Annotated in this window: 41 protein-coding genes; 29 read left to right on the plus strand and 12 right to left on the minus strand. The window is 48.8% G+C overall.

Annotated elements, in window-relative coordinates:
• Positions 1–356 (minus strand): hypothetical protein (locus HEN33_RS15345; protein ID WP_183083440.1); only part of this gene is annotated, 356 nt, incomplete at its 3' end.
• Between the two features lie 430 nt (positions 357–786).
• On the opposite strand from HEN33_RS15345, the gene yqeK reads away from it, so the two are divergent.
• Both yqeK and HEN33_RS15355 read left to right on the plus strand, forming a co-directional pair.
• Positions 787–1,212: a protein YqeK gene (gene yqeK, locus HEN33_RS15350; RefSeq protein ID WP_000350603.1), complete on the plus strand. Its 426-nt coding sequence runs from the start codon at positions 787–789 to the stop codon at positions 1,210–1,212.
• Positions 1,213–1,247: 35 nt separating this feature from the next.
• Entirely contained in the window at positions 1,248–1,328 is an 81-nt protein-coding gene (locus HEN33_RS15355; protein ID WP_072132081.1) for a hypothetical protein, read from the plus strand.
• 32 nt (positions 1,329–1,360) lie between these two features.
• On the opposite strand, the gene yqeJ is transcribed toward HEN33_RS15355, so the two are convergent.
• The 4 genes from yqeJ to HEN33_RS15375 all read right to left on the minus strand — a co-directional run bounded on the left by yqeJ (position 1,361) and on the right by HEN33_RS15375 (position 5,300).
• Positions 1,361–1,843 (minus strand): protein YqeJ, encoded by a 483-nt coding sequence (yqeJ, locus tag HEN33_RS15360; protein ID WP_183083441.1) that lies wholly within the window; start codon positions 1,841–1,843, stop codon positions 1,361–1,363.
• Positions 1,836–2,645 carry a winged helix-turn-helix domain-containing protein gene (locus HEN33_RS15365; RefSeq protein ID WP_088542177.1) on the minus strand — a complete coding sequence of 270 codons (810 nt, stop codon included), beginning with the start codon at positions 2,643–2,645 and terminating at the stop codon, positions 1,836–1,838. Before HEN33_RS15365 ends, yqeJ begins: the two co-directional genes overlap by 8 nt.
• A gap of 333 nt (positions 2,646–2,978) precedes the next feature.
• Complete coding sequence (locus HEN33_RS15370; RefSeq protein WP_176262882.1) at positions 2,979–3,611, minus strand: helix-turn-helix transcriptional regulator; 633 nt, start codon at positions 3,609–3,611, stop codon at positions 2,979–2,981.
• A 459-nt stretch (positions 3,612–4,070) separates the two neighbouring features.
• Positions 4,071–5,300: an amino acid permease gene (locus HEN33_RS15375; protein WP_176262881.1), complete on the minus strand. Its 1,230-nt coding sequence runs from the start codon at positions 5,298–5,300 to the stop codon at positions 4,071–4,073.
• A gap of 254 nt (positions 5,301–5,554) precedes the next feature.
• On the opposite strand from HEN33_RS15375, the gene HEN33_RS15380 reads away from it, so the two are divergent.
• From HEN33_RS15380 to ygeA, 5 genes are all read left to right on the plus strand, one after another.
• Complete coding sequence (locus HEN33_RS15380; protein WP_000656039.1) at positions 5,555–6,736, plus strand: acetyl-CoA C-acetyltransferase; 1,182 nt, start codon at positions 5,555–5,557, stop codon at positions 6,734–6,736.
• Positions 6,737–7,022: 286 nt separating this feature from the next.
• Entirely contained in the window at positions 7,023–7,859 is an 837-nt protein-coding gene (kduI, locus tag HEN33_RS15385) for a 5-dehydro-4-deoxy-D-glucuronate isomerase (protein ID WP_176262880.1), read from the plus strand.
• 29 nt (positions 7,860–7,888) lie between these two features.
• The gene (gene kduD / locus HEN33_RS15390) at positions 7,889–8,650 is read left to right on the plus strand and encodes a 2-dehydro-3-deoxy-D-gluconate 5-dehydrogenase KduD (protein WP_000603526.1); all 762 of its coding nucleotides are present in this window, start codon (positions 7,889–7,891) and stop codon (positions 8,648–8,650) included.
• 314 nt (positions 8,651–8,964) lie between these two features.
• Positions 8,965–10,383, plus strand: a complete 1,419-nt coding sequence (gene araE, locus HEN33_RS15395; RefSeq protein WP_000256438.1) for an arabinose-proton symporter AraE — start codon at positions 8,965–8,967, stop codon at positions 10,381–10,383.
• A gap of 128 nt (positions 10,384–10,511) precedes the next feature.
• Complete coding sequence (ygeA, locus tag HEN33_RS15400; protein WP_176262879.1) at positions 10,512–11,204, plus strand: amino acid racemase; 693 nt, start codon at positions 10,512–10,514, stop codon at positions 11,202–11,204.
• Here the strand turns inward: ygeA and lysR are convergent.
• Positions 11,191–12,126, minus strand: coding sequence for a DNA-binding transcriptional regulator LysR (gene lysR / locus HEN33_RS15405; RefSeq protein ID WP_039020555.1), 936 nt, complete (start codon positions 12,124–12,126; stop codon positions 11,191–11,193). The two genes, ygeA and lysR, sit on opposite strands and share 14 nt — an antisense overlap.
• 121 nt (positions 12,127–12,247) lie before the next feature.
• Here lysR and lysA point away from each other — a divergent pair, with 121 nt between their 5' ends.
• Positions 12,248–13,510 (plus strand): diaminopimelate decarboxylase, encoded by a 1,263-nt coding sequence (gene lysA, locus HEN33_RS15410; RefSeq protein WP_001120734.1) that lies wholly within the window; start codon positions 12,248–12,250, stop codon positions 13,508–13,510.
• A gap of 6 nt (positions 13,511–13,516) precedes the next feature.
• Here the strand turns inward: lysA and galR are convergent, their stop codons facing one another.
• Positions 13,517–14,548: an HTH-type transcriptional regulator GalR gene (gene galR, locus HEN33_RS15415; RefSeq protein WP_088542174.1), complete on the minus strand. Its 1,032-nt coding sequence runs from the start codon at positions 14,546–14,548 to the stop codon at positions 13,517–13,519.
• Positions 14,549–15,133: 585 nt separating this feature from the next.
• Here galR and aas point away from each other — a divergent pair.
• Both aas and lplT read left to right on the plus strand, forming a co-directional pair.
• Positions 15,134–17,293 carry a bifunctional acyl-ACP--phospholipid O-acyltransferase/long-chain-fatty-acid--ACP ligase gene (gene aas, locus HEN33_RS15420; RefSeq protein ID WP_176262878.1) on the plus strand — a complete coding sequence of 720 codons (2,160 nt, stop codon included), beginning with the start codon at positions 15,134–15,136 and terminating at the stop codon, positions 17,291–17,293.
• A complete protein-coding gene (gene lplT, locus HEN33_RS15425) occupies positions 17,286–18,479 on the plus strand; it encodes a lysophospholipid transporter LplT (protein ID WP_000004624.1) in 1,194 nt (397 codons plus the stop codon). Before aas ends, lplT begins: the two co-directional genes overlap by 8 nt.
• A gap of 31 nt (positions 18,480–18,510) precedes the next feature.
• Here the strand turns inward: lplT and HEN33_RS15430 are convergent, their stop codons facing one another.
• The 4 genes from HEN33_RS15430 to mutH form a co-directional block, all read right to left on the minus strand.
• Positions 18,511–19,551 (minus strand): NADP(H)-dependent aldo-keto reductase, encoded by a 1,041-nt coding sequence (locus HEN33_RS15430; protein WP_001199299.1) that lies wholly within the window; start codon positions 19,549–19,551, stop codon positions 18,511–18,513.
• Positions 19,552–19,658: 107 nt separating this feature from the next.
• Positions 19,659–19,877 carry a lipoprotein YgdR gene (ygdR, locus tag HEN33_RS15435; RefSeq protein WP_000758655.1) on the minus strand — a complete coding sequence of 73 codons (219 nt, stop codon included), beginning with the start codon at positions 19,875–19,877 and terminating at the stop codon, positions 19,659–19,661.
• 136 nt (positions 19,878–20,013) lie between these two features.
• Positions 20,014–20,727: a TerC family protein gene (locus HEN33_RS15440; RefSeq protein ID WP_000895624.1), complete on the minus strand. Its 714-nt coding sequence runs from the start codon at positions 20,725–20,727 to the stop codon at positions 20,014–20,016.
• A gap of 68 nt (positions 20,728–20,795) precedes the next feature.
• Complete coding sequence (gene mutH, locus HEN33_RS15445; protein ID WP_000082180.1) at positions 20,796–21,485, minus strand: DNA mismatch repair endonuclease MutH; 690 nt, start codon at positions 21,483–21,485, stop codon at positions 20,796–20,798.
• Between the two features lie 185 nt (positions 21,486–21,670).
• Here mutH and ygdT point away from each other — a divergent pair, with 185 nt between their 5' ends.
• The 13 genes from ygdT (at position 21,671) to recD (ending at position 40,513) form a co-directional block, all read left to right on the plus strand.
• On the plus strand, positions 21,671–21,817 hold the full coding sequence (gene ygdT / locus HEN33_RS26835; protein WP_269218580.1) for a protein YgdT: 147 nt from the start codon (positions 21,671–21,673) through the stop codon (positions 21,815–21,817).
• Positions 21,818–22,169: 352 nt separating this feature from the next.
• Positions 22,170–22,700, plus strand: coding sequence for an RNA pyrophosphohydrolase (rppH, locus tag HEN33_RS15450; RefSeq protein ID WP_000564486.1), 531 nt, complete (start codon positions 22,170–22,172; stop codon positions 22,698–22,700).
• Between the two features lie 12 nt (positions 22,701–22,712).
• Positions 22,713–24,959 carry a phosphoenolpyruvate--protein phosphotransferase gene (gene ptsP, locus HEN33_RS15455; RefSeq protein ID WP_000957918.1) on the plus strand — a complete coding sequence of 749 codons (2,247 nt, stop codon included), beginning with the start codon at positions 22,713–22,715 and terminating at the stop codon, positions 24,957–24,959.
• Positions 24,960–25,109: 150 nt separating this feature from the next.
• Positions 25,110–25,985: a prolipoprotein diacylglyceryl transferase gene (lgt, locus tag HEN33_RS15460; protein WP_176262877.1), complete on the plus strand. Its 876-nt coding sequence runs from the start codon at positions 25,110–25,112 to the stop codon at positions 25,983–25,985.
• 6 nt (positions 25,986–25,991) lie between these two features.
• A complete protein-coding gene (gene thyA / locus HEN33_RS15465; RefSeq protein ID WP_000816232.1) occupies positions 25,992–26,786 on the plus strand; it encodes a thymidylate synthase in 795 nt (264 codons plus the stop codon).
• Positions 26,787–26,970: 184 nt separating this feature from the next.
• On the plus strand, positions 26,971–27,441 hold the full coding sequence (locus tag HEN33_RS15470) for a prepilin peptidase-dependent protein (RefSeq protein WP_176262876.1): 471 nt from the start codon (positions 26,971–26,973) through the stop codon (positions 27,439–27,441).
• Positions 27,432–27,995 carry a prepilin peptidase-dependent protein gene (locus HEN33_RS15475; RefSeq protein ID WP_176262875.1) on the plus strand — a complete coding sequence of 188 codons (564 nt, stop codon included), beginning with the start codon at positions 27,432–27,434 and terminating at the stop codon, positions 27,993–27,995. Before HEN33_RS15470 ends, HEN33_RS15475 begins: the two co-directional genes overlap by 10 nt.
• A complete protein-coding gene (locus tag HEN33_RS15480) occupies positions 27,992–28,399 on the plus strand; it encodes a DUF2509 family protein (RefSeq protein ID WP_001078401.1) in 408 nt (135 codons plus the stop codon). Before HEN33_RS15475 ends, HEN33_RS15480 begins: the two co-directional genes overlap by 4 nt.
• Positions 28,384–28,707, plus strand: a complete 324-nt coding sequence (locus HEN33_RS15485) for a prepilin-type N-terminal cleavage/methylation domain-containing protein (RefSeq protein WP_001276458.1) — start codon at positions 28,384–28,386, stop codon at positions 28,705–28,707. Before HEN33_RS15480 ends, HEN33_RS15485 begins: the two co-directional genes overlap by 16 nt.
• A gap of 12 nt (positions 28,708–28,719) precedes the next feature.
• Positions 28,720–32,088: an exodeoxyribonuclease V subunit gamma gene (gene recC / locus HEN33_RS15490; RefSeq protein WP_176262874.1), complete on the plus strand. Its 3,369-nt coding sequence runs from the start codon at positions 28,720–28,722 to the stop codon at positions 32,086–32,088.
• Positions 32,089–32,263: 175 nt separating this feature from the next.
• Positions 32,264–35,152, plus strand: coding sequence for a pitrilysin (gene ptrA, locus HEN33_RS15495; protein ID WP_176262873.1), 2,889 nt, complete (start codon positions 32,264–32,266; stop codon positions 35,150–35,152).
• Positions 35,145–38,687 carry an exodeoxyribonuclease V subunit beta gene (gene recB / locus HEN33_RS15500; RefSeq protein WP_176262872.1) on the plus strand — a complete coding sequence of 1,181 codons (3,543 nt, stop codon included), beginning with the start codon at positions 35,145–35,147 and terminating at the stop codon, positions 38,685–38,687. Before ptrA ends, recB begins: the two co-directional genes overlap by 8 nt.
• Positions 38,687–40,513, plus strand: coding sequence for an exodeoxyribonuclease V subunit alpha (recD, locus tag HEN33_RS15505; protein ID WP_176262871.1), 1,827 nt, complete (start codon positions 38,687–38,689; stop codon positions 40,511–40,513). Before recB ends, recD begins: the two co-directional genes overlap by 1 nt.
• Before the next feature lie 237 nt (positions 40,514–40,750).
• On the opposite strand, the gene argA is transcribed toward recD, so the two are convergent.
• On the minus strand, positions 40,751–42,082 hold the full coding sequence (argA, locus tag HEN33_RS15510; RefSeq protein ID WP_105287647.1) for an amino-acid N-acetyltransferase: 1,332 nt from the start codon (positions 42,080–42,082) through the stop codon (positions 40,751–40,753).
• A gap of 230 nt (positions 42,083–42,312) precedes the next feature.
• Between argA and amiC the strand changes: the two genes are divergently transcribed.
• The 6 genes from amiC (at position 42,313) to HEN33_RS15540 (ending at position 49,051) form a co-directional block, all read left to right on the plus strand.
• Complete coding sequence (gene amiC, locus HEN33_RS15515; protein ID WP_000016907.1) at positions 42,313–43,566, plus strand: N-acetylmuramoyl-L-alanine amidase AmiC; 1,254 nt, start codon at positions 42,313–42,315, stop codon at positions 43,564–43,566.
• Positions 43,567–43,822: 256 nt separating this feature from the next.
• Complete coding sequence (locus tag HEN33_RS15520) at positions 43,823–44,647, plus strand: PRD domain-containing protein (protein WP_001318021.1); 825 nt, start codon at positions 43,823–43,825, stop codon at positions 44,645–44,647.
• Positions 44,648–44,678: 31 nt separating this feature from the next.
• Positions 44,679–46,259 carry a PTS transporter subunit EIIC gene (locus HEN33_RS15525; protein WP_032303710.1) on the plus strand — a complete coding sequence of 527 codons (1,581 nt, stop codon included), beginning with the start codon at positions 44,679–44,681 and terminating at the stop codon, positions 46,257–46,259.
• Positions 46,259–47,434, plus strand: coding sequence for a MalY/PatB family protein (locus HEN33_RS15530; RefSeq protein WP_176262678.1), 1,176 nt, complete (start codon positions 46,259–46,261; stop codon positions 47,432–47,434). The genes HEN33_RS15525 and HEN33_RS15530 overlap by 1 nt, the downstream gene beginning before the upstream one ends.
• Before the next feature lie 2 nt (positions 47,435–47,436).
• Positions 47,437–48,033, plus strand: a complete 597-nt coding sequence (locus tag HEN33_RS15535) for a KpsF/GutQ family sugar-phosphate isomerase (RefSeq protein WP_001089172.1) — start codon at positions 47,437–47,439, stop codon at positions 48,031–48,033.
• Between the two features lie 70 nt (positions 48,034–48,103).
• The gene (locus tag HEN33_RS15540) at positions 48,104–49,051 is read left to right on the plus strand and encodes a phosphoglycerate dehydrogenase (protein WP_001318019.1); all 948 of its coding nucleotides are present in this window, start codon (positions 48,104–48,106) and stop codon (positions 49,049–49,051) included.
• Positions 49,052–49,183 lie beyond the last annotated feature (132 nt).

The raw sequence follows: 49,183 nt of genomic DNA on the forward strand, positions 1-49,183 counted from the left end.
TCGGTGCATATAGTAGAGAATTTATTCAGGTCTAAATTATTCTCTATTTTGGCCAATTTTATGAGTTCATTTGTAGCCATACTCATTAAATCATCTGTTATCGGAAATTTATATATGCTCATAGCAGATAATATTGCTTGCTGAATTATTTCTTCAGAAATATCCGCTATCTTTATTGACAAATCATGTGTTAGATATTTTCCTCCAAGAGATTCTTGTTCAATATAATTTAAACCAGACCTCATCGTAATTTTAACTGGATTCACGAATTTCTCTTCATTTTTCTTATTTTTGTTCTCCTGATCAGGAACTAATGGTTGCAGTGGTAGGCTATTATTAATATTTCGTGGCTTCATTTTACATTTCTCTCATTTGATTAGAGCAAAATCCGAATTCGCAGCTTCTGATAATGTCAAATATCACCTTTTCTAATGCTTTATTCTATCAAAAATCGCTCATTTTTACTTTTTTTACCATAATGTTACTTAGTAGCATCGGCAATTTACATAACTTACATGTTGTTTTTTATATCCTGAAAAAACAGATAGATAGTGTGCACACTCGAAATGATATTGGTAACATAAATAGCTTTATTCGTGACAAACATCTCAAAAGATTTCCTTTTATTATTTTTGAAATTCATTTGATCAAGGTTATCACCTTATGGAGACGTTACGTAGAATGACTATATTTGTTATCGGCACATTAGGGGTATTAAATTTAGTATTGATGGAAGGTGATTATTGAAAAGTAACATCGAGTCACGGTAAAAATGTGAGGTATATAATGGACATTGAGTTTTCGCAGATTCATGAAATGGTCTATATGCATGATATTGTAAATTCGGACTCGAAAAAGAAACCAAGGATTCCGTTAAAAAAATTCCTTAATGCTGAGAAGGTTCTCACGCAAACAACATCATGGGCACTAAATTCAAGATATGTGAATGTTAATTCTGTCAGTAAAGTCAACGTAAAGAGTAAAGTTAAAAACAGTTATATCTCACGATCTGTCAATGATGAGTTTAGTTTAACAGATGATGAAATCAATTCTTTTAAAGAAACGTTAGTCCTTTCCTCTATTGATTCACTAAGTAAACTGGTTCTTAATAATCCTCTTTCTGTATTGTTTACATCGACTGTACGAAGGAATAATAATAGAGCTAAGATGAATGTTGAGTTCGACTCATGGATTTGCACCAGATGTTGTTGATACATGATATTTTACATTGCAAGGTGATGTCTAAAATGAAAGATGTTGATCAAAACTTTGATGCTTTATACTGGCATATACTACAAGCATATTTAATTTTATTGTTTTATGATTAACGAGGTTCCATCTTTTTGTTATCTATTTAAGTTTACCTTGCACAATGCATGATTGCTCTGTTACCAATACTCAAAATAAAAGCATGCTTACCTTGCTTTAGTATATTATAGCTTACACTTTTTTCTGGAAAGACATAAAAATCAGGAATAAGTTCTGCAAGTCTATCATCATCGACTTGATCCATGATCTCAAATTTATTAACTTTCTTTGATGTTAAATGGGCAGTGTCATAGTTTTCAATCCATATGTATTCAATATTTCGCCGTATTGATTTACTTTCTCTGTTACCTTGTTGCCAGGTTCCGCTCAACGCAACAGTTCCTGTTTTATTTTTTTGGTTATACATAAAGTCGATGGTAAGATTTGCTCGCCCCTTGTCATTAAATATTACCCAATTTGCAGTGCATGTTTCATTATATATCATTTTTTCTGCAGTATAAGAGTAAACAATGAAGAGAATAAACCCACTGATAAAAACTAAAATAAATAATAAGTTTTTTTTATAATCAATCACGATTAACCTCACGGTAAGACAGGGTTAAACAGCCTGCCACTTCATGTTGGTTATAGTTTTTATTGCATGCCATAACAATCATCCTCGGTGAGGATTTTGCAAGAGGGAAGTATAACCACGGATATTTTTTACAGTTAATCCCCGAATCCAGTATCCGTGTCTTATATTTATCGAACTCTTTCAACCCATCAATTGTATCTTCTGTCACATTAAAATGGCAGCCATTAATTTCCGCAACAGTCTTGTAATCCTTGAAGAATGGCTTCGGTTGATTATTATTCCATAGCCAATGTGCAGAATATACGCCTATAGCAAATATGCTCAACATAATTAGATAACTTTTTATATGTTTGAGGATTTTGTTATTGAAATTGTTTGCACTACCAATGCTCTCTTTGTACCCCGCATTACCTTTTACGGCAGGTGGGGTATTGTGTGTATGTGCGTCTGTTGAAGAGTTTATTGCATGATTTTGTATGTTAATGTCATTATGAATCTTGAATCCTCTTCTCGGCACGGTTGCAATAAGCGAGTGGGTGGTATCACCAACAGCGCGAAATCCGCGTCTGATAATGGATATGTTCTGATATAACGTGTTAGTTGGCACACGCATACCTTCTTCTTCCCAGACTCTGGTGAAAAAATCTTGTTGTGCAACCACATCAGGAAAAGCTTCAAGTAGAAGTGATAAACAACGACTGGCTGGCGTTGTCAGAACGACGTTAAGATCGGCGTTATGTACCGATATTAATTTTCGGTGCTCAGGCCAGAACTCGATATTATCGTTAATAATCCAGTACATACGTCAATAGACACTAAATCAATCGAAATGGAAATCACATAGTTTGCTAAGTATATTGGTATTTACGGCATAAATATATATTAATTTTATATTTATCATAATGATTGAAATGAGGCTTTAATGTCGCAACGTAAAACTTTACGTAAATTAACATGATTAACATTTACGCCACTATTGTTTGTAAATCCATATTTCGTAATGCTTCTGAATTTTTCGTGTGATGGTTTTAAATACCATGTTGTTTACTCTTGGGGTTACTGCTTATTTATATAATACGGGCATTTCAATAGATGCCCGTATAAGCAGAGTATGATTCTGGCAGATTGTTGAGTATCAATGTTGGACCGAATGTGAACGAATAAATAACTCGTTTATTTTACCACCCATTCTCTTTTCGATTCGTTGCTTGTACGCGTAGATGCTACGGATATCCATATCCAGAACTTCAGCAATCTGATATGGATTATAACCAGAAACCATATACCCCATTATGGTGAATTCCATCTGAGTTAATGTGTTCCCTCTGGTAAATGATAAATAACGACCAATAAATAGTTGTCTGATCTTTTCATTGGCAACATCAAGACCATCATCATTATATATGACAGCAGATATTGCAGAGTTGTGTTTTCGCCAGTAGTTAGCTAACGATTGCATATTGCGGTCGCTGACTAAAACAATCCCCATGTCAGTACTTGCAAGATAGTCAATCCAGTCTTTTTCAAGGAATAGACGTAAAGAACTTACTGAAAAATCGACAAAAATATATCCGCTTAATCTCGCATTGTGGTTTTTTGTTAAGATACCTTCCACCACACCACGATTAAAATATGAACTTTCTTCGGGCCACATACAAAAACACGAGTTTGCGCAATACTGCAAACGCGGTGACTCTTCTGGCATTATTTGGCAATGCATTGAGCAACTATTGCATGTAAGACTTTTATAACGACTACAAAGCCCCATGTTAAGAACCTCCCTATCCGTATATAATTGCATAATTTCATTGGTTATTGATGATGTCAATACACCATGATTTTGTAATTTTGCTGGGAAAAATTGCGATTAATCTGTATTTGCTATAATTCTGAGTAAGGCATTTAAAAATGCATTTCTCGTTATCAAATATGATTATGTTTCACTGATTTAATCTTGCATGGTTGAGAACGGTCCAGATAACTATCTCATGGTATAAGAATATCTATATCGCAAATTGTTTTTGAATGACCAGAAGATATCTTGCGAATCTAAGTTATGCATCTTAAATAGTCTTATTTAAGATGTTCAGATCTCTTTGTGTGTTTAACTAACTGATAATACTAGGATATGACGAGAGAAGTGATAGGGCGGAATAATAACAAATGAACATTATGAAAACTGGAATGGTTCAAAATTGTAGCAATTTTGAACCATTCACAACGGATATTAGCTAAAGAACATTACCGATACGCACAGGATACCCACGATCAGCGTAATCAGATTTCCGATGGAACGCCAGGGTTTAAGCTCCGGGATGAGATATGTTGACAGCGTAGGCATGATGAAAAGTATCATGGCAATGAGCGGGCCGCTGATCGCGTAAATCATCGAAATCGCGTTCGGGTTAATGCAACAAACAAAGAAGGTAATGAGCGATACCAACATAATTGATAGTGCGCGGTTAAATGCACGACTTTTCTTTACACCAACCTGCTGTAGTGTTGTTTTGACGACCTCCGTGGCACCTTCAATAACGCCAAAGTACGTACCCAGGAATGATTTCGACATCGCAACTACTGCGACAATAATCCCGGAAATTGACAACCATGCTGGGGCGTTCGGCAGCATAGAAAGCGCCGATAAAATGGTAACCCCTTCTTCTTTAGCCGCTTCAATATACGAAGGTGGAATAGAAAGCAGGCAGCTAAAGACAAAGAACAGTACACTTATGCAGATGATGAGATAAGCGACTTTCATAATTTTTTTGCATTTATCCATAGCGTGTTCGCCATATTTTTCACGTCTGTCTATGGCAAACGTAGAAATAATGGGCGTATGGCTAAAGGCGAAAACCATCACGGGAATCGATATCCATATCTGGTGAAGGGTATTCTGATTGAACTCTACCTGGGTAGTTAATAGATCAGGTTGCCAACTACCGACCAGGTAAATAGATAGAAATAGGAAATAGGCAATCAATGGGAATACCAAAAATCCCATTACCCGAATAGTGGCATGGCGTCCCATCAGAAAAATGAGATTCAGAATTAATACAACACCCAGACTCACCAACATACGGATGCGAAGATCAATAACCATATGCTTTGCCAGCTGTTCCGTAAGTGAGTTGGTAATTGCCACGGCATATATCAACACGACGACAAAAAAGGCGATGAAGTACAGCGTGGTAATCAGATTACCAATCTTCTTGCCATAGTAGTGTGTTACCGCGCCCGTTATCCCTTCACCTGCTGATGTTTTTGATGAGAGGATGAATTGGCATAAGGCTTTATGTGGCCAATATGTTAAAGGCCAGGCGACCAGAGCAGTAATAAACAGGACCACAGCCCCTGCCGAACCTAACTGAATAGGAAGGAAGAGCGTGCCTGCACCAACGGCTGTGCCGTAGAGCGCGAAACTCCACAGAGTTTCTTCTTTTGACCAAATATTAGACATTATCTGAACGTATCATCTACAAATTAAACAAAATGGAGGGCAATTTACCATAAACCAGGTTAAGTATGGGAGATTAACGCCCTTTCTACCTCTCTATTGGTGGGTTAGTGGTTGCAAACCTTACGTGCCAGTTATGTCTCTGAGTGCTGGTCAGGCGTATTTCCTTTGTGATAAAAATCACTTTTTTTAAACAATTAAGATAACTGTAATTAACAATCATTTACTATTGCACTGTCAATTGGTGCGAGGTTGTGATGAAAGACGTTGTGATTGTCGGGGCGTTACGGACACCTATCGGCTGTTTTCGTGGTGCGTTAGCGGGTCATTCCGCCGTGGAACTTGGCAGCCTGGTCGTGAAAGCGTTAATAGAACGTACCGGTGTTTCTGCATATGCGGTGGATGAAGTGATTCTTGGTCAGGTGTTGACTGCAGGGGCAGGGCAAAATCCGGCAAGGCAATCGGCTATTAAAGGTGGTCTTCCTAACAGCGTTTCTGCAATCACTATTAATGACGTTTGCGGTTCCGGGCTTAAAGCACTGCATCTGGCTACTCAGGCGATCCAGTGTGGCGAGGCGGATATTGTCATCGCCGGTGGCCAGGAAAACATGAGCCGCGCACCACACGTTCTTACAGATAGCCGCACCGGTGCACAGCTTGGCAATAGCCAGTTGGTTGATAGTCTGGTGCATGACGGCTTGTGGGATGCCTTCAATGATTATCATATTGGTGTCACCGCCGAAAATCTGGCTCGCGAATATGGCATCAGCCGTCAGTTGCAGGATGCTTACGCACTTAGCTCGCAACAAAAAGCGCGAGCGGCGATTGACGCCGGACGATTTAAAGATGAAATCGTCCCGGTAATGACCCAAAGTAACGGTCAGGCGTTGGTTGTTGATACCGATGAACAGCCACGCACTGACGCCAGTGCAGAAGGCTTGGCCCGTTTAAATCCTTCATTTGATAGTCTCGGTTCTGTGACAGCGGGTAATGCATCATCCATAAACGATGGCGCAGCTGCGGTAATGATGATGAGCGAAGCCAAAGCGCGAGCGTTGAATTTACCCGTGCTTGCCCGCATTCGCGCATTTGCCAGCGTTGGTGTAGATCCGGCATTAATGGGAATTGCGCCGGTGTATGCGACACGCCGTTGCCTGGAACGTGTCGGCTGGCAGTTGGCTGATGTCGATCTTATTGAGGCTAATGAAGCGTTTGCTGCTCAGGCGCTTTCGGTTGGCAAGATGCTTGAATGGGATGAGCGTCGGGTCAATGTTAATGGTGGCGCGATCGCGCTCGGTCACCCAATAGGCGCGTCCGGTTGCCGAATCCTGGTTTCTCTGGTTCATGAAATGGTGAAACGTAATGCCCGCAAAGGACTGGCTACGCTTTGTATCGGCGGGGGCCAGGGCGTGGCATTGACCATTGAACGTGACGAATAGCTCTGCATTTCCTCCTTACCGATAAATATCAGCCGTCATTAATCTGTTGAATAATGGTGGCTGGCGAGTCGACATACATTTTCAGGGCTCCCTGATTTTTCCATTCTCATGACATATTCGTGATCGACACTGCACTTTTTTCAGTCCTTACCTTAAAAATGAAACATTGTTTTATTTTTAATTGAAAACCCTACCCTGTGGGCATATCATCCCCTTATAGAGAAAACGAAACAGCGTTTCACTATCGTTTTCTATTTTCACGCTTCACTGATTATCGGAGGTTGATGTGGACGTAAGACAGAGTATCCACAGTGCGCATGCAAAAACGCTGGATACCCAGGGGTTGCGCAATGAATTTTTGGTTGAAAAGGTATTTGTCGCCGATGAGTACACCATGGTTTACAGCCACATTGACCGTATTATTGTTGGCGGCATTATGCCGGTAACTAAAACGGTTTCCGTTGGCGGGGAAGTTGGTAAACAACTCGGGGTAAGCTATTTCCTGGAACGTCGCGAGCTAGGTGTTATCAATATTGGCGGTGCCGGTACGATTACCGTCGATGGTCAATGCTATGAAATCGGTCACCGCGAAGCCCTGTATGTTGGTAAAGGCGCAAAAGAAGTTGTCTTTGCCAGTATTGATACCGCTACTCCGGCGAAGTTTTATTACAATTGCGCACCTGCGCATACGACGTATCCCACCAAAAAAGTCACACCGGACGAAGTATCTCCAGTCACGTTAGGCGATAACCTCACCAGCAACCGTCGCACGATTAACAAATATTTTGTCCCGGATGTGCTGGAAACCTGCCAATTGAGTATGGGGCTGACGGAGCTGGCTCCGGGTAACTTGTGGAACACCATGCCGTGTCACACCCACGAGCGCCGGATGGAAGTTTATTTCTATTTCAATATGGATGATGACGCCTGCGTTTTCCACATGATGGGGCAGCCGCAAGAAACGCGTCATATTGTGATGCATAACGAGCAGGCGGTGATCTCCCCGAGCTGGTCGATCCATTCCGGTGTCGGAAGCAAAGCTTATACCTTTATCTGGGGCATGGTCGGTGAAAACCAGGTCTTTGATGATATGGACCATGTGGCCGTTAAAGATTTGCGCTAGTTGTGGGCATAAACGAATAAGGTATTGTTATGATTTTAAGTGCATTTTCTCTCGAAGGTAAAGTTGCGGTCGTCACTGGTTGTGATACTGGACTGGGTCAGGGGATGGCGTTGGGGCTGGCGCAAGCGGGCTGTGACATTGTTGGCATTAACATCGTTGAACCGACTGAAACCATCAAGCAGGTCACGGCGCTGGGGCGTCGTTTTTTAAGCCTGACCGCCGATCTGCGAAAGATTGATGGTATTCCTGGACTGCTGGATCGCGCGGTAGCTGAGTTTGGTCATATTGATATCCTGGTGAATAACGCCGGATTGATTCGGCGCGAAGATGCTCTCGAGTTCAGCGAAAAAGACTGGGACGATGTAATGAACCTGAATATCAAGAGCGTATTCTTCATGTCTCAGGCAGCGGCGAAACACTTTATCGCACAAGGCAATGGCGGCAAGATTATCAATATCGCGTCAATGCTCTCCTTCCAGGGCGGGATCCGTGTGCCTTCTTATACCGCATCAAAAAGCGGCGTGATGGGCGTGACGCGATTGATGGCGAATGAATGGGCTAAACACAACATTAATGTTAATGCGATAGCTCCGGGTTACATGGCGACCAACAATACTCAACAACTACGGGCAGATGAACAACGTAGCGCGGAAATTCTCGACCGCATTCCAGCTGGCCGTTGGGGACTGCCGAGTGACCTGATGGGGCCGGTAGTGTTTCTTGCCTCCAGTGCTTCAGATTATGTGAATGGTTATACCATTGCCGTGGATGGCGGTTGGCTGGCTCGTTAATCCATTCTTCTTACTTTTATGACCCTGCCGCATGGCAGGGTTTTTTATACCTGTAGATCATCATAATCCATATCATGGTTATGAAATAATCCATATCAATTATCAATTAGTGAACTTTATGAATTTTATCTGCTTTAAAATTAGTTGGTTAATAATAATCTCAATAATTCAACTTAATTTGAAAATTGGAATATCCATCACATAACGACATGTCGCAGCAATTTAATCCATATTTATGCTATTTCCGACCTGACACCTGTGTGAATTGTTCACGTATTTTTTCACTATGTCTTACTCTCTGCTGGCAGGAAAAAATGGTTACTATCAATACGGAATCTGCTTTAACGCCACGTTCTTTGCGGGATACGCGGCGTATGAATATGTTTGTTTCGGTAGCTGCTGCGGTCGCAGGATTGTTATTTGGTCTTGATATCGGCGTAATCGCCGGAGCCTTGCCGTTCATTACCGATCACTTTGTGCTGACCAGCCGTTTGCAGGAATGGGTGGTTAGTAGCATGATGCTCGGCGCAGCAATTGGTGCGCTGTTTAATGGGTGGCTGTCGTTCCGCCTGGGGCGTAAATACAGCCTGATGGCGGGGGCTATCCTTTTTGTGCTCGGTTCGATCGGGTCCGCTTTTGCGACCAGCGTAGAGATGTTAATCGCCGCTCGTGTGGTGCTGGGCATTGCTGTCGGGATCGCGTCTTACACCGCTCCTCTGTATCTTTCTGAAATGGCAAGTGAAAACGTTCGCGGTAAGATGATCAGTATGTACCAGTTGATGGTCACACTCGGCATCGTGCTGGCGTTTTTATCCGATACAGCGTTCAGTTATAGCGGTAACTGGCGCGCAATGTTGGGGGTTCTTGCTTTACCAGCAGTCCTGCTGATTATTCTGGTGGTCTTCCTGCCAAATAGCCCGCGCTGGCTGGCGGAAAAGGGGCGTCATATTGAGGCGGAAGAAGTGTTGCGTATGCTGCGCGATACGTCGGAAAAAGCGCGAGAAGAACTCAACGAAATTCGTGAAAGCCTGAAGTTAAAACAGGGCGGTTGGGCACTGTTTAAGATCAACCGTAACGTCCGTCGTGCTGTGTTTCTCGGTATGTTGTTGCAGGCGATGCAGCAGTTTACCGGTATGAACATCATCATGTACTACGCGCCGCGTATCTTCAAAATGGCGGGCTTTACGACCACAGAACAACAGATGATTGCGACTCTGGTCGTAGGGCTGACCTTTATGTTCGCCACCTTCATTGCGGTCTTTACGGTAGATAAAGCAGGGCGTAAACCGGCTCTGAAAATTGGTTTCAGCGTGATGGCGTTAGGCACTCTGGTGCTGGGCTATTGCCTGATGCAGTTTGATAACGGTACGGCTTCCAGTGGCTTGTCCTGGCTCTCTGTTGGCATGACGATGATGTGTATTGCCGGTTATGCGATGAGCGCCGCGCCAGTGGTGTGGATCCTGTGCTCTGAAATTCAGCCGCTGAAATGCCGCGATTTTGGCATCACCTGCTCAACGACGACAAACTGGGTGTCGAATATGATTATCGGCGCGACCTTCCTGACACTGCTTGATAGCATTGGCGCTGCCGGTACGTTCTGGCTCTACACTGCGCTGAACATTGCGTTTGTGGGCATCACTTTCTGGCTCATTCCGGAAACTAAAAATGTCACGCTGGAACATATCGAACGCAAACTTATGGCAGGCGAAAAGTTGAGAAATATCGGCGTCTGATTTCACGGGCCGGATGTGCTGTACATCCGGCCCTTTTTTCGTTAATAGAGATTGGGCACCTGGCCGTTGAGGCGTTTGTCTCGTTCCTTATTCAGCCTTGTTGCGGTAACACACATCAGGAGAGAGGAATGAAAACAATTGGTTTGCTGGGAGGAATGAGTTGGGAATCCACTATTCCTTATTATCGTCTGATTAATGAAGGTATTAAACAGCGGCTTGGTGGGCTTCACTCTGCGCAAGTGCTGCTACATAGCGTCGATTTTCATGAAATAGAAGAGTGCCAGTGTCGCGGCGAGTGGGACAAAACCGGGGATATTCTGGCTGAGGCGGCGCTTGGCTTACAGCGGGCGGGCGCAGAAGGCATTGTGTTATGTACCAATACGATGCACAAAGTGGCGGATGCCATTGAGTCTCGTTGCTCTCTGCCTTTCTTACATATAGCGGATGCCACTGGACGTGCAATTATCCGGGCTGGGATGACTCGTGTGGCGCTGCTGGGTACACGTTACACCATGGAACAGGATTTTTATCGCGGGCGGCTGACGGAACAATTTTCCATCAACTGTCTCATTCCTGAAGCGGATGAACGGGCAAAAATTAATCAGATTATTTTTGAAGAACTGTGTCTGGGGCAATTTACCGAAGCGTCACGCGCTTATTATGCGCAAGTGATTGCTCGCCTTGCAGAACAGGGCGCACAGGGCGTCATTTTTGGCTGCACAGAAATTGGTTTACTGGTGCCAGAAGAGCGCAGTGTTCTGCCTGTGTTTGATACCGCGGCGATCCATGCCGAGGATGCTGTCGCTTTTATGCTGTCGTAGCTGACGACAAAATAGCGTCAAGAGAAGTGACCAGTTTCGGTAATCCCGCTTGTAAATGCTCACTAAACGCCTGAACCAGCGCTGATGACGGGCGGTGCAGGGGGCGGATCAGGCTGACGGTGAACGGAACCGCAATACTGAACCGCCGCACTACTAAACCGCTTGCCGCATAATCCAGTGCGGTGAGCGGGTTAACCACCGAAACACCTACCCCCGCCCGTACCATTGCGCAGACTGACGCGGCGCTGTGGGTTTCTACGATCATGCGTCGTTTAACCTGATTCTCAGTAAACAATTGATCCAGCAACTGGCGATAGCTGTCAGTACGGGAAAGGCTGATGTAGTTCTCACCCTGAAAATCATCCGGCGTTAATACCTTTTTTACCGCCAGCGGATGACCCGGAGGTAACACACACACTTCATCTAAAGAGAGTAATTCGGTACGTTCTGTTCCCGCAGGCGTATGGAGCGTTTCAGTGAGTCCTAAATCATGACGCTGGGCCGAGAGCCACTCTTCAAGTAGCGGTGACTCCTGCGGCACGATATTTAAGCTGACATCGGGATAACGTGCCAGAAAGGGTTGCAGGAGCTGCGGTAAAAAAGATTGCGAAAAGACCGGCAGGCAGGCAATAGACAGTTCTCCCTGGCGAAACTCGCGCAGACTTTCTGCGGCACTGACAATGCGATCCAGTCCGTACCAGGATCGTTGCACTTCTTCAAACAGACGCAGTCCTTGCACGGTAGGATGTAATCGTCCACGTATGCGCTCAAACAATTTCAGCCCGATCACCTTCTCAAAGCGCGCCAGTTCGCGGCTGACGGTTGGCTGTGAGGTGTGTAGCAGGTGTGCCGCCTCAGTCAGGCTTCCGGCGGTCATTACCGCATGAAAAATTTCAATATGACGTAAGTTAACGGCGGCCATTAGCGCTCTCTCGCAATCCGGTAATCCATATCATTTTTGCATAGACTCGACATAAATCGATATTTTTTATTCTTTTTATGATGTGGCGTAATCATAAAAAAGCACTTATCTGGAGTTTGTTATGCCACATTCACTGTTCAGCACCGATACCGACCTCACCGCCGAAAATCTGCTGCGTTTGCCCGCAGAATTTGGCTGCCCGGTGTGGGTCTACGATGCGCAAATTATTCGTCGGCAGATTGCAGCGCTGAAACAGTTTGATGTGGTGCGCTTTGCACAGAAAGCCTGTTCCAATATTCATATTTTGCGCTTAATGCGTGAGCAGGGCGTAAAAGTGGATTCCGTCTCGTTAGGCGAAATAGAGCGTGCACTGGTGGCGGGTTACAATCCGCAAACGCACCCCGATGATATTGTTTTTACGGCAGATGTTATCGATCAGGCGACGCTTGAACGCGTCAGTGAATTGCAGATTCCGGTGAATGCGGGTTCTGTCGATATGCTCGACCAACTGGGGCAGGTTTCGCCAGGGCATCGGGTATGGCTGCGCGTTAACCCGGGGTTTGGTCACGGGCATAGCCAAAAAACCAATACCGGTGGCGAAAACAGCAAGCACGGTATCTGGTACACCGATCTGCCCGCCGCACTGGACGTGATACAACGTCATCATCTACAGCTGGTCGGCATTCACATGCACATTGGTTCTGGCGTTGATTATGCCCATCTGGAACAGGTATGTGGTGCTATGGTGCGTCAGGTCCTCGAATTCGGTCAGGATTTACAAGCTATTTCTGCGGGCGGTGGGCTTTCTATTCCTTATCAACAGGGTGAAGAGGCGGTTGATACCGAACATTATTATGGTCTGTGGAATGCCGCGCGTGAGCAAATCGCCCGCCATTTGGGCCATCCTGTGAAACTGGAAATTGAACCGGGTCGCTTTCTGGTAGCGCAGGCTGGCGTATTAATTACTCAAGTGCGGAGCGTCAAACAAATGGGTAGCCGCCACTTTGTGCTGGTTGATGCCGGGTTCAACGATCTGATGCGCCCGGCAATGTACGGTAGTTACCACCATATCAGTGCCCTGGCATCTGATGGTCGTTCTCTGGAACACGCACCAACGGTGGAAACCGTCGTCGCCGGACCGTTATGTGAATCGGGCGATGTCTTTACCCAGCAGGAAGGGGGAAATGTCGAAACCCGCGCCTTGCCGGAAGTGAAGGCAGGTGATTATCTGGTACTGCATGATACAGGGGCATATGGCGCATCAATGTCATCCAACTACAATAGCCGTCCGCTGTTACCAGAAGTTCTGTTTGATAATGGTCAGGCGCGGTTGATTCGCCGACGCCAGACCATTGAAGAATTACTGGCGCTGGAATTGCTTTAACTGCGGTTAGTCGCTGGTTGCATGATGACTTGCCTCCAGCGACGGAGTTGACACTGAATGGCGACGTACCAGCGTCGGACTAAAGACATTAGTGATTTCCGGGAGAGGGCGATTATCAGCCAGCGCCAAAGCCAGTTCGGCAGCCTGGGTCGCCATCGTCACGATTGGGTAACGCACGGTGGTCAGACGCGGGCGCACATAGCGTGACACCAGCACATCATCAAAGCCAATTAACGAAATCTCACCCGGTACTTCAATACCATTATCATTGAGAACGCCCATCGCACCCGCCGCCATTGAATCGTTATAACAGGCTACCGCAGTGAAATTCCTTCCGCGTCCCAAAAGCTCGGTCATTGCCTGTTCGCCGCCACTTTCGTCTGGTTCGCCAAATGTCACTAGCCGGTCATTGGCCGGAATACCACTTTCAGCAAGGGCATCGTAATACCCTTGCAGACGATCTTCGGCGTCAGAAATAGAGTGGTTAGAGCACAGATAACCAATGCGGGTATGACCTTGCTGAATTAAATGACGCGTTGCCAGCCAGGCACCGTAACGATCGTCCAGAGCAATACAACGGTTTTCAAAGCCAGGCAGGATACGGTTGATCAGCACCATACCGGGCATTTGTTTCATTAATGAGGCTAAATCGGCATCCGGGATCATTTTGGCATGGACAACCAGCGCAGCACAGCGGTGGCGGATCAGTTGCTCAATGGCCTGACGCTCTTTTTGTTCGTTGTGGTAACCGTTGCCAATCAATAAAAAATTACCAGTGTGATAAGCCACCTGCTCGACCGCTTTCACCATTGCACCGAAAAACGGATCGGAAACATCACCAACGACCAGACCGACCGTTTCAGTGGTCTGTTGCGCCAGCGCACGGGCGTTGGCGTTCGGGTGATAACTAAGAGACTCCATTGCACTATGCACAGCCAGCCGGGAGGCTTCGCTGGCTTTGGGTGAATTATTAATGACGCGGGAAACGGTGGCGACTGAAACGCCTGCCAGTCGGGCTACATCCTTTATGGTCGCCATGAAAATACCTTAGTGGGTAAACGCTTACATTCTGTCAGTGTTACGGAAAATACCTGTTGGTTCAAGTGGCGACGTGTTTTCATCGTGGGAATGTGAGCCAAACGCAAATAAATAAGACAAAAAAAGAGATTGCAAACCTTTGGTTACACTTTGCGAAACGCTGTTGCGATTGACCGCTGGTTGCGTTTGGCTTCAGGTTGCTAAAGTGGTGGTCCCAGAGGTATTGATAGGTGAAGTCAACTTCGGGTTGAGCACATGAATTACACCAGCCTGCGCAGATGCGCAGGTTTTTTTTTGCCGGTCATCAATCTGTAACAGTAACCGACAATTTACACACCTCGTTGCATTTCCCTTCATTCCTTTGCGTTTTATCGCTGGCGAAGAGTCGTCGTGCAGACCACAATCAAGATCCCAGAGGTATTGATTGGTGAGATTATTCGGTACGCTCTTCGTACCCTGTCTCTTGCACCAACCTGCGCGGATGCGCAGGTTTTTTTTCGCACCTAATTTACTGTCGCTCGCGTTCTTTATCTCGTGTAATCTCCCTCCATTCGCTTTTACTGAATCAGAGCAAAGGGAGTTGGAATGCTTTTTAGCTTTTTTCGAAATTTGTGCCGTGTTTTGTATCGCGTTCGCGTTACGGGTGACACCCAGGCACTGAAGGGCGAGCGCGTTCTAATTACGCCTAATCACGTCTCTTTTATTGATGGCATTTTGCTTGGACTGTTTTTACCCGTACGTCCGGTATTTGCCGTTTACACCTCAATAAGCCAACAGTGGTATATGCGTTGGCTGAAATCATTTATCGACTTTGTTCCTCTCGACCCGACGCAACCTATGGCGATTAAACATCTGGTACGTCTGGTGGAACAGGGCCGTCCGGTGGTGATTTTCCCTGAAGGACGCATCACCACCACTGGCTCGCTGATGAAAATCTACGATGGCGCGGGTTTTGTCGCGGCGAAGTCTGGTGCAACGGTTATTCCTGTGCGTATTGAAGGGGCGGAACTTACGCACTTCAGCCGCCTGAAAGGTCTGGTTAAACGTCGCTTGTTTCCGCAAATTACTCTGCATATTTTGCCACCAACGCAGGTGGAGATGCCGGATGCGCCGCGTGCCCGTGACCGTCGCAAAATCGCTGGCGAAATGCTGCATCAAATAATGATGGAAGCGCGTATGGCGGTGCGCCCGCGTGAAACGCTGTACGAATCTTTACTGAGCGCAATGTACCGCTTCGGAGCCGGGAAGAAATGTGTCGAAGACGTTAACTTTACCCCGGACTCCTATCGCAAATTGCTTACGAAAACGCTGTTTGTTGGACGCATCCTTGAAAAATACAGTGTTGAAGGCGAACGCATCGGCTTAATGCTGCCCAATGCAGGCATCAGTGCGGCAGTGATTTTTGGGGCCATCGCCCGTCGTCGCATTCCCGCAATGATGAACTACACCGCCGGGGTAAAAGGGTTGACCAGTGCTATTACGGCGGCTGAAATCAAAACCATCTTCACTTCCCGTCAGTTTCTCGATAAAGGCAAACTCTGGCATCTGCCAGAGCAACTTACTCAGGTGCGCTGGGTCTATCTGGAAGATTTAAAAGCAGATGTCACCACTGCTGACAAAATATGGATCTTTGCCCATCTGTTGATGCCGCGTCTGGCCCAGGTAAAACAACAGCCAGAAGAAGAGGCGCTTATCCTCTTTACCTCCGGCTCTGAAGGCCATCCAAAAGGCGTGGTCCATAGCCATAAAAGCATTCTGGCGAACGTCGAGCAGATTAAAACGATTGCCGACTTCACTACCAACGATCGCTTTATGTCGGCGTTACCGCTGTTTCACTCCTTTGGGCTGACGGTAGGCCTGTTTACGCCACTGCTCACAGGTGCAGAAGTGTTCCTTTATCCAAGCCCGCTGCATTACCGCATTGTGCCGGAGCTGGTGTATGACCGCAGTTGCACCGTGTTGTTCGGCACCTCGACTTTCCTCGGTCATTACGCGCGTTTCGCCAACCCATATGACTTCTATCGTCTACGCTATGTGGTGGCAGGCGCAGAGAAATTGCAAGAAAGTACCAAACAGCTTTGGCAGGATAAATTTGGCCTGCGCATCCTTGAAGGCTACGGTGTGACCGAATGCGCGCCTGTCGTTTCTATCAACGTACCGATGGCGGCGAAACCCGGTACGGTAGGGCGTATTCTACCAGGAATGGATGCGCGCCTGTTGTCGGTTCCTGGTATCGAAGAGGGCGGACGCCTGCAACTGAAAGGGCCGAACATAATGAACGGCTATCTGCGGGTGGAGAAGCCTGGTGTACTGGAAGTGCCCACCGCCGAGAATGTTCGCGGCGAAATGGAGCGCGGCTGGTATGACACTGGCGATATCGTGCGTTTTGACGAGCAGGGCTTTGTGCAGATTCAGGGCCGCGCAAAACGCTTTGCCAAAATTGCAGGCGAAATGGTGTCGCTGGAAATGGTGGAACAACTGGCACTTGGTGTTTCGCCAGATAAAGTCCATGCCACTGCGATTAAGAGCGATGCCAGCAAAGGCGAGGCACTGGTGCTTTTCACCACAGATAACGAACTGACGCGCGATAAGTTACAACAGTATGCCCGCGAGCACGGCGTGCCGGAGCTTGCTGTACCGCGCGATATTCGCTATCTGAAACAGATGCCATTACTTGGCAGCGGCAAACCTGACTTTGTCACGTTGAAAAGCTGGGTAGACGAAGCGGAACAACACGATGAGTGAGTCAGTGCACACTAACACTTCGTTGTGGTCGAAGGGGATGAAAGCGGTTATCGTGGCGCAGTTTCTCTCTGCGTTTGGCGATAATGCGCTACTGTTTGCCACTCTGGCGTTACTGAAAGCGCAGTTCTATCCGGAGTGGAGCCAGCCCATCCTGCAAATGGTGTTTGTAGGTGCTTACATTCTGTTTGCGCCGTTTGTCGGGCAGGTGGCGGATAGCTTCGCCAAAGGCCGGGTGATGATGTTTGCCAACGGCCTGAAGCTACTGGGCGCAGCCAGTATCTGCTTTGGTATCAATCCGTTTCTCGGCTATACGCTGGTGGGTGTTGGTGCTGCAGCCTATTCACCGGCGAAATACGGTATTCTCGGCGAATTAACCACGGGTAGTAAGTTAGTAAAAGCTAACGGTTTAATGGAAGCGTCTACCATAGCGGCGATTTTGCTCGGTTCCGTAGCTGGTGGTGTTCTGGCTGACTGGCATGTCCTGGTCGCCCTGGCCGCATGCGCACTGGCCTACGGTGGTGCGGTCGTTGCCAATATCTACATTCCTAAACTGGCGGCGGCGCGTCCGGGGCAGTCCTGGAATCTCATCAGCATGACCCGCAGTTTCCTGAATGCCTGCACATCGCTATGGCGCAATGGTGAAACGCGTTTTTCGCTGGTGGGTACCAGTTTATTCTGGGGAGCGGGTGTCACGCTGCGTTTCCTGTTGGTGCTGTGGGTACCGGTGGCGCTGGGTATTACCGATAACGCTACGCCCACCTATCTCAACGCGATGGTAGCGATTGGTATCGTGGTTGGTGCAGGTGCGGCAGCGAAGTTAGTTACGCTGGAAACCGTGTCACGCTGTATGCCAGCCGGGATTTTGATTGGCGTGGTGGTACTGATTTTCTCCCTGCAACACGAGCTGCTGCCAGCCTATGCCTTGTTGATGCTGATTGGCGTGCTGGGAGGCTTTTTTGTCGTTCCGCTCAATGCGTTGCTACAGGAGCGGGGTAAAAAAAGCGTCGGGGCGGGGAATGCGATTGCAGTACAAAACCTTGGCGAAAACAGCGCCATGTTGTTGATGCTGGGCATTTACTCGCTGGCGGTAATGGTAGGCATCCCGGTCGTGCCCATTGGCATTGGCTTCGGTGCGCTATTTGCGCTGGCAATAACGGCGCTGTGGATCTGGCAGCGCCGTCATTAATATTTAACGCCGGTTTTAACCGGCGTTAATCTTATGGTGCCGGATAAGTATAAACCTGATGCACCGCTTCAATTTCAGCTAATACGTCTTCGCTTAACTCCAGATGCAAACTTTCGACGTTAGTTTTCAGCTGCTCCATCGTGGTTGCGCCCAGCAGAGTGCTGGCAACAAACGGTTGACGGCGTACAAAAGCGAGCGCCATCTGTGCAGGATCCAGGCCATGACGTCTGGCTATATCAACATACGCCGCGACGGCTTTTTGCGTTTGCTCACCGCTATAGCGGGTGAACCGACTAAAGAGCGTATTACGTGCGCCAGCGGGTTTTGCACCGTTGAGATATTTCCCGGTCAGCGTGCCGAAACCCAGGCACGAATAGGCCAGCAGTTCGACCCCTTCATACTGGCTGACTTCTGCCAGACCTACTTCAAAACTGCGGTTTAACAGACTGTAAGGGTTCTGAATGGTGACAATACGCGGCAGATCGTGTTTGTCCGCCAGATGCAGGTAGCGCATTACGCCAAATGCAGTTTCGTTCGACACGCCGATATAACGAATTTTTCCCGCGCGTTGGTACTCTGCCAGTGCGTCCAGCGTATCCAGCAGCGAAACCGCAGGGGCAGAATCTGTCCAGCTATAACCGAGTTTGCCGAAGCAGTTGGTTGGGCGCTGCGGCCAGTGCACCTGATAAAGATCGAGGTAATCAGTCTGCAGGCGCTTGAGGCTGTCATGCAGCGCTTCGCGGATATTCTTCCGATCCAGCGCCTGATCCGGGCGGATGCCCTTGTCATTATTGCGCGACGGTCCGCTCACTTTGGAAGCGATAATTAACTTTTCGCGGCTGCCATGTTTTGCCAGCCAGTTACCGACGTAGGTTTCGGTTAACCCTTGCGTTTCGGGGCGCGGCGGCACTGGGTACATTTCGGCAACGTCGATAAGGTTAATGCCCTGAGCGACGGCATAGTCGAGTTGTGCGTGGGCGTCGGCTTCGCTGTTCTGTTCACCAAACGTCATCGTGCCAAGCCCCAGCGTGCTGACTTCCAGCGAACTGTGGGGTATACGGTGATATTGCATAGCCGTTTCCTTTTTATAATCACGACATAAGGAATATAAAAATGGCAGAGGGAAGGGAAAAGGGAAAGCGAAAAATCTTAAGGCCAGCCGGATGCTGACCTTATTTTTTAACGTTCAATAATTTGCGAAACATCATCACGGTTAATTTGCATCGCGTTACCTTGCTGATCGTGATAACTCACCAGCCCGGTATCATCATCAATTTCAGGTTTTCCATCGGTCAAAATCATACGGCCATCTTTGGTCGCCATGACGTAATCACTGGAACACCCGGATACAGCAAACGCCAGTCCGACTGCAGAAATTATTACTGCCCATTTTTTCATCCGGTTATCCTCATTTGGCCCACCTATGATAATAGTCTGTTTATAAATGGACGTTATATATCTTGAAAGCAGGAAAATCTTAAATTGTGAGGCTAACAGGAGTGAGTACGCTCTCCTGCAGGAGAGCGTACGGATATCAAAGTGGATTTTTTTTGTTGCGAATCAGGTTGAGGCTTTCAACCGCAATAGAGAAGAACATCGCGAAGTAGATGTAACCTTTCGGTACGTGGATGTCGAAACTTTCCAGAATCAGGGTAAAGCCCACCAGAATCAGGAAAGAGAGCGCCAGCATTTTTACCGAAGGATGGCGTTCGACAAAATCACCAATCGAGCGCGCGGCAAACATCATCACGCCTACGGCAATCACCACGGCTGCCATCATAATAAACAGGTGATCTGACAGACCCACAGCGGTAATCACCGAGTCGAGGCTGAAGATAATATCCAGCAGCATAATTTGCACGATAGCGCCGAGGAATGATGAAACGCGTGTTTTCAGCCCTTCTTCTTCACCTTCGATGGATTCGTGGATTTCCTTGCTGGCTTTCCAGATAAGGAACAAGCCACCCAGAAGCAGAATCAAATCACGGGCGGAAATTTCCTGGCTGAATATTGTAAAAAGCGGATTTGTCAGGCGCGTAACCCAGGCGATTGATGCCAGCAGCGCCAGACGCATAACCATGGCTCCCGCCAACCCCAGACGCCGCGCATGAGCACGTTGTGCTGTGGGGAGCTTTGCCACCACCAGAGAAAGAAAAATAATATTGTCGATCCCAAGAACGATCTCCAGCAGCGTCAGCGTACCGAGCGCAAGCCAGGCGTTAGGATCGGTTATCCATGCAAATAACATCTAAAAAGCCCTGCCAAAAAAATGAAGCGGTAATTATATGCCCGGAAAGCGGCAGGTCAAAGCGATGGCTACTGGATCAGAAAATGACGGGCCAGCAGCGCACTGGTGAAATTCTTCTTCAAATAAAAGCCACGCGGCAGCGTCAAAATCCGTTCGCCCCGGGCACCAATGGCTTCGGTAAGCGCTTTCGCATTCGCTGCTTTCGGGCGTATCTGTAAATACTCCCCGTGACGAGCGGTGATCCGCTCAACCTGACCGAGAACAATCATATCCATTAATTCTTCCCAGTCTTCGCGCAGTTGCCGGTCTTCCTCTTCATTCGGGCTCCATAGCAATGGTGATCCTACGCGACGCTGCGCCAGCGGGATGCTACGTTCGCCTTCAACCGGTATCCACAGCACGCGTTTGAGCTTGTGGCGCACGTGGCTGGTTTCCCAGGTCACTCCACTATTGCCCGTTAATGGGGCAACACAAACGAATGTTGTTTCCAGCGGACGCCCAAGACTATCCACAGGAATAGTTTTAAGTTCCACACCCAGAGCAGCAAAATCTTGTTCTGGTTTACTCCCTGCACTGGCACCTAGCCAGATCTCCAGCAACACGCCGATCCAGCCCTTATCGCGTTTTAAATTCTCCGGCGTCACCAGCCCAGCAAGTGCCGCCAGTTCACCCAGTGTATAACCGGAAAGTTGCTGTGCTTGCGCTAACAACTGTGCTTCTGTTTCGGGAGGAGAAAGCAGTGGGCGAGGTTGGGACATGTCATGATACCTTGGTTAAAAAACAAACAGCTGTTCTTTGCCGAATATTCGCAGTGTAACTTTTTCCACATGCGTTATTCAATTCTATGATTTATATTGCTTTTTAGATTGTCGGTAATCGAGTTGCGCAACACTGCAACGGGTTTTCCAAATCTGGTCACTGAAAATAAACAGGATCTTACACCATGTTATCCACAGAAAGCTGGGATAACTGTGAAAAACCTCCACTACTGTTTCCATTTACAGCCTTGACGTGCGACGAAACTCCAGTTTTTAGTGGTTCAGTGCTTAACTTAGTGGCACATTCTGTGGATAAATACGGCGTTGGTTGATCTTTCGCCAACCTGTAAATGAGAGGTGTGACCTGGGTCACGAATTACTCCTTTTTATTACTTAAATTACATGTAATGCATTGACTAGTAATGATTATTTTAAAGTGTCGATATCAGGCTTATTCAGAATGCTCCGGGTTTTCCCGTAGTAATTCCGTAGTTCTTCACAACTCTATCCACAGAAAAGGTGAATAAAAACGGCTATCCACCCCTTCCTCTGTTTATAACTCTGCACATAACTGTGAGTTATTCAATTGTTATTAGTGTGTAATGCCCTGCAGAGAGTGGTTTACCGTCTTCATGGAGTATGAAACAATCATTCGTATATAAAGCTTTATTTTGAGGTAGTCCGGTGATTGATGACGATGGCTACCGCCCAAACGTAGGTATCGTGATTTGTAATCGCCAGGGGCAGGTAATGTGGGCCCGGCGATTTGGTCAGCACTCCTGGCAATTTCCGCAAGGCGGAATTAACCCAGGAGAATCCGCAGAACAGGCGATGTACCGTGAATTGTTTGAAGAAGTAGGATTAAGCCGCAAAGACGTTCGAATCCTTGCTTCAACGCGTAACTGGTTGCGCTACAAATTACCGAAACGTTTGGTGCGTTGGGACACGAAGCCGGTTTGTATCGGCCAAAAACAAAAATGGTTTCTCTTGCAGCTGGTGAGCGGCGATGCAGAAATCAATATGCAAACCAGCAGTACACCAGAGTTTGATGGCTGGAGATGGGTAAGTTACTGGTATCCGGTCAGACAGGTGGTGTCATTTAAACGTGATGTCTACCGTAGGGTAATGAAAGAGTTCGCGAGTGTTGTGATGGCGCTGCAGGATAATACGCCAAAACCACAAAACGCATCTGCTTATCGACGTAAAAGAGGTTAAGTCACGCCAATTATGCTCACTCGCCTGCGCGAAATAGTCGAAAAGGTAGCCAGCGCACCACGCCTGAATGAGGCGTTAAATATTCTGGTTACCGACATCTGTCTTGCGATGGATACCGAGGTCTGTTCGGTCTACCTGGCCGATCATGACCGACGTTGTTACTACCTGATGGCGACCCGGGGGCTGAAAAAACCACGCGGTCGCACTGTAACGCTTGCGTTTGATGAAGGGATCGTCGGCCTGGTTGGCAGGCTGGCGGAACCGATAAACCTTGCAGATGCGCAAAAGCACCCCAGCTTCAAATACATCCCCTCCGTAAAAGAAGAACGTTTCCGCGCGTTTTTAGGCGTACCAATTATTCAACGTCGCCAGTTGCTTGGTGTACTGGTGGTACAGCAACGAGAGTTGCGCCAGTATGACGAAAGTGAAGAATCCTTCCTGGTGACGCTTGCCACCCAGATGGCAGCGATTCTTTCTCAGTCGCAGTTGACTGCCTTGTTTGGGCAATATCGCCAGACGCGAATCCGTGCATTACCGGCAGCGCCTGGTGTGGCGATTGCCGAAGGCTGGCAGGATGCCACGTTACCTTTAATGGAACAGGTGTATCAGGCATCAACGCTGGATCCGGCTCTGGAACGCGAACGACTGACCGGGGCGCTGGAAGAAGCGGCAAACGAGTTTCGCCGCTACAGCAAACGCTTTGCCGCCGGTGCACAAAAAGAAACGGCGGCTATTTTCGATCTTTACTCGCACCTGCTTTCGGACACCCGGCTGCGTCGCGAATTGTTTGCCGAGGTTGATAAAGGCTCGGTGGCAGAGTGGGCGGTAAAAACGGTCATTGAAAAATTTGCCGAACAGTTTGCCGCGCTAAGCGATAACTATCTCAAAGAGCGGGCTGGCGATTTACGTGCGCTGGGTCAGCGATTGCTGTTTCATCTTGATGACGCTAATCAAGGGCCGAACGCCTGGCCGGAACGTTTCATTCTGGTGGCAGATGAACTGTCAGCGACAACGCTTGCTGAGCTGCCCCAGGATCGCTTAGTCGGTGTTGTCGTGCGAGATGGCGCAGCCAACTCCCATGCTGCGATCATGGTACGTGCGCTGGGGATCCCTACCGTAATGGGCGCGGATATTCAGCCTTCGGTGCTGCATCGTCGGACGTTGATCGTCGATGGTTATCGCGGTGAATTGCTGGTCGATCCGGAGCCGGTACTGCTGCAAGAATATCAGCGGCTAATTAGTGAAGAGATTGAGCTTAGCCGTCTGGCGGAAGATGACGTCAATTTACCCGCCCAGTTAAAAAGCGGCGAGCGCATTAAAGTCATGCTCAATGCCGGTTTAAGCCCGGAACATGAACAAAAACTGGGCAGCCGTATTGATGGCATAGGACTTTATCGCACTGAAATCCCATTCATGTTGCAAAGTGGTTTTCCGTCGGAAGAAGAACAGGTGGCGCAGTATCAGGGGATGCTGCAAATGTTCAATGATAAACCCGTCACCTTGCGTACGCTGGATGTCGGAGCAGATAAGCAGCTGCCTTACATGCCGATCAGCGAAGAGAATCCATGCCTGGGTTGGCGTGGGATTCGCATTACGCTCGATCAGCCGGAGATCTTCTTGATCCAGGTGCGGGCGATGCTGCGTGCTAATGCCGCTACGGGCAACCTGAATATTCTGTTGCCGATGGTCACCAGCCTCGATGAAGTTGACGAAGCACGCCGCCTGATTGAACGTGCAGGACGTGAAGTCGAGGAGATGATCGGTTACGAAATTCCCAAACCACGTATCGGCATCATGCTGGAAGTGCCGTCAATGGTATTTATGCTGCCGCATCTGGCAAAGCGGGTCGATTTTATCTCTGTTGGCACCAACGATCTGACGCAATACATCCTGGCCGTTGATCGCAACAATACCCGGGTGGCGAACATTTATGACAGTCTTCATCCTGCAATGTTACGAGCTCTGGCGATGATCGCTCGGGAAGCGGAAATACATGGTATCGATCTCCGTTTGTGCGGTGAAATGGCGGGCGATCCCATGTGCGTGGCAATCCTCATTGGGCTTGGGTATCGCCATCTGTCTATGAACGGACGTTCTGTAGCGCGCGTAAAATACCTGCTGCGGCGCATTGATTATGCCGAAGCAGAAAATCTTGCGCAGCGCAGTCTGGAAGCGCAACTGGCGACCGAAGTTCGCCATCAGGTTGCAGCCTTTATGGAGCGTCGCGGCATGGGCGGGTTGATTCGCGGAGGGTTATAGCGCGGATCATATACATATCTTTTAACGGTATCCGGCAACCAGCCAGGTCCCCTTGTGCTATTATTCGCACCTTTGGAGCGCCTGAAACCTGCGGCGCGCATTTCAATCGCTGTTCTCTTTCAGCGAAATAACAAGAACTTGTGGTGACAGATGACCAGTAGCTATCTGCATTTTCCGGAGTTTGATCCGGTCATTTTCTCAATAGGACCCGTAGCGCTTCACTGGTACGGCCTGATGTATCTGGTGGGTTTCATTTTTGCAATGTGGCTGGCAACACGTCGGGCGAATCGTCCGGGCAGCGGCTGGAACAAAAATGAAGTTGAAAACTTACTCTATGCGGGCTTCCTCGGCGTCTTCCTCGGTGGACGTATTGGTTATGTTCTGTTCTACAACTTCCCGCAGTTTATGGCCGATCCGCTGTATCTTTTCCGTGTCTGGGACGGCGGCATGTCCTTCCACGGCGGCCTGATTGGCGTTATCGTGGTGATGATTATCTTCGCCCGCCGTACTAAACGTTCCTTCTTCCAGGTTTCTGATTTTATCGCACCACTCATTCCGTTTGGTCTTGGTGCCGGGCGTCTGGGCAACTTTATTAACGGTGAATTGTGGGGCCGCGTTGACCCGAACTTCCCGTTTGCCATGCTGTTCCCCGGCTCCCGTACAGAAGATATTTTGCTGCTGCAAACCAACCCGCAGTGGCAATCCATTTTCGACACTTACGGTGTGCTGCCGCGCCACCCATCACAGCTTTACGAGCTGCTGCTGGAAGGTGTGGTGCTGTTTATTATCCTCAACCTGTATATTCGTAAACCGCGCCCAATGGGAGCTGTCTCAGGTTTGTTCCTGATTGGCTACGGCGCGTTTCGCATCATTGTTGAGTTTTTCCGCCAGCCCGACGCGCAGTTTACCGGTGCCTGGGTGCAGTACATCAGCATGGGACAAATTCTTTCCATCCCGATGATTGTCGCGGGTGTGATCATGATGGTCTGGGCATATCGTCGCAGCCCACAGCAACACGTTTCCTGAGGAACCATGAAACAGTATTTAGAACTGATGCAAAAAGTGCTCGACGAAGGCACACAGAAAAACGACCGTACCGGAACCGGAACGCTTTCCATTTTTGGTCATCAGATGCGTTTTAACCTGCAGGATGGATTCCCGCTGGTGACAACCAAACGTTGCCACCTGCGTTCCATCATCCACGAACTGCTGTGGTTCTTGCAGGGCGACACTAACATTGCTTATCTACACGAAAACAATGTCACCATCTGGGACGAATGGGCCGATGAAAATGGCGACCTCGGTCCGGTGTATGGTAAACAGTGGCGCGCCTGGCCAACGCCAGATGGTCGTCATATTGACCAGATCACTACGGTACTGAACCAGCTGAAAAACGACCCGGATTCCCGCCGCATTATTGTTTCAGCGTGGAACGTAGGCGAACTGGATAAAATGGCGCTGGCACCGTGCCACGCATTCTTCCAGTTCTATGTGGCAGACGGCAAACTCTCTTGCCAGCTTTATCAGCGCTCCTGTGACGTCTTCCTCGGCCTGCCATTCAACATTGCCAGCTACGCGTTACTGGTACATATGATGGCGCAGCAGTGCGATCTGGAAGTGGGTGATTTTGTCTGGACCGGTGGCGACACGCACCTGTACAGCAACCATATGGATCAAACTCATCTGCAATTAAGCCGCGAACCGCGTCCGCTGCCGAAGTTGATTATCAAACGTAAACCCGAATCCATCTTCGACTACCGTTTCGAAGACTTTGAGATTGAAGGATACGATCCTCATCCGGGCATTAAAGCGCCGGTGGCTATCTAATTACGAAACATCCTGCCAGAGCCGACGCCAGTGTGCGTCGGTTTTTTTTACCCTCCGTTAAATTCTTCGAGACGCCTTCCCGAAATTTTGCAACCTCCTGCAACGGCGTAAATAGTCCGGAAGATGCGCCGAAGAAATAGAAACTGGCCCTCGTCTTTTTTTCTCCTCGCTCCATACTGCCGGCATGAAAACACAACGTGGTTATACGCTGATTGAAACGCTGGTCGCGATGCTGATTCTGGTCATGCTAAGCGCAAGTGGACTCTATGGCTGGCAATACTGGCAGCAGTCGCAACGGCTATGGCAAACCGCCAGCCAGGCGCGGGACTATTTGCTCTATTTACGTGAAGATGCCAACTGGCATAACCGCGACCACAGTATCAGTGTCATCAGGGAGGGGACGTTATGGTGCCTTGTGAGTTCCGCTGCTGGGGCGAATACCTGTCATGGCAGTTCACCGTTGGTCTTTGTGCCTCGCTGGCCCGAAGTCGAAATGAGCGACCTGACACCTTCGCTCACTTTCTTTGGCCTGCGCAATACCGCTTGGGCCGGACATATTCGCTTCAAAAACTCAACGGGAGAGTGGTGGCTGGTGGTTTCGCCGTGGGGAAGACTCCGGCTTTGTCAGCAAGGAGAAACAGAAGGATGCCTGTAAAAGAGCTAGGTTTTTCTCTGCTGGAAGTGTTGATTGCTATGGCGATCAGTAGCGTATTGTTGCTGGGGGCAGCACGCTTTCTGCCTGCGTTACAGCGTGAAAGTTTAACGAGCACCCGTAAGCTGGCGCTGGAAGATGAAATCTGGCTGCGGGTATTTACCGTCGCGAAGCATCTCCAGAGGGCGGGTTATTGTCATGGCAACTGTACTGGCGAAGGGCTGGAAATTGTCGGACAGGGTGACTGTATCATTGTGCAGTGGGATGCGAACAGTAACGGTATCTGGGATCGCGATCCGGTAAAAGAGTCTGACCAGATTGCATTTCGTGTGAAGGAGCATGTGCTGGAAACGCTACGCGGTGCGACATCTTGTGAAGGTAAGGGCTGGGATAAAGTGACCAACCCAGATGCCGTCGTTATCGACACTTTTCAGGTTACCCGACAGGATAACAGCGGTTTCGCGCCGGTGTTGACGGTTAATATGCATGCTGCCAGTAAGTCTGAACCGCAAACCGTGGTGGATGCCAGCTATAGCGTGACAGGATTCAACCTGTGAACCGCGAAAAGGGTGTTTCGTCACTGGCTCTGGTCCTTATGCTGCTGGTTTTGGGTAGCTTGCTATTGCAAGGAATGAGTCAGCAGGATCGCAGTTTTGCCTCTCGCGTGAGCATGGAAAGTCAGTCATTGCGCCGCCAGGCCATCGTTCAGTCGACGCTGGAGTGGGGAAAAATGCACGCCTGGCAGACGCAGCCCGCAGTTCAGTGCTTACTGTACGCAGCCACCGGTGCCCGGGTTTGTCTGCGTTTATTGGCAGATAATGAAGCCTTATTGATTGCCGGTTATGAAGGCGTTTCGTTGTGGCGAACAGGCGAAGTCATCGATGGAAACATTGTTTTTTCGCCACGCGGCTGGAGCGATTTTTGTCCGCTGAAAGAGAGGGCGTTATGTCAGCTTCCCTGAAGAATCAACAAGGCTTTAGCCTGCCGGAGGTAATGTTGGCGATGGTGTTGATGGTGATGATTGTCACTGCGTTATCGGGTTTCCAGCGAACATTAATGAACAGTCTTGCCAGCAGAAACCAGTACCAACAGCTCTGGCGGCATGGCTGGCAGCAAACGCAACTGCGTGCGATTTCGCCACCTGCCAACTGGCAGGTCAACCGAATGCAGACATCGCAGGCGGGATGTGTCAGCATCAACGTTACGCTAGTTTCACCCGGGGGCAGAGAAGGCGAGATGACCCGCCTGCATTGCCCGAATCGTCAGTAGTCAGGAGCCGCTATGTTAAGGGTCTACCATTCCAATCGTCTGGACGTGCTGGAAGCGTTGATGGAGTTTATTGTCGAACGCGAACGGCTGGACGATCCTTTCGAACCAGAGATGATTCTGGTGCAAAGTACCGGTATGGCGCAGTGGCTGCAAATGACCCTGTCGCAAAAGTTTGGTATTGCGGCAAACATTGATTTTCCGCTGCCAGCGAGCTTTATCTGGGATATGTTCGTCCGGGTGTTACCGGAGATACCCAAAGAGAGCGCCTTTAACAAACAGAGCATGAGCTGGAAACTGATGACTCTGCTGCCGCAATTGCTGGATCGCGAAGACTTTACCCTGTTGCGGCATTATCTGACTGACGATAGCGACAAGCGAAAACTGTTCCAGCTTTCCTCTAAAGCGGCGGACCTGTTTGACCAGTATCTGGTCTATCGCCCGGACTGGCTGGCACAGTGGGAAGCCGGGAATCTGGTAGAAGGACTTGGAGAGGCGCAGGCCTGGCAAGCGCCGTTGTGGAAGGCGCTGGTGGAATATACCCATGAACTCGGGCAACCGCGCTGGCACCGCGCCAATCTCTATCAGCGCTTTATCGAAACGCTGGAGTCCGCGACGACCTGCCCGCCGGGGCTACCTTCGCGTGTCTTTATATGCGGTATTTCCGCGTTACCGCCTGTTTATCTCCAGGCGCTACAGGCGCTGGGTAAACATATTGAAATCCATCTCCTGTTTACCAACCCTTGCCGTTATTACTGGGGCGACATTAAAGATCCTGCTTATCTGGCGAAACTGCTGACTCGCCAGCGCCGACACAGTTTTGAAGATCGCGAATTACCGCTATTTCGCGACAGCGAAAATGCCGGGCAGCTCTTTAACAGCGATGGTGAACAGGATGTCGGCAACCCGCTGCTGGCCTCATGGGGCAAGCTTGGGCGCGACTACATTTATCTCCTTTCTGATCTGGAGAGCAGCCAGGAGCTGGACGCTTTTGTCGATGTGACGCCAGATAACCTGCTGCATAACATTCAGTCTGACATTCTGGAACTGGAGAACCGCGCCGTTGCGGGTGTGAACATCGAAGAGTTTTCCCGTAGCGATAACAAACGCCCTCTTGATCCACTGGATAGCAGTATCACCTTCCACGTTTGCCATAGCCCGCAGCGTGAAGTTGAAGTTTTACACGATCGCTTGCTGGCGATGCTGGAGGAAGACCCGACACTTACTCCGCGCGACATCATCGTGATGGTGGCCGACATCGACAGCTACAGTCCGTTTATTCAGGCTGTGTTTGGTAGCGCACCTGCGGATCGTTACCTGCCTTACGCCATTTCCGACCGTCGGGCGCGGCAGTCGCATCCGGTACTTGAAGCGTTTATCAGCCTGTTATCGTTGCCAGACAGCCGATTTGTGTCGGAAGACGTGCTGGCATTACTGGATGTGCCGGTGCTGGCGGCGCGGTTTGACATCACCGAAGAAGGGCTGCGTTATTTACGTCAGTGGGTCAACGAGTCCGGAATTCGTTGGGGGATAGATGACGATAACGTTCGCGAGCTGGAACTCCCCGCCACCGGTCAACACACCTGGCGGTTTGGCCTGACGCGCATGTTGCTGGGCTACGCGATGGAAAGCGCGCAGGGCGAGTGGCAATCGGTTCTACCTTATGATGAATCGAGCGGCTTAATTGCAGAACTGGTGGGGCATCTGGCTTCACTGCTAATGCAACTGAATATCTGGCGTCGCGGGCTGGCGCAGGAGCGTCCGCTGGAAGAGTGGTTGCCGGTTTGTCGCGATATGCTCAACGCCTTCTTCCTGCCGGATGCGGAAACCGAAGCGGCGATGACGCTGATCGAACAACAATGGCAGGCGATTATCGCCGAAGGTTTAGGTGCGCAGTATGGCGACGCGGTGCCGTTGTCACTATTGCGTGATGAACTGGCACAACGTCTGGATCAGGAACGTATCAGCCAGCGTTTTCTCGCCGGGCCGGTTAACATTTGTACTCTGATGCCAATGCGTTCCATCCCATTCAGAGTGGTGTGCCTGCTGGGAATGAACGACGGCGTTTACCCACGCCAGTTTGCGCCATTGGGCTTTGACCTGATGAGTCAGAAACCGAAGCGTGGCGACCGTAGCCGTCGCGATGACGACCGCTATCTGTTCCTGGAAGCGTTAATTTCCGCGCAGCAAAAACTCTATATCAGCTATATCGGGCGTTCCATTCAGGATAACAGTGAACGTTTCCCGTCGGTACTGGTGCAGGAACTGATCGACTACATCGGGCAAAGCCATTATCTACCGGGCGATGAAGCGCTCAACTGTGATGAAAGCGAGGCAAGGGTAAAAGCGCATCTTACTTGCCTCCATACCCGAATGCCGTTTGATCCGCAAAACTACCAGCCAGGCGAACGACAAAGTTATGCTCGTGAATGGCTACCTGCGGCCAGCCAGGCTGGTAAAGCACATTCTGAATTTGTTCAGCCGCTGCCGTTTACCTTACCGGAAACCGTGCCGCTGGAAACGCTACAACGATTCTGGGCACATCCGGTGCGGGCATTTTTCCAGATGCGTTTGCAGGTGAACTTCCGTACCGAAGACAGCGAAATTCCCGACACCGAACCTTTTATTCTTGAAGGGCTTAGTCGTTATCAAATCAACCAGCAGTTATTGAATGCACTGGTTGAGCAGGATGATGCCGAACGCTTGTTCCGTCGCTTCCGGGCGGCAGGGGATTTACCGTATGGCGCTTTTGGTGAAATTTTCTGGGAAACACAGTGCCAGGAGATGCAGCAGCTTGCCGACAGAGTCATTGCCTGTCGCCAACCGGGGCAAAGTATGGAAATTGATCTCGCCTGCAACGGTGTGCAAATAACGGGTTGGTTGCCGCAGGTGCAGCCGGATGGCCTGTTACGCTGGCGTCCCTCTTTATTAAGTGTGGCGCAGGGAATGCAACTTTGGCTGGAACACCTTGTCTACTGTGCCAGCGGTGGTAATGGTGAAAGTCGCCTTTTTCTACGCAAAGACGGCGAGTGGCGTTTTCCGCCGCTTGCAGCCGAACAGGCTTTACATTACCTCTCAGAACTGATTGAGGGGTATCGTGAAGGGATGTCCACGCCGCTGCTGGTGTTACCTGAAAGTGGCGGCGCGTGGCTAAAAACCTGTTATGACGCGCAAAACGATGCCATGCTGGATGACGATTCCACGTTGCAAAAAGCCCGTACGAAATTCCTTCAGGCTTACGAAGGCAACATGATGGTGCGTGGCGAAGGTGATGATATCTGGTATCAACGGCTCTGGCGGCAATTAACACCAGAGACAATGGAGGCCATCGTTGAACAGTCGCAACGTTTCCTGTTACCGCTGTTTCGCTTTAATCAGTCATGAGTACTGTATAAAAATTGCGCAATATATCTGCTTGCTTTATGATGCGCACCAGTCACGGACTGATGGATATATAGACATAGGCTGACTCGTGCAGCACAAGATTAAATTCTGGCAGATGATTTGCGTTAACCTGTTGAATCTGGACAGAAAATAAAGTTGATTATGAGGTCCGTGAATGCCCCGCAGCACCTGGTTCAAAGCATTATTGTTGTTTGTTGCCCTTTGGGCACCCTTAAGTCAGGCAGAAACGGGATGGCAGCCGATTCAGGAAACCATCCGTAAAAGTGATAAAGATAACCGCCAGTATCAGGCTATACGTCTGGATAACGGTATGGTGGTTTTGCTGGTTTCTGACCCGCAGGCGGTTAAATCGCTCTCGGCGCTGGTGGTGCCCGTTGGGTCGCTGGAAGATCCCGAGGCGTACCAGGGGCTGGCACATTACCTTGAACATATGAGTCTGATGGGTTCGAAAAAGTACCCGCAGGCTGACAGTCTGGCTGAATACCTCAAAATGCACGGCGGCAGCCACAATGCCAGCACGGCACCGTATCGCACGGCTTTCTATCTGGAAGTTGAGAACGACGCCTTGCCCGGTGCGGTAGACCGCCTGGCGGACGCTATTGCTGAACCCTTGCTCGACAAGAAATACGCCGAACGTGAGCGTAATGCGGTGAACGCTGAATTAACCATGGCGCGTACGCGTGATGGGATGCGCATGGCACAGGTCAGCGCAGAAACCATTAACCCGGCACACCCAGGTTCAAAGTTTTCTGGTGGTAACCTCGAAACTTTAAGCGATAAACCCGGCAATCCGGTACAGCAGGCGCTGAAAGATTTCCACGAGAAATATTACTCTGCCAATCTGATGAAGGCGGTTATATACAGCAATAAACCGTTGTCGGAGTTGGCAAAAATGGCGGCGGACACTTTTGGTCGCGTGCCGAACAAAGAGAGCAAAAAACCGGAAATCACCGTGCCGGTAGTCACCGACGCGCAAAAGGGCATTATCATTCATTACGTCCCGGCGCTGCCGCGTAAAGTTCTGCGCGTTGAGTTTCGCATCGATAACAATTCAGCGAAGTTCCGTAGTAAAACGGATGAATTGATTACCTATCTGATTGGTAATCGCAGCCCAGGTACACTTTCTGACTGGCTGCAAAAGCAGGGATTAGTTGAGGGCATTAGCGCCAATTCCGATCCTATCGTCAACGGCAACAGCGGCGTATTAGCGATCTCTGCGTCTTTAACCGATAAAGGTCTGGCGAATCGCGATCAGGTTGTGGCGGCCATTTTTAGCTACCTCAATCTGTTACGTGAAAAAGGTATTGATAAACAATATTTTGATGAACTGGCCAATGTACTGGATATCGACTTCCGTTATCCGTCGATCACTCGCGATATGGATTATGTTGAATGGCTGGCGGATACCATGATTCGCGTTCCTGTTGAGCATACGCTGGACGCGGTAAATATTGCCGATCGGTACGATGCTAAAGCAGTAAAAGAACGCCTGGCGATGATGACGCCGCAGAATGCGCGTATCTGGTATATCAGCCCGAAAGAGCCGCACAACAAAACGGCTTACTTTGTCGATGCGCCGTATCAGGTAGATAAAATCAGCCCACAAACTTTCGCTGACTGGCAGAAAAAAGCCGCCAATATTGCGCTCTCCTTACCGGAGCTTAACCCTTATATTCCTGACGATTTCTCGCTGATGAAGTCAGAGAAGAAATACGACCATCCAGAGTTGATTGTGGATGAGGCGAATCTGCGTGTGGTGTATACGCCGAGCCGTTATTTTGCCAGCGAGCCTAAAGCCGATGTCAGCCTGATTTTGCGTAACCCGAAAGCCATGGACAGCGCCCGCAATCAGGTGATGTTTGCGCTCAATGATTATCTTGCCGGACTGGCGCTTGATCAGTTAAGCAACCAGGCGTCGGTTGGTGGCATAAGTTTTTCCACCAATGCTAACAACGGCCTTATGGTTAATGCCAATGGTTACACCCAGCGCCTGCCGCAGCTGTTCCAGGCTCTGCTGGAGGGCTACTTTAGCTATACCGCTACGGAAGATCAGCTTGAGCAGGCGAAGTCCTGGTATAACCAGATGATGGATTCCGCAGAAAAGGGCAAAGCGTTCGAGCAGGCGATTATGCCCGCGCAGATGCTCTCGCAAGTGCCGTACTTCTCGCGAGATGAACGGCGCAAAATTTTGCCTTCAATCACTTTGAAAGAGGTGCTGGCCTATCGCGACGCCTTAAAATCAGGGGCTCGACCAGAGTTTATGGTTATTGGCAACATGACCGAAGCCCAGGCAACAACGCTGGCACGCGATGTGCAAAAACAGTTGGGCGCTGATGGTTCGGAGTGGTGTCGTAACAAAGATGTCGTGGTCGATAAAAAACAATCCGTCATCTTTGAAAAAGCCGGTAACAGCACCGACTCCGCACTGGCAGCGGTATTTGTACCGACTGGCTACGATGAATACACCAGCTCAGCCTATAGCTCTCTGCTGGGGCAGATCGTACAGCCGTGGTTCTACAATCAGTTGCGTACCGAAGAACAGTTGGGCTATGCCGTGTTTGCGTTTCCAATGAGCGTGGGACGTCAGTGGGGCATGGGCTTCCTGTTGCAAAGCAATGATAAACAGCCTTCATTCTTGTGGAAGCGTTACAAGGCGTTTTTCCCAACCGCAGAGGCAAAATTGCGGACGATGAAGCCAGAAGAGTTTGCGCAAATCCAGCAGGCGGTAATAACCCAGATGCTGCAGGCACCGCAAACGCTCGGCGAAGAAGCATCGAAGTTAAGTAAAGATTTCGATCGCGGCAATATGCGCTTCGATTCGCGTGATAAAATCGTGGCCCAGATAAAACTGCTGACGCCGCAAAAACTTGCTGATTTCTTCCATCAGGCTGTGGTCGAGCCGCAAGGCATGGCTATTCTGTCGCAGATTTCCGGCAGCCAGAACGGGAAAGCCGAATATGTGCATCCTGAAGGCTGGAAAGTGTGGGAGAACGTCAGCGCGTTGCAGCAAACAATGCCCCTGATGAGTGAAAAGAATGAGTGATGTCGCCGAGACACTAGATCCTTTGCGCTTGCCCTTACAGGGCGAGCGCCTGATTGAAGCCTCTGCCGGCACAGGCAAAACCTTTACGATTGCGGCGCTCTATTTGCGCCTGTTACTTGGACTAGGCGGTTCTGCCGCCTTTCCCCGCCCGCTGACCGTTGAAGAACTGCTGGTGGTGACCTTTACCGAGGCTGCCACGGCAGAATTGCGCAGTCGTATCCGTAGCAATATCCACGAGTTGCGCATCGCCTGTCTGCGTGAAACCACCGACAATCCACTGTACGAACGCCTGCTGGAAGAGATCGACGATAAAGCGCAAGCCGCGCAGTGGTTGTTGTTAGCCGAACGGCAGATGGATGAAGCGGCAGTCTTTACTATTCACGGTTTTTGCCAGCGCATGCTCAACTTGAATGCCTTTGAATCCGGCATGCTGTTTGAGCAGCAGCTGATTGAAGATGAGTCTCTGCTACGCTACCAGGTCTGCGCCGATTTCTGGCGTCGCCACTGCTACCCGCTGCCGCGTGAAATTGCCCAGGTGGTCTTTGAAACCTGGAAAGGACCGCAGGCGTTGCTGCGCGATATTAATCGTTATCTGCAAGGCGAAGCACCGGTTATCAAAGCACCGCCGCCCGATGATGAAACGCTGGCTTCCCGCCACGCGCAAATTGTGGCGCGTATTGATACGGTAAAACAGCAGTGGCGCGACGCAGTGGGTGAACTGGATGCGCTGATCGAATCTTCTGGTATTGATCGACGCAAGTTTAACCGTAGCAATCAGGCTAAATGGATCGAGAAGATCAGTGCCTGGGCAGAAGAAGAGACCAACAGTTATCAGTTACCGGAGTCGCTGGAAAAATTCTCTCAGCGTTTCTTAGAAGATCGCACGAAAGCCGGGGGGGAAACCCCGCGACATCCACTGTTTGAGGCGATCGATCAACTGCTTGCAGAACCATTGTCGATCCGTGATCTGGTGATCACCCGCGCATTGGCTGAGATCCGCGAAACAGTAGCGCGTGAAAAACGCCGCCGTGGCGAATTGGGTTTTGATGACATGTTAAGTCGGCTCGATTCCGCGCTGCGTAGCGAAAGCGGCGAGGTGTTGGCAGCGGCGATCCGTACGCGATTCCCGGTGGCAATGATTGATGAATTTCAGGATACCGACCCCCAGCAGTACCGAATATTTCGCCGTATCTGGCACCATCAACCGGAAACTGCATTGTTGCTGATTGGCGACCCGAAACAGGCTATATATGCATTCCGTGGAGCGGATATCTTCACTTATATGAAGGCGCGTAATGAAGTTCACGCGCACTACACCTTAGACACCAACTGGCGCTCAGCACCTGGAATGGTGAACAGCGTGAATAAGCTTTTCAGCCAGACTGATGACGCGTTCATGTTTCGCGAAATACCATTTATTCCAGTGAAATCAGCCGGCAAAAATCAGGCGTTACGTTTTGTATTTAAAGGTGAAACGCAGCCTGCGATGAAAATGTGGCTGATGGAAGGCGAAAGCTGCGGCGTTGGCGATTATCAAAGTACCATGGCGCAGGTATGTGCTGCGCAAATCCGCGACTGGCTACAAGCCGGACAGCGGGGCGAAGCGTTGCTGATGAACGGCGACGACGCGCGTCCGGTGCGTGCTTCGGACATCAGTGTGCTGGTGCGCAGCCGCCAGGAGGCCGCTCAGGTGCGCGATGCCTTAACGCTGCTGGAAATCCCTTCCGTTTACCTTTCGAACCGCGACAGTGTTTTTGAAACTCTGGAAGCGCAGGAGATGCTTTGGCTGTTGCAGGCGGTGATGACACCAGAACGTGAGAACACCCTGCGCAGTGCGCTGGCAACGTCAATGATGGGGCTGAATGCGCTGGATATTGAAACGCTGAATAATGACGAACATGCGTGGGATGCGGTAGTCGAAGAGTTCGATGGTTATCGGCAAATCTGGCGCAAACGTGGCGTTATGCCGATGCTGCGGGCGCTGATGTCGGCGCGTAACATTGCAGAAAACTTGCTGGCAACAGCAGGCGGTGAGCGGCGTCTTACCGATATCTTGCATATCAGCGAATTGCTACAAGAAGCCGGAACGCAGCTGGAAAGTGAACATGCGCTGGTACGCTGGTTATCGCAACATATCCTCGAGCCAGACAGTAATGCCTCCAGCCAACAAATGCGTCTCGAAAGTGATAAACATCTGGTGCAGATTGTCACGATCCACAAATCGAAAGGGCTGGAATATCCATTGGTCTGGCTGCCGTTTATCACCAATTTCCGCGTCCAGGATCAGGCGTTTTATCACGATCGCCACTCGTTTGAGGCTGTTCTGGATCTTAATGCTGCGCCAGAAAGCGTCGACCTCGCGGAGGCCGAACGTCTGGCGGAAGATCTGCGTTTGCTTTACGTTGCGCTGACGCGTTCGGTTTGGCATTGCAGTCTCGGCGTTGCACCGCTGGTGCGCCGTCGTGGCGATAAAAAAGGTGACACCGATGTCCACCAAAGTGCGCTCGGGCGTTTGCTGCAAAAAGGGGAACCGCAAGATGCGGCAGGGCTTCGCACCTGTATTGAAGCGTTATGCGATGATGATATTGCCTGGCAAACGGCACAAACTGGTGATAACCAGCCCTGGCAGGTTAATGATGCTTTAACTGCAGAACTGAATGCGAGGACGCTACAACGATTGCCCGGCGATAACTGGCGCGTCACCAGCTATTCAGGTTTGCAGCAGCGTGGTCACGGTATCGCTCAGGATCTGATGCCACGGCTGGATGTTGATGCCGCAGGCGTGGTCAGCACCGTAGAAGAACCGACGTTAACACCGCATCAGTTCCCGCGTGGTGCGTCACCAGGGACGTTTTTGCACAGTTTGTTTGAAGATCTCGATTTTACCCAGCCGGTTGAGCCGAACTGGGTGAGGGAAAAACTGGAACTGGGCGGCTTTGAAGTGCAGTGGGAACCAGTGTTGACCGAGTGGATCACGGCTGTCCTCCAGGCACCTCTCAATGAAACGGGTGTTAGCCTGAATCAGCTTTCCGACCGCGATAAACAGGTGGAGATGGAGTTTTACCTGCCGATTAGTGAACCGCTCATCGCCAGCCAGCTTGATGCACTAATTCGCCAGTTTGATCCGCTATCCGCTGGCTGCCCGCCGCTGGAGTTCATGCAGGTACGCGGCATGTTAAAAGGCTTTATCGACCTGGTATTCCGCCACGAAGGGCGTTATTACCTGCTCGACTATAAATCCAACTGGCTGGGTGAAGACAGTTCGGCTTATACCCAACAGGCTATGGCAGCGGCGATGCAGGCACACCGCTATGATCTGCAATATCAGCTTTATACCCTGGCGCTGTATCGTTATCTGCGCCATCGCATTGCTGATTACGACTATGATCGTCACTTTGGCGGCGTTATCTATCTGTTCCTGCGTGGCGTTGATAAAGAACATCCGCAACAAGGGATTTACACAACCCGACCCAACGCCGGGTTGATTGACCTGATGGATGAGATGTTTGCCGGTATGACCCTGGAGGAGGCGTAATGAAATTGCAAAAGCAATTACTGGAAGCTGTGGAGCACAAACAGCTACGCCCGCTGGATGTGCAATTTGCCCTGACCGTGGCGGGAGATGAACATCCCGCCGTCACTCTTGCAGCGGCACTGTTAAGCCACGACGCCGGGGAAGGGCATGTCTGTTTGCCGCTCTCACGACTTGAGAACAACGAAGCCTCGCATCCACTGTTGGCGACCTGTGTCAGTGAAATCGGTGAGCTACAAAACTGGGAAGAGTGCTTACTAGCTTCACAGGCGGTCAGTCGAGGTGATGAGCCTACGCCAATGATCCTCTGTGGCGATCGCCTTTATCTCAATCGGATGTGGTGTAATGAGCGCACAGTGGCACGCTTTTTCAACGAAGTGAATCATGCCATTGAGGTTGATGAAGCTCTACTGGCGCAAACCCTGGACAAACTTTTTCCAGTAAGCGATGAAATTAACTGGCAAAAAGTGGCGGCGGCAGTGGCGCTGACGCGGCGGATCTCGGTGATTTCCGGCGGCCCTGGCACCGGTAAAACGACCACCGTAGCGAAGTTGCTGGCAGCGTTAATTCAAATGGCAGACGGCGAACGCTGCCGTATCCGTCTGGCTGCACCAACGGGTAAAGCTGCCGCGCGCTTAACCGAATCTCTCGGCAAGGCTTTGCGCCAGTTACCGCTGACCGATGAACAAAAGAAACGCATTCCGGAAGATGCCAGCACTTTGCACCGATTGCTGGGTGCGCAGCCGGGTAGCCAGCGTTTACGTCATCATGCCGGTAACCCGCTGCATCTTGATGTGCTGGTGGTAGATGAAGCGTCAATGATCGATCTGCCTATGATGTCGAGACTGATCGACGCCTTGCCCGATCATGCGCGAGTGATCTTTCTCGGCGATCGTGATCAACTGGCCTCGGTTGAGGCTGGGGCTGTGCTGGGCGATATCTGCGCTTATGCCAATGCCGGCTTTACCGCCGAGCGTGCCGGGCAGCTAAGCCGCCTGACGGGAACTCACGTTCCGTCAGGAACTGGCACAGAAGCGGCATCTTTGCGCGACAGTCTCTGCCTGCTGCAAAAAAGCTATCGTTTCGGCAGCGATTCTGGCATTGGTCAGTTAGCTGCGGCGATCAACCGTGGTGATAAAACGGCAGTGAAAACCGTTTTTCAGCAGGATTTTACTGATATCGAAAAACGGCTTTTACAGAGCGGCGAAGACTATATTGCGATGCTTGAGGAGGCTCTTGCGGGTTACGGGCGTTATCTGGATCTGCTGCAAGCGCGTGCCGAGCCGGATTTAATCATTCAGGCGTTCAATGAATACCAGCTTTTGTGCGCCCTGCGGGAAGGGCCGTTTGGCGTGGCTGGATTGAATGAGCGAATTGAGCAGTTTATGCAACAGAAGCGCAAAATTCATCGTCATCCGCACTCACGCTGGTACGAAGGCCGGCCGGTAATGATTGCCCGCAATGACAGCGCGCTTGGGTTGTTTAATGGTGATATCGGCATTGCGCTGGATCGTGGGCAGGGGACGCGCGTCTGGTTTGCGATGCCGGATGGCAATATTAAGTCTGTGCAACCGAGCCGCCTGCCAGAACACGAAACCACGTGGGCGATGACGGTACATAAATCGCAGGGATCGGAGTTTGACCATGCGGCGTTGATTTTACCGAGCCAACGCACGCCAGTTGTAACGCGAGAGCTGGTTTACACTGCGGTGACCCGCGCGCGTCGCCGTCTGTCGTTGTATGCCGATGAGCGCATATTAAGTGCGGCAATCGCCACTCGTACTGAGCGGCGCAGTGGTCTGGCGGCGTTGTTTAGTTCGCGGGAATAAACGTGATTGCCTGATGCGACGCATGCGCGTCCTGTCATGCCTCCGGGCATTGCGCATATGCGCATCTGGCGATTTCCGTCGCTTACCCTAAATCCGCCATCAACACCTTTGATTTGATGTAGGTCGGATAAGGCGTTCACGCCGCATCCGACGATGAGCGTCAATACCTGATGCGATGCTAGCGTGTTTATCATGCCTCCAGGCATTGCGCATGTCGCATCTGGCGATTTCCACCACTTACCCCAAATCCGCCATCAACACTTTGGATTTACGCTGGTAGTTGTACAACTGCTTTTTGCTCTCGGGCAGTAAATCAATATCCACCGGGGTAAATCCACGTTCCTGGAACCAGTGAATACTGCGCGTGGTCAGTACAAACAATTTGCTTAATCCGCTTTGCTTCGCCTGAGCGGCAATGCGCTCCAGCAAAACCTCGCCCCTTGATGAGCTGCGGTAATCCGGGTGAACGGCCACACAGGCCATTTCCCCAATCTTCTCTTCCGGGAACGGATAGAGTGCTGCGCAGGCAATAGTCGTGTTATCGCGCTGAATAATAGTGAATTTGTCGATTTCCATCTCCAGTTGCTCGCGAGAACGGCGTACCAGAATACCTTGCTGCTCCAGTGGGCGAATCAACTCCAGAATGCCGCCAATATCGTTGATGGTTGCGCGACGAATTTGCTCGGCGCTTTCCATCACAATCTGCGTACCGATACCGTCACGTGAGAACAACTCTTGCAACAGCGCGCCATCTTCCTGGTAACTAATTAAATGACAGCGACGTACGCCGCTGCGGCAGGCTTTCACCGCACCACGCAAAAAGCGCACCGTACCGGAGTTGTAATCGCCTTTCTCTTCCTGAGCTTCTACCCGCGCTTGTGCTTCGTTAGGGAAAAGCTCGGAGACAATATCGCCGTCGTCATTAGTGACGCCCTGTGAAGAGCAAAAACCAATCATCTTTTCAGCTTTCAGTTTGATGGCCAGTTGAGTGGCGATCTCTTCCGAGGTCAGATTAAAGCTCTCGCCAGTGACTGAAACCGCGACCGGCCCCAGCAGCACTATCGCACCGCTGTCCAGTTGACGATGAATCGCATCTTCGTCAATCCGCCGGATACGCCCGCTATGGCAGTAATCCACACCGTCATCCACGCCCAGCGGCTGGGCAATAATAAAATTGCCACTGACGACGTTGATATGCGCGCCCTGCAGCGGCGTGTTATTGAGACTCATCGACAGGCGAGCAGTAATGTCCAGTTGCAATGTTCCCGCAGCCTGCTTCACCAGTTCTAGTGTTTTGGCGTCGGTCACGCGTATATTTTTGTGATATAGCGGTTCGTGGTGATGCGCTGCCAGATTCGCATCGATCTGCGGGCGCGCTCCATAGACCACGACCAGACGGATGCCGAGGCTGTGCAGCAACCCGATATCATTAACGATACTGGAGAAATTCTCATGCTCAATGGCTTCACCGCCGAGCATGATGACAAACGTTTTTCCCCGGTGGGTATTGATATAAGGAACCGAATGGCGGAATCCCTCGACCAACTCGGTTTTACGTTCCTTCATCACGGCACACCTCTTTGCATGATTATTCGTAATTATTGTATTTTTATTCTGTTTTTTCACTGGGTGCAAGTGCAAATTTTACGCATGAGCAACTTTTTTATCAGTAATGCCGTGAATATAAAAAGAATGTTTACCGTTTATTAGATGACAGATTATGCGTCTTTCGCTAAAGTTTCCGGTCAAATTAGTCGTTTATTTGTTACACAGCTTAGATTTTTTTGCTCGGGAGATGCATGTCGGGATCCAACACAGCAATCAGCCGTCGTCGTTTACTGCAAGGCGCGGGTGCCATGTGGCTATTGAGCGTAAGTCAGGTCAGTCTGGCTGCGGTCAGCCAGGTCGTGGCGGTGCGCGTCTGGCCTGCGTCCAGCTACACCCGTGTGACGGTAGAATCTAATCGTCAGCTGAAATATAAGCAGTTCGCGTTGAGTAACCCTGAACGCGTGGTGGTGGATATCGAAGATGTAAACCTGAACTCAGTGCTCAAGGGGATGGCGGCACAAATTCGTGCTGATGACCCGTTCATCAAGTCGGCGCGCGTCGGGCAGTTTGACCCGCAAACCGTGCGGATGGTTTTTGAGTTAAAGCAAAACGTAAAACCGCAGCTGTTTGCCCTTGCTCCGGTCGCCGGGTTTAAAGAGCGTCTGGTGATGGATCTCTATCCTGCCAATGCTCAGGACATGCAGGACCCGCTGCTGGCGCTGCTGGAGGATTACAATAAAGGCGATCTCGAAAAGCAGGTGCCGCCTGCGCAGAGTGGCCCGCAGCCAGGCAAAGCAGGGCGCGATCGTCCGATTGTCATTATGCTTGACCCTGGCCATGGCGGCGAAGACTCCGGTGCGGTGGGGAAATACAAAACGCGTGAAAAAGACGTGGTATTGCAAATTGCCCGCCGTTTGCGCTCTCTGATTGAGAAAGAGGGCAATATGAAAGTTTACATGACCCGTAATGAAGACATCTTCATTCCGTTGCAAGTGCGCGTAGCAAAAGCACAGAAACAGCGTGCTGACTTGTTTGTCTCTATTCATGCCGATGCCTTTACCAGTCGCCAGCCGAGCGGTTCATCTGTGTTTGCGCTCTCTACCAAAGGTGCAACCAGTACCGCGGCAAAATATCTGGCGCAAACTCAGAACGCCTCGGACTTGATTGGTGGCGTGAGTAAGAGCGGCGACCGTTATGTCGACCATACTATGTTCGATATGGTGCAGTCGCTGACCATTGCCGACAGTCTGAAGTTTGGTAAAGCTGTGTTGAATAAGCTCGGTAAAATCAACAAGCTGCATAAAAATCAGGTTGAACAAGCCGGGTTTGCCGTGCTGAAAGCGCCTGATATACCCTCCATTTTGGTCGAAACGGCGTTTATCAGTAACGTTGAGGAAGAACGTAAACTGAAAACGGCAACCTTCCAGCAGGAAGTTGCGGAATCAATCCTCGCAGGGATAAAAGCGTATTTTGCCGATGGGGCGACGCTGGCGAGAAGGGGATAATGTTTTTATTTATTCAATGAATTTATATTTCGTTGAATAGATAATATTTACCTGAATATTAGACGTTGGTTTTGTGACTGATGTCGAATATTTGAATGTCGGCTTGAAAAATAAGCCGACCATCTCTTTAATTAAGCACAATTCCGTGTAATGTATATGCATTAGTTAATCATCTTGTAACTGTTAAATCAGGCAAGGCAATGTTTGAAGTAATTATTACTTCTGACGTGCCTTGCCTTTTTTTTGGAGCTATGGAATGATCATCGAAAAAGTCATGAACAATAATTGTGTACAGGCATCGATGAATGGACAGGAGGTTATCATTTCTGGGCCTGGCGTCGGTTACAACAAAAAATATGGAATGTCGGTCCCTGAGCATCCGGCTAACCGGATTTTTTATGTCAGAAATGAACAAAAAAATAAACTCTACAAATTGATTGAGCATGTGGATATCGAGTATGTTTTTGTTGCCGAAAAAATAGTGCAATATGCGGAGAACAATCTCGAAAAAAATCTCAATCCATCGCTACTATTGATTCTTGCTGATCACATTTCGAATGCAATATCCCGAGTCGCTTCAGGCATACAAATTAATAATGTTTTCCTTGATGAAATCAAAGCGTTGTACAAAGCAGAGTATGCGATAAGTCGCGATGCATTAACTATCATTAATGAGCAATTCAGCGTTCAACTTCCTGATGATGAGATTGGTTTTATAGCATTGCATATTTTAAATAATTATGAAAATTCAGTTGATTATGAATCAGTACGGATTATTGAGTTGTCGCAAATAATCACGGGGCTTATTGAAGTTGTTTATAACAGAAAGGTGGACAGAAGTTCATTTAATTATTCCAGGTTCATGATACACCTTAAATATTTTTCAAGTCGCGTATTATGCAATGAAAAAATAAAACAGAAAGATATTGGTGATCTCTATGAACAGTTTCTTGAGAAAGACATTCTGTTACAGCGCGCAATTCATGAAATTGAAAGGTATTTGTACGCCACTTTTAAATATGAATTGATTTTGGAAGAAAAACTATATCTCTCTATTCGCACCAAAGTATTAATGGACTAATTATATATAACATTTATATGAGATAACCCGCATGAAACAAAAGAAAGCCTGGAGTTTTTTTCAGAGCCTGGGAAAGGCATTTATGTATCCCATCGCTCTGCTAAGTGTATGTGGCATGATGTTAGGGCTAGGAAGTGGTTTAGCCAGCGATGATATGGCAAAATTAATTCCACTACTGGCTATTCCCGTAATTAAAACCATTCTTGATTTTATTGTTAGCCTTGGTTTGTTTGCCTTTGTCAATTTACCTGTATTGTTTGCGATAGCTATACCTCTGGGGTTATTAAAAGAGAAAGAGGATAAAGCCTATGGCGCTTTTTCTGGCTTAATTGGTTTCATGGCGATGCATCTGGGAACGAACTTTTATCTTAAACAACATGACTTATTGGTCGCTGCTGATCAAATGTCGACACATGGGCAAACCATTATTCTGGGAATCCAGTCCTACAATACCAGTGTGTTGGGTGGGATTATAGCAGGATTATTAGTCGCCAGTATGTATAAAAAGATCGTTAACTTACGTATTCCTGAATCATTAGGATTTTATAGTGGCCCACGCCTGGTGCCTATTATTACACTGATTGTGATGAGTGGATTTGGTCTGATCATCCCTTTTATCTGGCCGCCATTTTTCAATCTTTTCATGCTCATTGGCCACTGGATTTCAACTTCCGGTCCTGTTGGCTATTTTTTCTATGCAGTCGCCGAACGCGTGACGATACCTTTTGGTTTAAATCACCTGGTGACGTCAGTTTTCCGCTTTACCCCCATCGGCGGATCGGCAGTGATCGGCGGCGAAGAGTATTATGGCACCCTGAACATGTTTATGGCGTACGTCAAAGAGAATGCGGTCATTCCGCTGGATTTGGCGGGGAAAATGGAACAGGGCAAACTGATGATTCAGTATGGTCTGGCTGGTGCCGCGCTGGCGATGTATCGCACTGCTCATGCTCAAAACAGAAAAGCTATCAAAGCATTGCTTATTTCCGGGGTGCTTACAGTCATTATTGGCGGCGTCAGCGAACCGATTGAATTTCTGTTCTTATTTGTCAGTCCACTGCTGTTTGTCTTCCATGCCTTTATGAATGGATTCGCCAACATGGTCTTGCCATATATGGGCGTGAAGATGGGATTTACTGGCGATCTGATTCAATTTATTAGCTTTGGCGTATTGCGTGGTACAAGAACAGGTTGGCCAATAGCGGTGTGTGTCGAAGTGGCCTATTTCTTTATTTATTACTTTGTGTTCCGTTGGACTATTCTCAAATTTAACCTGATGACGGTAGGCCGTGAAGAGTCCAGTCCTGTCACGCTGAACGCTCATGAGGATACGGCTATAGCGGATATCCCACCGCTTGATAAATCAGAGCTGCAAGCAGCGGAGCAGATGGTTAAGGCACTTGGTGGTAAAGAGAATATTAAATCCCTGGATAATTGCGTAACTCGTTTACGTTTAACAATCGCAGATATGGGATTGATTGACGAGGCAGCAATAAAAAGAGCTGGCGGAATTGCGGTTGTTAAACTTGATCAAAATACCCTACAAGTCATTATCGGTACTAAAGTCATCGCCTTGCGTCGGGATATGGATAACTACATGGGGATATGCTGATGGGTGTTTTTAATACTCCTATTTCCCGCAAAGGAACATATTGTACCCAATGGGACTTTTGCGAGGACAGATTTGGTGTAAAAGATGTATTACCATTCTCTATTTCAGATATGGATCTTCCGATACCGGAAGCTATCATCAGGGCATTAAGAAAACGTCTGGAACACCCGATTTTAGGGTACAGCCGTTGGCAGCATGATGACTATCTGAATGCGATAGTCAATTGGTATCATCAACAATATAAAACTGAAATCAAACCAGAATGGATCACCTATAGCCCAAGCGTGATGTACTCCATTGCTAAAGCAATAGAGTTATTGACATCGCATGGTGATAATATTCTCGTTTTTACACCTGTCTATAATGCATTTTTTGATATAATTAAACATAGCGAGAGAAATATTCTGACAGCCTCTTTGATTATAAAAAATGAGGGGGGCTACGCTATCAATTGGCAAGATTTTGATCTTAAAATTCAAAGCACAAAGATGGTGTTATTATGTAATCCTCATAACCCGACAGGAACCGTCTGGTCGGAAGAAGAACTGCATAAAATCGCTGCAAGCTGTGCAAGACATAATGTCTGGTTATGTTCAGATGAAATTCACAGTGATTTTGTTTTTAATCGTAGCTTTACATCTGCGCTTAAAATAAAAAAAGAAAAAGTAGTGGTGTTTAATTCGATATCGAAGACATTTAATGTTCCTGCGCTAACAGGATCGTATATGATTTCAACTGACGATAATTTTAATCATAAGTTCAGAACGATATCAAGATATCGCGATTTTGTAAACTCCCCATCCGTACTGAATATAATTGCAACTATTATTGCCTATAACGAATGTGAGGGATGGTTAAAGTCATTAAAGGCACATATTGCCTCTAACATTCAATTCACCCAGCAGTATCTGAACGAAAATACTCCAGAATTGATCGTAAGGCCAGCTGATGGTTGCTATTTTTCGTGGATAGATTGCTCTGCTATTGGTTATTCCTTTGATGAATTCTACAGTCGATTAATTCATGAAGGCAAAGTGGGCATTATGGCGGGGAATGTCTATGGAACGGAGGGGGAGGGCTACCTTCGTCTGAACCTGGCCTGCGGTCGAGAAAAATTATATATGGGGCTTACGCGTCTTGCGAGTGTAATTAAAAATATTAATCAAGGAAAATAAAAATGAACAGTACGGATCTTATCCATCTCATTAAACATTTTATGCGTAACGAACATAAAGCAGTTGAAGAAGTTATTGATTCCCCCCTTTCGGAGGTCGCAAATTTAATTAAAGTATTACAGTCTTGTCAGGGGAAAGTTGTTTTTATTGGTGTCGGTAAGTCCGGTATTATTGCCCGAAAACTCGCCGCAACATTTGCCAGCACTGGAACTCCCTCGTTTTTTGTTCACGGTACTGAAGCCGTACACGGCGATCTTGGGATGGTGGCGAAAGATGATGTTGTTATTCTTATTTCAAACAGTGGTGAGACGACAGAAATCCTGGCAACACTACCTAGTCTGAAAAAAATGGGTAATTATTTGATCTCCTTTACCCGCAGTCATCGCTCATCGCTTGCGATAAGTTGTGATTTATCCGTTGAAATTCCCGTAAAAAGTGAGGCGGATAATTTAGGTTTAGCGCCGTCATGCTCATCAACAGTCGTTCTGGTTGTTGGTGATGCGGTGGCGCTTGCGCTCTCCGAATTGAAAAAGTTTACTCGTGCTGATTTCGGCTTATATCATCCAGGAGGTGCGCTCGGTATTAAAGCAAACTCATAATTTTAGAATATAAAACAGTAACCGGTCACGCCATCTTTTGGGGTGGCGTTCATTGATGTGAGTGTCAGCTATGAAAAACGTTCTGGTCACCGTTCCCAGCTTTTCAGCGCGTTGTGTTTCTGCCAGCAAGCTGCTAAGAGAAAATCATTTTAACCTTATTATCAAGAATAATGTGGAGCATCTGGTTAAATCAGAATCCACAGTATTACGAGAATCTATTTGCGCAGTCATTGCCGGAAAAGATTGTTATCAAGCGGATACGTTATCGCGACTACCAGGAGTGAAAATAATATCGAGATTCGGGACAGGGATTGATAATATTGATCTTCATACGGCTCGACAATCAGGTATTGTGGTCAATAATGCTGTTGGGATTAATTCAAATGCAGTCGCGGAATTTATCATTGGTCTTATTTTTGCGAGCATGAGAAATATCCCCGGTAGCTATCATGCAATGCAAAATGGTTATTGGGGCGAGTCGCATGGCTGCGAGTTACAAGGTAAACGTATTGGCCTGCTTGGCTACGGCAATATTGGCAAAACACTGGCGAAAAGGTTATCTGGTTTTGATGTTGAGCTTTTAGCTTTTGACAAACAACCCGATTTCCAGGCCGCAGGCAAAGATGGAGTTCAGTTCGTATCAATTGAAGATATCTTTATGCAGTCTCATGTCATCATCGTTCTTTTGCCATTTTCTCCGGAGCTGGAGAACTTCATTAGTCATAAATATTTGTCGATGATGCGCAATGGTGCTCTTATCATCAACGCCGCAAGGGGAAAGTTGCTGGATGAGGGGGCTTTACTTCAGGTAATTGAAGAACGAAATGTTTTTGCAGCACTGGATGTGTTTAGCTCTGAACCGCTAGCGCAATTTAGCCCATTGCTACATGCCAGGAATATCATTACAACGCCGCATATTGCGGCCGCCACTGTTGAGTCATACCAGCAAACCGGGATATACGTTGCCAGGTCGATAATAGATTTCTTTGCAGGAAGGGAGATAAAAAACGTGCTGTGAGTTCAGCTAAGGAAGATTTCAGGCACAAAAAAACCGCAATCTGTGAAACACATTGCGGTTTATCAGCATCATAAGTGTTGGTTGCGGGGGCCGGATTTGAACCGACGACCTTCGGGTTATGAGCCCGACGAG

The sequence above is a fragment of the Escherichia sp. 94.0001 genome (assembly GCF_013369155.2).
In the GTDB taxonomy this organism is placed as follows: Bacteria; Pseudomonadota; Gammaproteobacteria; order Enterobacterales; family Enterobacteriaceae; genus Escherichia; species Escherichia coli_F.

Excerpts from the sequence above, each read along its gene's own strand:
- yqeK (WP_000350603.1), top strand. The coding sequence starts at position 787 with ATGGACATTGAGTTTTCGCAGATTCATGAAATGGTCTATATGCATGAT.
- HEN33_RS15355 (WP_072132081.1), top strand. The coding sequence starts at position 1,248 with ATGAAAGATGTTGATCAAAACTTTGATGCTTTATACTGGCATATACTA.
- HEN33_RS15365 (WP_088542177.1), bottom strand. The coding sequence starts at position 2,645 with ATGTACTGGATTATTAACGATAATATCGAGTTCTGGCCTGAGCACCGA.
- HEN33_RS15370 (WP_176262882.1), bottom strand. The coding sequence starts at position 3,611 with ATGGGGCTTTGTAGTCGTTATAAAAGTCTTACATGCAATAGTTGCTCA.
- HEN33_RS15375 (WP_176262881.1), bottom strand. The coding sequence starts at position 5,300 with ATGTCTAATATTTGGTCAAAAGAAGAAACTCTGTGGAGTTTCGCGCTC.
- HEN33_RS15380 (WP_000656039.1), top strand. The coding sequence starts at position 5,555 with ATGAAAGACGTTGTGATTGTCGGGGCGTTACGGACACCTATCGGCTGT.
- kduD (WP_000603526.1), top strand. The coding sequence starts at position 7,889 with ATGATTTTAAGTGCATTTTCTCTCGAAGGTAAAGTTGCGGTCGTCACT.
- araE (WP_000256438.1), top strand. The coding sequence starts at position 8,965 with ATGGTTACTATCAATACGGAATCTGCTTTAACGCCACGTTCTTTGCGG.
- ygeA (WP_176262879.1), top strand. The coding sequence starts at position 10,512 with ATGAAAACAATTGGTTTGCTGGGAGGAATGAGTTGGGAATCCACTATT.
- lysR (WP_039020555.1), bottom strand. The coding sequence starts at position 12,126 with ATGGCCGCCGTTAACTTACGTCATATTGAAATTTTTCATGCGGTAATG.
- lysA (WP_001120734.1), top strand. The coding sequence starts at position 12,248 with ATGCCACATTCACTGTTCAGCACCGATACCGACCTCACCGCCGAAAAT.
- galR (WP_088542174.1), bottom strand. The coding sequence starts at position 14,548 with ATGGCGACCATAAAGGATGTAGCCCGACTGGCAGGCGTTTCAGTCGCC.
- aas (WP_176262878.1), top strand. The coding sequence starts at position 15,134 with ATGCTTTTTAGCTTTTTTCGAAATTTGTGCCGTGTTTTGTATCGCGTT.
- lplT (WP_000004624.1), top strand. The coding sequence starts at position 17,286 with ATGAGTGAGTCAGTGCACACTAACACTTCGTTGTGGTCGAAGGGGATG.
- HEN33_RS15430 (WP_001199299.1), bottom strand. The coding sequence starts at position 19,551 with ATGCAATATCACCGTATACCCCACAGTTCGCTGGAAGTCAGCACGCTG.
- ygdR (WP_000758655.1), bottom strand. The coding sequence starts at position 19,877 with ATGAAAAAATGGGCAGTAATAATTTCTGCAGTCGGACTGGCGTTTGCT.
- HEN33_RS15440 (WP_000895624.1), bottom strand. The coding sequence starts at position 20,727 with ATGTTATTTGCATGGATAACCGATCCTAACGCCTGGCTTGCGCTCGGT.
- mutH (WP_000082180.1), bottom strand. The coding sequence starts at position 21,485 with ATGTCCCAACCTCGCCCACTGCTTTCTCCTCCCGAAACAGAAGCACAG.
- ygdT (WP_269218580.1), top strand. The coding sequence starts at position 21,671 with ATGTTATCCACAGAAAGCTGGGATAACTGTGAAAAACCTCCACTACTG.
- ptsP (WP_000957918.1), top strand. The coding sequence starts at position 22,713 with ATGCTCACTCGCCTGCGCGAAATAGTCGAAAAGGTAGCCAGCGCACCA.
- lgt (WP_176262877.1), top strand. The coding sequence starts at position 25,110 with ATGACCAGTAGCTATCTGCATTTTCCGGAGTTTGATCCGGTCATTTTC.
- thyA (WP_000816232.1), top strand. The coding sequence starts at position 25,992 with ATGAAACAGTATTTAGAACTGATGCAAAAAGTGCTCGACGAAGGCACA.
- HEN33_RS15470 (WP_176262876.1), top strand. The coding sequence starts at position 26,971 with ATGAAAACACAACGTGGTTATACGCTGATTGAAACGCTGGTCGCGATG.
- HEN33_RS15475 (WP_176262875.1), top strand. The coding sequence starts at position 27,432 with ATGCCTGTAAAAGAGCTAGGTTTTTCTCTGCTGGAAGTGTTGATTGCT.
- HEN33_RS15485 (WP_001276458.1), top strand. The coding sequence starts at position 28,384 with ATGTCAGCTTCCCTGAAGAATCAACAAGGCTTTAGCCTGCCGGAGGTA.
- recC (WP_176262874.1), top strand. The coding sequence starts at position 28,720 with ATGTTAAGGGTCTACCATTCCAATCGTCTGGACGTGCTGGAAGCGTTG.
- ptrA (WP_176262873.1), top strand. The coding sequence starts at position 32,264 with ATGCCCCGCAGCACCTGGTTCAAAGCATTATTGTTGTTTGTTGCCCTT.
- recB (WP_176262872.1), top strand. The coding sequence starts at position 35,145 with ATGAGTGATGTCGCCGAGACACTAGATCCTTTGCGCTTGCCCTTACAG.
- recD (WP_176262871.1), top strand. The coding sequence starts at position 38,687 with ATGAAATTGCAAAAGCAATTACTGGAAGCTGTGGAGCACAAACAGCTA.
- amiC (WP_000016907.1), top strand. The coding sequence starts at position 42,313 with ATGTCGGGATCCAACACAGCAATCAGCCGTCGTCGTTTACTGCAAGGC.
- HEN33_RS15520 (WP_001318021.1), top strand. The coding sequence starts at position 43,823 with ATGATCATCGAAAAAGTCATGAACAATAATTGTGTACAGGCATCGATG.
- HEN33_RS15525 (WP_032303710.1), top strand. The coding sequence starts at position 44,679 with ATGAAACAAAAGAAAGCCTGGAGTTTTTTTCAGAGCCTGGGAAAGGCA.
- HEN33_RS15530 (WP_176262678.1), top strand. The coding sequence starts at position 46,259 with ATGGGTGTTTTTAATACTCCTATTTCCCGCAAAGGAACATATTGTACC.
- HEN33_RS15535 (WP_001089172.1), top strand. The coding sequence starts at position 47,437 with ATGAACAGTACGGATCTTATCCATCTCATTAAACATTTTATGCGTAAC.
- HEN33_RS15540 (WP_001318019.1), top strand. The coding sequence starts at position 48,104 with ATGAAAAACGTTCTGGTCACCGTTCCCAGCTTTTCAGCGCGTTGTGTT.